Genomic DNA, 57,671 nt, shown 5'->3' with positions numbered 1-57,671 from the left:
CGCGTCGAGCGCGTTGTTTAACAGGTTTCCGATAATCGTAATGAGCTCATGGATGACGGCCGGATCCGCCGCATTCGGAATCAGGCTGCCGAGCTGAATGTCCAGATCAGCGCCCTGCTCGCGTATGTAGCTTTGTTTTCCCAGAAGAAACCCTGCGAGAACCGGACTTTTGACATCACTTATAATCTCGCTTGTTTCCGTCTTCTGCTGAATGGCAATGTCTTTAATGTAAGTGCCGAGATCATCGTATTCTTTTAACTGGACAAGCCCTAAAATGACATGAAGCTTATTCATGAATTCGTGAGACTGGGCTCTTAATGCGTTTGCATACATTTTAACACCGGACAGCTGTTCTGCTAAATGTTTGACCTCCGTTTTGTCCCTGAACGTGGCGATCGCTCCGACGGTTTGTCCTTTCAGATGAATCGGAACTTCATTAAAGACCAGCTCAAGTCCGTTAATGCGGATATCTCTGTCCTGAAGCGGTTTTTTCGTTTCAATCACCTGTTTCAGCCGGCTTTTCGGGAGAATATCGTTCACATCTTGATCGACCGGATTAGTCGGAATACCCATTTTAATAAAAAGTCGTTTCGCCTCTGCATTGGCAAGCTTAATTTTTCCCCGCGCGTCAACCGCCAGGATGCCTTCCTTCGTTGATTCGAGCATGGCGCTCCGCTCTTCCAGGAGGGTGGCGATTTCATAAGGCTCAAGACCGTACATAATGTTTTTGACGGTGCGGGCGACAATGACGGCTCCGATGACGCCGACAAAAATACTTACGCAGATGATGAAATAAAGCGGTCTCAAACTGTGGCTGACGACATCCTGTATTTTGTTAAGCGAAATTCCGACCGAAACGACGCCCACTTGTTTTTTATCTTTTCCATAGATCGGTACGAAGGCTCTCATGGATTTTCCGAGAGTTCCCGCTGATGTGCTCGTTTTGATATGGCCGTGCAACGCCGGCTGTTCGTCTCCGCCGGTGAATTTCTTCCCGATTTTATTTGCGTCGGGGTGGGTGAGGCGGATGCTGTTCATATCCATCACCACGACAAATTCGGTTCCTGTCGTATGCTGGACATCCAGTGTATAATTCCGGAGCTCTTTCAGCCCTTTTCTTGTTTGCATTGCCTGCGCGACACTCGGTGTTTCCGCGACCAGCTTTGCGGTGCGCAGCGCGGTTGTCCGTTCTTCTTCTTTCACGCGGTCTGCTGTCTGGACGCTGATCGTGAAAAAGGTGATACAAAGTGCGATAAGGACGACAATACAGACGAATATCGTTAATCGGGTTTGCAATTTTAATGTTTTTTTCATAACAGCCTTCCTTACGTTTATCATTCCCGCGTTCTACTTTACTCCGAAAAAGCCTGTTTGTGAAGATCAGGCCCTTATTTCGTAAAAGTGAGGAAAAATGGAATTTTTTATCTTGTCAATGTGTTTTAAGTCCTCCATAATAAGTGAGGTAGATTACAGAAAGGGACTTTTTATATGAAAAATACTTATTGGACGGGTTATTTTCCGCTCGTTGCGATTCTGCTTTTTAGTTCGTCATTATCCATTTCTACCTCGCTTTATGTCATGAAGATACTTCAGACGCTCGGCATGTATCAGGGGATGCTGGATTATTTCTCTGAGAAAGGGATCAGACTGGCGCTTTTTGCAGCGTTCGCCCTTGTGTATTTTATGCTTTTTTCGGCTTTGAAGCTGATTGCAAACACAGTGACAGAGCTGTCTCTTTTGTTTTTCACAAATGACCCTGAAGGGGACAATCTGAAAAAAATCAGATTAGGCTCTTTAATTTATGTAGGCGGAGGAATTCTTTCCTTTGCGCTCGTGCAGAATGGTTTTTGGATTGCGGCGTTATTTGCCGTTGTTACGCTCGTTTATTTGATTTTCATGGTGTACAGAATCTATTCGACACTCTCGATTGTTTCGCTGATCGGTTTTATATTGCTTGAGATTCTGTTTTGGTTTACTTTTGTTATCGGTATTTTGTACATCTTTATCAAGCTTTATAATAGCATAATGGCTAGCTTACCTGTGTAAGCTAGCCATTTTTGTTAAGACAGAAATCTGTTTTTGATCTCAGGGGAGGGGAGCATACATGCTTCCCTTTTTCCGAACCATTTGTAACGGCGCCGGGCGATGAAAGAATAGGCTCTGTCCCTGAGGGGGCGGGGCACTGCGAAAAAAATCGCTGACAGCCGCCAGGCTCCGCGGAGATGACGGGAAACCTTTAACACGGCTGCGGATTTTTTGTATATCCGCCCGTTTTCGATGAAAATCATGCTGTCAAATTGTTCTGTCGGAAGTCCTTCTGATGCCAAAAGCTCCCGGGCGGTATCTGATTGCAATGAAGCAAATGAGATTTTGCCGGCCGGATCGCGTTTAATGATGAATTGAACGGCGCCGCTGCATAAGTTGCAGACGCCGTCAAACAAAAGCACGCGGTCCGGAAGCTGAGCTGGTTTCAAAGCGGATCCCCTCCGTTATCTTTAATAAGCTGCCTGCAGCGTGTTTTTCCAGATCGAAAGCTGAGGGCTTGCGTCATGAAGGTATTCGACGCTTGACGGTGTATCCTTGCCGACCCATACCCCCATCGTATAAGCATCCGTCAGGCCGACAAACCACATATCGTGATAGTCATTTGACGTTCCTGATTTTCCGCCGACGTACGGAGCTTTAAAGTTCGCTTTCTTTCCTGTTCCGCTTTTGACGACGGCTTTCATCATTTCTTTGATCTGCATGTTGGTCCGCACGCTGAATACCTGCGCCGGCTCATCTTTCCATTTTAATATCGTTTTTCCTTTTAAATCAGTCACTTTTGTAATCGCGTGACTCGGCGTATAAACGCCGTTGTTGCCGAACGTGGTGTACGCATTGGTCATTTCAAGCGGCGTCATGCCGTTTGTAAAACCGCCCAGCGCCGCAGGCAGACGGTAATCCGCGCTGACCAGCTTCGCGAAATGAAACGGTTCAAGGTAGCTGAACGCCTTATTAACGCCGACGCGGTCCATGATTCTGATGGCCGGTGTGTTGTACGAGTATTTAAACGCCGTTTCCAGGGTAACCGTGCCATACGTGCGGTTATTATAGTTCTGCGGGCAGTAATCCGCACTGCAGAATTTGCTTGCGTCAATCTTGCTGTGTGGCGTTGCGCCGGTCTTTTCAATGTAAGGTCCGTAATCAAGCAGCGGCTTAATGGATGAACCGGGCTGTCTGTATGCTTGATAGGCGCGGTTGAAATCATATTTATGATAATCTTTCCCGCCTGAAAGCGCGATAATCTGATGTGTCTGATGATTAATCACGGCCGCTCCGCCCTGGACGCCTGCATACGGCAGATTTTGATTCACTTGGGCGACGACCTGGTTTTGCATATACGGATTCAGCGCCGTATAAATCTTCACGCCGTCTTTTAACAATGTGCTGACTCTGTCGGAAAGCTCACTCTGTATTTTTTGTTTCGCCTTTCCGGAAGCTTTTTCAAGACGCTTGTCATAGCCTTCGGATGAGGAAACAAGCTGTGTGAATTCATCATTTACATAGGAAACATAGTCAGGATATTTATTTGTTTTTTCGTTTATATCAAGCTTGATCTTTTCCTTTTCGGCTTTTTTCAGCTGTTTCCCGGATATAACGCCTGCTTTTTTCAATCCGTTAAGCAATCTGACTTGTCGTTTTTTCGTATAATCAAAATGCTTGAGAGGATCATATAATGTAGGGTTATTAGGAATGGCGCAGATAAAGGCCATCTCTCCCAAAGTGAGAGATTTCAGCGGCTTGCTGAAATAAAATTGTGCCGCTGAACCGACACCGTATACGCCGTTATTAAAATAAATTGTATTTAAGTAGCCTTCTAAAATCTCATCTTTGCTGTATTTTTTCTCAAGCTGATAGGAATAGGCAAGCTCCGTCAGTTTTCGGCTGAAGGTGCGTTCATGGCTTAAATACACATTCCTTGCCAGCTGCTGGGTGATGGTGCTGGCGCCCTGGTCAATTTTATGATCTTTGAAATTGGAGGCGGCCGCCCTGACCATCCCCATAAAGTCAAACCCTTTATGCTCATAAAAATGGCGGTCTTCAGAGGTTAAAAACAGCTGTTTTACCTCATTCGGTATTTTATTAAAGGGCACGATCACGCGGTTCTCATGATCGCTGACAATCTCAGAAACAAGGCTTCCGTCCCTGTCATACATGTAACTGTTTTGAACCAGGTTGATCGCTTTTAAATCAATATGTTTATCGAGCACCTGATCAAAAGGCTTGATTTGTTTTACCTCTTTGCCGGAAGCAATAACTGTAAATGCACACAACGGGATAATGCCGAGCAGCAAAATCCATCCGATTATTTTACGTACCATGGTCACTCTCTTTTCTCCTGATTTCTAGCCATATCGTATCATTCTTTTAAGAATACGAGAAGGTTAAATTTAGAAGAAATCGTGATCGCTGCCGGTCAGCCCGCATTTGACGCTGTATCCTTTTGCAGATGTCCCGCCATCCATAAAAGCCCCGCGCCTATTAAAAAGAGAAAGGCGGTGACGTAGAAAGCAGCCGAAATAGAAAAACCGCTTGAGACCGCACCTCCGAGCAGAGGGCCGAGCACGTTTCCGAGAAAACGAAAGCTGACGTTATAGCCGAGCACCTCTCCCTGGATGCTGCCCGGCGCCCTGACGCGGATCGCGGCCGTAATGCAGGGGAGCGTGCCGCCCATGACCATGCCGAACAGAAATCTGAAGACTAACAGAATGGAGAGGGAGGAGGCGAGCGCCTGCGGAATAAAAAACACCGCTGATGCAATCAAAAGCACGATTAAGATCCGGCTGTGGCCGAAGCGGTCGCCGAAGTCCCCCCATTTCCGGGCAAGCAATAAGCTTCCGAGTCCGGTCGCTGAAAACGCCATTCCGGAGAAAAAGGCTAAATTAACAGGTCCGTGCAGCTCATTGACATATAAAGCGAGCAGCGGCTGGATGCTGAAATTGCCGGTCTGCACGATCATGGTAAGCACCATCATCGCCCAAAGCGCGGGCTGGTGAAAAATATAGGAGAGCACCTGTTTTCTGGAATAGGTTTTCCGCTTGTTTTGTTTCTCGCCGAGCGGCTGCTCATTCACCTGAAATAAAACGAGAAGCACGGATACGAAAATAACAAAAGACGTAATAAAAAATGTGTACGTAAACCCGAAGCTGTCAGCGAGCAGCCCGCCCAGCATCGGTCCGAATAAAGTGCCTGACACCTGACCCATCTGCAGTGTGCCGAGCGTTTTCCCGGCAGTCTCTTTCGGCGTCTGCGCCGAAATCATGGCAAGCGATGTCGGAACAAAGCCTGTTACAAGGCCCATAAGCAGCCGCAGGACAAACAGCTGATAAACCGATGTCACAAACCCCATCAATAAAATGCTGACGGCAATGCCGGTGCCTGTGATCAAGAGAATTTTTTTGTAGCCGCGCTTATCGCCAAATCTGCCCCAAAACGGGGAAATCACAAACGCCATTAAAAACGTGACGCCGAACACATACCCGCTCCATCTCTGCACATACCCGCCCGAATGGGGGCTGATCGTTTCGATATATAACGAAAGAAACGGAACAATCATGGTCATGCTGGCGGAAATAAAGAAATTTGTAATCCAAATGACGACGAAGTTCTTCTTACGGACAGAAATAACATCACCTTCTTTAATTTTCGTGTGTCTAATCATTAGTATATAGGAATGAATCCGGTATTTGTATTTTCGATGCGGATATAGGAAAATTCATTATTTTTAGAAAATGAAGAAAGTTTCAGAGGGGAAACTGATATACTATCATAAAATATCATTTTTGATCGGAGGAAAGGCAGGTGTAAAAAAGTGGATCAGCGCAGTCTGCTCATTATTGATTTTGAATTTACGATGCCTGACGGAAAATACAGCCCGCAAAATTTCTTTCCTGAGATTATTGAAGCGGGGATTGTCAAGACGGTGAATGATGAAGTGACTGAAACGTTTTCGAGTTATATCAAACCGAAAAAATTTCCAAAGCTGACGAAACGATGCAAAACCTTTCTGAACATCACCCAAAAAGACGTGGACGGCGGAATCACGTTTAATGAATTCATCCGCAAATTAAATGAGCTTGATCCTGATAAAAACTGCACGATCGTCACCTGGGGAAATATGGATATGAAGGTGTTGAAGCAAAATTGCATGTTTAACCACATCCCTTTTCCGTTCAAAGGAGAACTTCGGGATCTGTCCCTTGAATACAAAAACTTCTTCGGCGACAGAACATTGACCGGCCTTTGGAAAGCGGCGGAAGAGTATGGCGATAAAGGAACGGGCACGCATCACAAAGCGCTGGATGATGCGCGGACGACATACAAATTATTCAAGCTTGTCGAGCGGGATAAACAATATCTTGAAAAACCGAAACCTCCGACGATCGGTGATCGCGTCGATCTGACTGAACTGTTTCGCCGGGCCACATAAAAAAACCCAATCATGCCGACTGGGTCAAGTTCTTTTAAAATAGTCACGCTCTAACGCGGCCAAGTTGGCGAGCGAACGTTCCGCCCATTCTGAGCCGTCCGCTGTAAGCTGATCTTTCAGCCGGGCAGACGCCGCTTGTAAGGAAGCCGTATAATCAGGAACTTCGCCATCAAACGGTTTGACCATCTGATGCGGTATGTTTGTCTGTTCCCCGAATGCAAGCGCTCTTCTTTCATGAAAGAACGGAACATCCGCCTGCTTCGGATGATGAAGATCTCCTTGAGCGGGATGCGTCAGAACGGCTTTAATTTTCACTAAATAGTGATTGGGCCTGACGTCTGTCACTTCCCCTATGTATGCTCCTGTTTTATAAAACCCTTTTACGATTGTGCCGATTTCAAACGAATTCATAGCGTTCACCTCTCTCTAGTTATTCTATAAAAGATCAACGCGATTGGCTAGTGAACAGCTGCCGGAAGCCTGACTGAAGCCGTTGTGCCCGAGTACTCGCCGCTGGTGAAATAGACGGAGCCTTCATGATGCTGAATAATCGAGAATGTCACGGTAAGCCCGAGCCCGGTGCCGTTCGTTTTCAGCGTATAATACGGTTTGCCGAGTTTCTGCAGTTCTTCATCGGACATGCCGATTCCGTTATCCGTAATCTGAATGAGAATCATCTCTTCCTGTTTTTGGACGGAGACCTCGATTCGGCCGTTTTCAGAGGGCACGGCTTCAATACTGTTTTTAATCAGATTAATGAAGGCCTGTTTCAGTTTTTTTACATCGCCGAACACATATAAATCAGGCTCGCTTTGAACAGTCACGGTCACCGATTTAAAATTGGCATAAGACTCCATTAAGGAACCTGTTTCCTTTACGAGCAGAGAAATATCAAACTTTTCTTTTTCATAGTCATCCTGCTTCGCCATATCAAGATAATTCGTAATGATCGTCTGAGCCCGGTCGAGTTCGGACAGCACAAGTTTCTGATATCCGGAGTGGGATTTGTCCTGAAGCTGCTCGCCGCTGAACAGCAGCTGCACAAAACCTCTGACGACCGTAAGCGGATTGCGGACTTCATGGGCGACGCTTGCCGCAAGCTCGCTGACGACGGCCATTTTTTCTGAGTGAATCAGCCTTGCCCGCATGGACGCATTCTCATCGATGATCTCAATCAAATAAATGCACAGCAAAAGGGCGCTGACTTGAAAAAAAACGGATACTGCCGCCTCATAATAAACGGAAGATAGATTTTGAAAATTGAAAATATTGGTCGCGGAATAGATGAAGACAGATGCGGTTAATAAGGCGGTTTCAGTGCAGCCGATGAGAAGAGCGAAAAGCAGTTTCTTCCGCTTTGAGAAAAAAGGCCATTTCGTTTGGAGCTGGATAGGGATGATGATTAAAAAAGGAATTAAGGATAAGAAAAAAAGAGCGGAAGGTTCAAACCATATGAGCTGAAAAAAAACGGATGCCGCCCCTGCGGCAAGTCCTGCTGCGGTACCGGAATAAAGCAGGCAGACGATAATGGGAATCAGCTGCAAACCGTAACGGACGGAATGAAGCTCCTGGATGGGAAAAGCCGTACATAATAATGAAGATGACGCTGCAAATACGGCGACCAGCAGGCGGTTCGCTCTCGGCACAAGCAAATCGGGCTTGCTGAGCCAGAAGACTTGATAAAGAAAAATAGGGAATAAAATAAAAGAGAAGTGAAGCAGGTAATCCTTTACAATCTCCATTTATGCGAAATCCTTTCCTATGTAAATATGAATCTATTATAACATCTTTACCGGCAAAAAAAGTATATATTTCTCTAAAGCGAACGCCCTTATCTCGTCTGATAAAGGCGTTCTTTCCGCTGCTAAGCGAGCGCTGCTTTCATTCTCTCAAGCCCTTCTTTTACGGCGACGGCTGAACAGCCGACATTAAGTCTCATAAATCCTTCGCCGCCCGGTCCGTATTTCGTTCCCGGCTCTAATATGATTTTCCCTTTTTTGAGCATTCTTTCTTTGAGCTCGGCATCCGAAAATCCGTATCCGCTGAAATCCATCCAGATCAAATAGGAAGCGTCAGGTTTCATCATGCGGACTTTCGGCAATTCTTTTCTTAAAAAGTCCTCAGCCAATTTCATATTCCCTTCAATGTATGGAATCAGCGCGTCAAGCCAAGGGCCTCCCTTTGTATAAGCCGCTTCGATTGCTGCAACCGCAAATGTGTTGAGGCTGGAAATCCCGTTCTGATGCAATGCGGCGGAGAATTTCGCCCGCTTATAACGGTCGGGAATGATAATGGCGGATGCCTGAATGCCGGCAATATTAAACGTCTTGCTCGGCGCGACACAAGTAACGGAAATCCGCGCAAACTCCTCAGACAGAGAAGCAAAAGGCGTATGCGGCTTTCCGTACAGCATCAAGTCGGAATGTATCTCGTCAGAAACGACGGTGACGTTATGAGCGGCGCACAGCGATCCGAGCTTCATAAGCTCATCCCGGCTCCACGCTCTGCCGGACGGATTGTGGGGATTACAAAGAATCATCAGCTTGACCTCAGAATCGTTCAGCTTTTTCTCAAGATCCTCAAAATCCATGCAGTAGACGCCGTTTTCTTCCCGTAATGGGTTATGTAAAACCTGCCGTTTGTTTTCCTTGATCATCTGATAAAAAGGCGTATACACCGGTGATTGAATCAACACCGGATCGCCCGGTTCGGTAAAGGCTTGTACTGCCATGCTGATTGCCGTGACAACTCCGGGACTGAACGTGATGCTTGCGGGATCGGGCCGGTAGCCGTGCCGTGTCTCAAGCCATGAAGCGACGGCTTCTCTTGTGTTTTCGTCAGGAGACGTATAACCGAATATGCCGTGGTCAAGGCGGGCTTTTAAGGCGTCAGTGACCGCTTCGGGAGCGCGGAAATCCATATCGGCAACCCACATCGGAAGTGCATCCGATACGCCGAATAACGCTTCCGCCTTGTCCCATTTCACCGATTGTGTGCCAAGACGGTTTTCTCGAAGATCAAAGTTCATGTATGTCACTCCTGTAGTATCATTATTTTGCACAGCGTATCTATGATAAAATAGATTTGCAAACTTTATTATAAGCGGTGATGAAAATGGAAGAAAGCCAAGCGGTCATGGAAATGATGAAAATCATTGCCAAGTGGGACCCGTTTAAATATGGAGAAGATTTTTATGAGACAGAAGCCGTCGACATCGTTCAGGCCGTCTACAGTGAAGACCGTGCCGACAAGCTGGCAGCAGCCATTCAGGATATCTTTGAGGCTTCATTTGAGCAAAAGCTTCCGATCGAAGGCTGCCAAAAGGCCGCCGAGCAGCTTCTGTTCATAAAAGAAAGCAGTTCCTGCACCCCTTAAAAACCGGCGGTTCCGCCGGTTTTTTTATTGAATAAATTCAAAAATCCGCTCTGAAACAAACTCCGGGCGCTCTTCGGGTACGAGGTGTCCCGTATCCTTGAGTGAATACAGAATGGAATCCGGCAGGTCGTCATGAAGCCGTTTTCCGACTGAGACCGGAACGACACGGTCTTCTTCTCCCCATATTAAAAGAGCGGGGTTTTGCACTTTCTTCAAATCCTCGGGCTCTAAATCGCCCTCCCTGTGTCTGATGAACCTTGTCATCGCTTTGAAAATCTGGCGGTCTGTAAATGGTTTTTCGTAACCGTCAATCATTTCCTGATCGATAAGCGTCCGGTCGTGAACGACATTTAACAGGTTTTTCAGCACACCGTCTTTTGAAAGCCAATACTTAAGATACAGGTCAAAACAAGGGAGGTGCGTCCCGAATATAATCGACGGGTGCGAGCGCTTTAAATACCCCGAGCTGCACAGCAGGACGATTTTTGAAAAAAGCTCGGGTCTGAGAAGAGACGCGGATAAGGAAATCTGGCCGCCCATCGAATGGCCGATGAGTGCGGCCCGGCTGATACCGAGCTTTTCCAGAAGTCCGATCAGAAGCTTGGCGAGGTTTGCGTAAGTATATACGAAAGTCCGTGACTTTTCCGATTGCCCGAAAGGAGGCAGGTCAACGGCGATAATATCATAATGGTTTCTGAGCAGCGGGATCAGTTTTCTGAAGCTGAATGCCGAAGATAAAAAACCGTGTACGCAGACGAGTGTCTGTCTGCCGGGATTTTCATAATGCTCGTAATACAGCTCAACTCCGTCTATCGCGGCCCGTTTAATCGGTGAAACAGCTTCCATGAGAGCCTTCGCCGTCCTTTCTTTGTTGTAATGTAAAGGCTTTTTTGATTGTCAGATTTTAGCTCTGGTTTCTTTCGGGTTTTTCTTAGCATTTGTCGAAAATCGTGATATAATGTCATGAAGATTTTTGATAATGCAAAGGTGTGAAACGTATGAAGCTGACCGAAAAAGAAACAGAAATATTAGAAATTTTAGACGAAAACAGCCGCGTTGATGCGGAAACGATCGCGAAAATGGCGAACATTCCCGCCGAAGAAGTCAAAAGCATCATTGAAAAGCTTGAAAAGGAAAAAGTCATCATTGATTATGCGGCGATGATCGACTGGCGCAAAGTCGACGGGCTGGAAGGCGTCACGGCGATGATTGACGTAAAAGTCACTCCGAAACGAAATGTCGGCTTTGATGAAGTCGCTGAACGGATATACAGATTCCAGGAAGTTGAATCAGTGTACCTGATGTCAGGGGTTTATGACTTATCTGTCGTTATTCGCGGCAATACGATGTCAGACGTGGCAAGCTTCGTTTCTGAAAAACTGTCCACCCTTGAGTCCGTCGTTTCCACGACAACGCACTTTATCCTGAAAAAATATAAGCATGACGGCAAAGTCTTTGAAAGCGGAGACGATGACAAAAGAATCGTGGTGTCTCCGTAAATGGAAACGAAGACTTCTTATTTATCTGACTACGTGCAGCAGATTAAACCGTCAGGCATCCGCAAATTCTTTGATCTGGCTGCTACGATGGAAGGCGTCATTTCACTGGGAGTGGGAGAGCCTGACTTTGTGACGGCCTGGAACGTGAGGGAAGCGAGTATTCTTTCTTTAGAACAGGGTTATACGGCTTATACGGCAAATGCGGGTCTTTATGAACTGAGAGAAGAAATCAGCCGCTATTTAGATCAGCGGTTCGGCCTGAGTTATTCGCCTGACAGTGAACTGATCGTTACGGTAGGGGCAAGCCAGGCGCTTGATCTTGCTGTCCGCGCCATTATGAATCCCGGAGAGGAAATGTTAATTCCCGAACCGTGTTTTGTCGCATATGAATCACTCGTGACCCTGACGGGGGCGAAGCCGGTGCCGATTCAGACTGTAGCTGCAAAAGGTTTCAAAGCATCATCAGCCGATTTTGAAGCGGCCCTGACGGACAAAACAAAAGCGCTGCTTCTATGCTCGCCGTCAAATCCGACTGGTTCCGTCTATTCGAAAGAAGAGCTTGAATCCATCGCTGCTTTCGCTGAAAAACACGACTTGATCGTGCTTGCCGATGAAATTTATGCCGAACTGACGTATGATGAGCCATTCACGAGCATGGGGGCCATCCGCGGCATGAAGGAGCGGACGATTTTGATTTCAGGTTTCTCCAAAGCATTTGCCATGACGGGGTGGAGACTCGGATTTACGGCGGCGCCTCCCGTGATCAGGGATGCCATGCTCAAAATTCATCAGCACGCGATGATGTGCGCGCCTTCCATGGCTCAGTACGCGGCGCTTGAAGGGCTGAAAAACGGTCAGGAAGACGTCGAAAGAATGAAAAAAAGCTATCGGAGACGCCGAAACCTGATTGTGGAAACATTGAACGAAATCGGACTCGGCTGCCACCACCCAGGCGGAGCGTTTTACGCCTTTCCTTCCATTCAATCGACCGGCATGAGTTCAGAAGAATTCGCGGAACAGCTGCTCATTGAAGAAAAAGTAGCCGTCGTTCCGGGGAATGTATTCGGCCCGAGCGGCGAAGGCTACATCAGATGTTCCTATGCGACATCCATTGAGCAGATTCAGGAAGCGCTCGTCAGAATCAAACGGTTTGTTGAAAAAAGGGCATAAAAAAAGATACGAACCCGGTTCGCATCCAAATAAAAGGGGGGAATACTAGAAAGCCTTCGTAATCATAGTATACCCCCTTTATCTGTGCTTAAACATGATCATGTAAAAAAGTTCTCTTTGCGAAAAACAAACTTGTATGATATAATTTTAAATTGCGTATAATCTGTATTTAATTTAACTTAGGAGTTGTTATGAATGGCAGCAAAATTTGAAGTGGGCAGTGTTTACACTGGTAAAGTAACAGGATTACAAGCGTATGGTGCGTTTGTTGCATTAGATGAAGAAACTCAAGGACTTGTTCACATTTCTGAAGTCACTCACGGTTTCGTAAAAGACATTAACGAACACCTTTCAATCGGTGACGAAGTACAAGTAAAAGTACTTGCAGTTGACGAAGAAAAAGGCAAAATCAGCCTTTCTATCCGTGCGACTCAAGCGGCGCCTGAAAGAAAAGAAAGCAAACCAAGAAAACCGAAAGCGGCACAAGTTTCTGAAGAAACATCTGCTCCGCAAGGTTTCAACACATTGAAAGATAAGCTTGAAGAGTGGATCGAACAGTCCAACCGCAAAGACCTTATCAAAAAATAACCATCAAAAAAAGCACCGGATATGTATGTTCGGTGCTTTTTTTATGTTTATCTGACTTCAGGATTTGCCGCTTCCTCGCGGGATGTTTCTTCGTTCGGCTTAAACAGCAGGCCCAGATTGATCAGACCGGCGATGCCGACAAGACCGTAAATAATCCGCGACAGAGCTGATCCTTGGCCGCCGAAGATGGCTGCTACTAAATCAAATTGGAAAAATCCGATCAGTCCCCAGTTAATAGCGCCGATAATCGTTAATACGAGACAGATACGCTGAATAACACTCATGTAAACAACCTCCTCTATGAATTCGTGAAACAGTTATAGATTGTGACAAAGCAAAGAATCTATGCATACTTTCTCTGCCGTGTAAATCACACACTGTCTCAAGCTGTACAAGTGCCTTTCCCGGGAAGCCGCTGTCTGTAAACCGTGTGATGTGTGCCGTCAAAAAAGCGGATTGCTTTACATTGAACGTCAACTTTCTGCATAATATAAATCCAAAGGAGGAGATGTCATGCAAAACTTTACATATTGGAATCCGACCAAATTGATTTTCGGAAAGGGAGAGGTCGAAAAACTTCCTGAAGAAATCAAGCCGTACGGAAAGAACGTACTGCTCGTATACGGAGGCGGCAGCATTAAGCGCAGCGGTCTTTATGATCAAGTAACCGAACTGCTGAAAAAAGCCGGAGTTACTGTACATGAATTGGCAGGCGTAGAGCCGAATCCGCGTGTCTCAACAGTGAACAAAGGTGTTGCGCTCTGTAAAGAAAACAGCATCGATTTCTTATTGGCCGTCGGCGGCGGAAGTGTCATTGACTGCACGAAAGCCATCGCGGCGGGCGCTAAATATGACGGCGACGCGTGGGATATCGTCACGAAAAAACACCAGCCGAAAGAAGCGCTGCCGTTCGGAACAGTGCTGACACTTGCGGCGACCGGTTCAGAGATGAACTCCGGATCAGTCATCACAAACTGGGAGACACAAGAGAAATATGGATGGGGGAGCCCGCTCGTTTACCCTAAATTCTCTATTCTCGATCCGGTAAACACCTTTACCGTTCCGAAAGACCACACCATTTACGGCATGGTCGATATGATGAGCCATGTGTTTGAACAATATTTCCACCACACGTCAAACACGCCGTATCAGGACCGGATGTGTGAATCGCTTCTGCGCACGGTGATTGAAACAGCGCCGAAGCTGATCAATGATCTGGAGAACTACGAGCTTCGTGAGACGATTTTATATACAGGCACGATCGCATTAAACGGAATGCTGTCAATGGGCGCAAGAGGGGATTGGGCCACACACAACATCGAGCATGCGGTATCAGCGGTTTACGATATACCGCACGCCGGGGGTTTAGCGATTCTGTTCCCGAACTGGATGAGACATGTGCTCAAAGAAAATCCGGCCCGCTTTAAACAGCTTGCCGTCCGTGTTTTCGATATTGACGAGACAGGCAAATCAGATGAAGAGATCGCACTTGAAGGAATCAGCAGGCTGTCTGATTTCTGGACGAGTCTCGGCGCTCCGAACAGACTCGCTGATTATGATATTTCTGATGAGAAGCTGGATACGATTGCAGATAAAGCGATGGCAAACGGAGCATTCGGACAGTTCAAGTCACTGCAGAAAGAAGATGTGCTTGCGATACTGAAAGCATCATTGTAATAACATAAAGGGGCGGCCGGATTGGCAGCTCCTTTTTTTCTGTGTTATAGTAATTCCCTTACGATTTTTTTGGAGGTCATGATAAATGGAGAACTTTACGTACTACAATCCGACGAAACTGATTTTTGGAAAAGGTCAAATCGACCAATTGAAAAAAGAGCTGAAGCAATACGGGAAAAACGTGCTGCTTGTTTACGGAGGCGGCAGCATTAAGCGAAACGGCCTGTATGACCAAGTAACAGGCATCTTAAAAGAAGAAGGCGCAACCGTTCATGAGTTTGCGGGCGTTGAACCGAATCCGCGTCTGGAAACGGTAAATAAAGGAATTGAGCTGTGCAGACAGCATGAGATTGATTTCCTTCTCGCAGTCGGCGGCGGAAGTGTCATCGACTGTACAAAAGCGATTGCGGCCGGTGCGAAATATGACGGCGACGCATGGGACATTTACAGCAAAAAAGTAACGGCGCAGGACGCGCTCCCGTTCGGCACGGTGCTGACGCTTGCGGCGACAGGCTCTGAAATGAACCCTGATTCCGTTATCACAAATTGGGAAACAAACGAAAAATTCGTATGGGGCAGCAATGTCACTCATCCGCGTTTCTCCATTTTAGATCCTGAGAATACTTTCAGCGTTCCGGAAAACCAAACCGTATACGGCATGGTGGATATGATGAGCCACGTATTTGAACAATACTTCCACAATGTTGAAAACACGCCGCTTCAGGACAGAATGTGTTTTGCGGTCCTTCAGACGGTAATTGAAACAGCGCCGAAACTTTTGGAAGACCTTGAGAACTATAAGCACCGCGAAACGATTTTATACGCGGGTACGATCGCATTAAACGGCACGCTGCAAATGGGCTATTTCGGCGATTGGGCTTCCCATACGATGGAGCACGCCGTATCAGCGGTTTATGACATCCCTCACGCGGGAGGACTTGCGATTCTGTTCCCGAACTGGATGAGATACACGCTTGATACAAATGTAGACCGTTTTAAAAACCTCATGCTTAATATGTTTGACATTGATACTGAAGGCAAAACGGATAAAGAAATTGCGCTTGAAGGAATCGATAAATTGTCCGCGTTCTGGTCAAGCCTCGGCGCGCCGTCCCGTCTTGCGGATTATGACATCGGCGAAGACAAGCTTGAGCTGATCGCAGACATCGCCGCAAAAGAAATGGAATACGGCGGATTCGGCAATTTCCAAAAACTGAACAAAGATGACGTACTTGCCATCTTAAAGGCGTCACTGTAAGATCATATTCCAGGCCGGAGTGGTTTTCAAGCTGCAGATGTAACCGTTTTGGGAGTCCCTCTTTCCGGATTTTCTATTAGTTCATTAGGAGCAAGTGAAACACCCTTTGCCATGAGACAACTATGGAAATCGTTTCATCCGTATCACATGATGCGGATTTGACTCCCTGTTTCTGTACATTTAGCAGAAAAGGACCAATTAACTTTGCGATTGCCTGTCATCTATTTACACGAAATCTAAATCACGAAGATGAAGAGCCGCGAATTTAAAAAAGGGGCGCTGATTCAATCAGCGCTCCTTTTTATGCATTTTGTGTACTAAGGTCCCGCTGCGCCCCCATATAGCTTCCCATTAAGTTTTGATAACCGGGAAGATGACTGGAGATTAATGCGCCAAAACCTTCAACGTCGTTGCGCCAATCACGCTGTAACTCGCATGCTGCGCTGAACCAGTTCATAAGCTGCGCGCCGCCATGAGCCATACGGGTTAATGAAGCATCTGCTACTTGCTTATTAAACGTCCCCGAAGCATCTGTCACAACAAACACTTCGTAGCCTGCTTTAATGGCAGAAAGCGCAGGAAAAGCAACGCAGACGTCTGTTACCACCCCCGCGATAATCAGCTGTTTTTTGCCGGTCGCTTCAATGGCTTTAACAAAGTCTTCATTGTCCCATGCGTTAATTTGTCCGGGACGGGCTATTTTTGGCGCATCAGGAAAGAGATCAGCGAGTTCTTGCATGAGCGGTCCGTTGGGTCCATTTTCAAAGCTGGTTGTTAAAATAACCGGTAAATCAAAGAATTTAGCCGTATCACCGAGAGCCAATACATTGTTTTTAAATTCATCAACGCCATAGTCACGCACGAGACCGGAAATAAGGCCGGTTTGATGGTCAACTAAAAGCACGGCAGCATCATCTTTTGAAAGACGGGAATAAAGATCAGACATTTTATCATCCTCCTTGAATTAAGGCAAGTCAGTTTGTCAATGGAAAACGGTAAATCTATTCATATGCTGTATAGATAGAAAGTTATTTCTGAGGTGACTTTTCGTGAGGGTGATGATCCTTCAATTAATCCGGAACGGGAACCGGAGCATGATCAATCCAATGGATGAACTGTTGTAAATAGCGTTGAAGATAACGTTTTGTTTGTTCATCCGTAAGTATGTTTTGAGCGGAATCAATTTTCTCATGGACTTGCGAAATCAGCATTTTTTGAAAGGGCAGAACATTGACTTGCATAGCTTCGAGTACTTCTCTCATTTGCATTTGACCAAAAGAGGTGCCGAACCCTCCGGGGGTTGCTCCGATTAAGCCAACCGGTTTTCTGTTTAAAACAGAAGAGGTCCGCGGTCTCGATGCCCAGTCCAATGCATTTTTTAATACCCCCGGAATTCCTGAATTGTACTCTGGACTTACAATGATGACGCCGTCAACGTCTCGTATATCAGCTCTAAAGGATGTTACGGAGTCTGGTGCTCCGGCGATTTCTAAATCTTCGTTAAAAAAAGGAAGACTGTCTATTTCAACCCAGCGAAATTGAGCCGCATTATCGAAGTCAATCAATGATTGAGCAATCACTCGATTATACGAGTTTTTTCGTAAACTTCCACAAATAAGACCAATGGTTTTAGTCATAAAATCACCTCCCGGTTTAAAATTATTTTCATCTTAACATGATACCCCAAATATAGACACTATTTTTAAAAATGGACATTTATTCCTTAATATACCTGCACGGCATCCTCTCAAGAGGAGTACTATATAAAAAGAACCGTCCCATCGGTATTGGCGATGGATGTCAACCTGCTCCAAAGTAAAGGTGATACGTTCCTGGATCACCAACATTCGATTCGTTACTTCTTTCACGATTATTACAAATATAACTATTTCGAATCCGGGATATTGTATAAAAAATGAACGCATCTTTAGCGCAAATCCCGTATTCATCATGCCTTCTTCATGACTTGATTTAGCGGGTGAGTTCATATAAAGTGAAAGAGAAAACAATTCACCGTGATGGAGGGACAAGCAAATGACGCATGTACGCTTTGATTACTCAAGAGCGTTACCTTTTTTCAATGAACATGAACTTACATACGCACGTGATTTCGTAAAAACGGCACACCATAATATCCATGAAAAAACAGGCGCCGGAAGCGACTTTTTAGGCTGGGTGGACCTCCCTGAAAACTATGATAAAGAAGAATTCGCGCGCATTAAAAAAAGCGCTGAAAAAATCAAATCAGATTCTGACGTGCTTCTCGTCGTGGGTATCGGCGGTTCATACTTAGGCGCCCGCGCGGCGATTGAAGCGCTCAATCATTCTTTCTATAATGTTTTGCCGAAAGATAAGCGCAAAAACCCTCAAGTTATCTTTATCGGCAATAATATCAGCTCAACTTATATGAAAGATGTTATGGATCTTTTGGAAGACGCTGATTTCTCTATCAATGTCATTTCTAAGTCAGGCACGACGACGGAACCTGCAATCGCTTTCCGGATTTTCCGCAAACTTCTTGAAGAAAAATACGGAAAAGAAGAAGCGAAAGCGCGGATTTACGCGACAACAGATAAAGAGCGCGGCGCTTTAAAAACGCTTTCTAATGAAGAAGGCTTCGAATCATTCGTTATTCCTGATGATGTCGGCGGACGTTTCTCCGTTCTGACTGCGGTAGGCCTTCTGCCGATTGCGGTAAGCGGGGCTGATATCGATGAAATGATGAAAGGCGCTCTTGATGCAAGCAAAGACTTTTCCAGCTCGGAATTAGAAGAGAACGCGGCTTACCAATACGCCGTCGTCCGCAACGTTCTGTATAATAAAGGAAGAACCATTGAAATGCTCATCAACTATGAGCCTGCGCTGCAATACTTTGCGGAATGGTGGAAGCAGCTCTTCGGCGAAAGTGAAGGAAAAGATGAAAAAGGCATCTATCCTTCTTCCGCTAACTTCTCAACTGACCTTCACTCTCTCGGTCAATACGTGCAGGAAGGCAGACGCGATCTGTTTGAAACCGTGTTGAACGTTGAAAAACCGAAGCATGAGCTGACAATTGAAGAAGCGGAAAATGATCTCGACGGCTTAAATTACTTAGCCGGCAAAACGATCGATTTCGTCAACAAAAAAGCGTTTGAAGGCACGATGCTTGCCCATACAGACGGAAAAGTGCCTAACTTAATTGTCAATATTCCGGAGCTTAACGCATATACATTTGGATATCTCGTCTATTTCTTTGAAAAAGCGGTGGCGATGAGCGGTTATCTGCTCGGAGTCAACCCGTTTGATCAGCCGGGTGTTGAAGCCTATAAGGTGAATATGTTCGCGCTTCTCGGCAAACCGGGCTTTGAAGAGAAAAAAGCAGAGCTTGAAAAACGCCTTGAAAAATAAAAAGAAGGGCTGGCCCTCAGCATGATGGGTCAGCCTTTTTTAAACCGTGAAAGGTGTGATGATGAATTGATGCGGCTTTTATGTAAGCATGTCTTCATTTCCGTCTGTTCCGCCGCTGTCGTCTATTCGGCACTAAAACTGTCTCCTGAATCCCTCTTGCAAACCATCCTGTTTTTCGCTTTCCCTCTCGGCTTGTTTACGGACATGGTCCGGCTGAAACTGAAAATTGGCCGGATGCATACGCTGATCACGAAGTGCTGTCTCTATGCCGCCGTTTTCTATATTTCAACGGAAGCCGTTCTCTCCGCAATTGTGACGTATGTTCTGATTGAATGCGCCGTCACCTCTTTTCAGCGTCTGTCTGCCGCTCCCGGTTCTTCCCGGACGCCGTATGAAGATACCGCAGAGCGGGGACGCTAAAGACAAAAAGGAGCATATGCACATGATCAGCATACCATCTTCACTTGAAGGGCAATCGTTTTTACTCCGCGAATTGGAACAGGTGATGAAACCGATCGGTTATACCATCGGAGGCGGCTGGGAGTATGACCGCGGGTTCTTTGATTACAAAATTTCCGATCAGGACGGCTATTTATTTCTCCGTATCCCTGTTGAAGCAAATAAGGGACACATGGATGAACGGGGGGCCGCCGTTACAATCGGCACACCCTTTTTGCTGAGGCACGTTTATCAACAGGAAACGGATGATGCAGCAGGCGGCGGTGTTTTTGAGTCATTATTCAACCAATTCTCCGAGCCGAAACGGCGGGATGCGGCAATTGACCGCTCATATACAGATATCGGCATCTCGCTTGTGAAAGAGCTGGAAGACGTCCTGCTGCATTAAAGAGCCAAAAACAGATCAGTATCGAGCACCTGGTATGACAGGGGAGGGGTCAGCATCGGCCCCTCTTCTTTTTGTATGCCGATGATCGTGGTATTCCGTTTGAGATAATAGAGCGCACAGTCATGATAAGATGAGCCCTTCAGTTCCTCGGGGACGGGAATGATGCGCACCTTTTTCTCCAGCGTCAGATCTGACAGCGTTTGCGGTTTGGCAAGCTGCAGCTTGACCCGGTAATGCTCAAACATCACCCGGCTCGACAGGCGTGATGTGCACAGAATCTTATTGGCTCCTGCGCGCTCGGCGTTTTTGACATACCGTTCCGTTAAAATTTCTACGATACAATAAACGGACGGATGCAGCCCTTTGATGGCGAGAAGTGTTAATACCGACAGCATATCAGCTTCGGATTCATTTTTCTGCTGGTCCGCTGTCAGAATGACGGTATCAGCTTCCGTAATATTCGCCTTATTGAGCGTGCTGTCATCAGCGGCATGTCCGCGGATGAAATGGACGTTTTCAATAAGCGGCCCTTCCCTTAATGAATCATCAATCAGGACGACAGTTTTTGACGGTGCGATGTGCTGCAGTTCTTTCAGCAGCATATGCGATTTTTCATTCCATCCGATAAGAATGACGTGCCCCTTGCCTTTAAAGGCGACCTTCCCTTCGACATAGCGGTGCTGTTTGCTGAATACGGCTGAAGAAAGCGTGGCGAAATAGGCGGTCACAAAACTCGCTCCGCTTAATACAAGCACCATGCCGGCAATCTGCCCGAGCGGCGTCTGCGGAACGTAATCGCCGTAGCCGACTGTGGCCACCGTAATCACCGCCCACCAAACCCCTTCAAACACAGACGTGAACTGCTTCGGTTCGAGCATGTATATGAGTTGGCCGAACAATAAAATCAAGGCGATAATGATCAGCCCGATCCGAACATATAACGGCCATCTCAGCCAGGAAATAAATATACGGTTTGATTTCATTCGTCCGGCTCTTCTTTCGACAGAGAGATGGATAAAATCTGCTTAATAATGGTGTTTAGTTTTTCGTCCAGCTGTTCCTGGCCGTATGAGTCACGCGCATGTCTGATTAAATCGGCCGTCTCATCTTCAAACTGAATGAGAGGTTCGTCGTTTTCCGATTCATTATAGAGCTGGATGAAGGCGTCAAGCCCTTCGTTCATTCTGTCTATCGCATTGCTCAGCTGTTCTTTCTCGCCATTTGTCACTTTCATGTCGATCACACCTGTATCTTTTTTAATACAGTATGTCCCAGTTCGTTTGATGTCTTTCAAAAATCGCCGAAAACATATTCACCCTTATTTTTTCATATGATAAAGAAAGCGGACCGAAAAAGGGTGAGTCAAATGACGGTCATTCAAAAACTGCTGGCGGCGCTGGCCGGAGCGCAGCTGCTCGCTTCGGCGGCCGTATTGCTTATTTTCGATTTGAATGGATACAATCACATGTCCGGCGGATTTTCATGGCTTGTTTTTGCAAAAGAGACCGCAGGCACGTTTCCGTTTTACATCGGAATGGCCGGGTGTATCCTCATCATGCTCGGAGGATTGATTCCTGTCAGAAAAAAGAAGCGGATTTCTGTACAGGAAAGCGGGCAATCATTAAAATAATATATAAGCAGATCGTACGATATAAGAGAAAAAGGAAGAGGATAATATGCTGTTTATCTTTTTAACAATTGCTGCATTGGGATTGTCGTTTTGGGCACAATTTAAAGTGAAAAGCAATTTTCAGAAATACTCAGACGTGGAAGCCTCCAGTCAGCGGACGGGGGCGGAAACGGCAAGACGGATTCTTGATATTAACGGTTTATATGATGTGCCGGTAGAACCGGTAAGAGGCACTTTAACAGACCATTACGACCCGACGGAGCGGGTGGTGCGTTTATCTGAGCCGGTATATTACGGCCGCTCCATTTCCGCCATTTCCGTCGCTTCTCATGAAGTCGGACATGCTTTGCAGCATCAGGAATCATACGGCGCGCTTGTGCTGAGGCACAAAATTTTTCCGGTCGTCAATTTTGCCTCCGGGGTTGCCCCTCTGCTTTTCTTGGGCGGGATGCTCCTGGGCAGCTTGAACTTAATCGGACTCGGCATTATTTTGTTTTCGGCCGCTGTTTTTTTCCAGCTTGTCACACTGCCTGTCGAGTTTAATGCCAGCGCGAGGGCGAAGCGGATTATCGTGTCGGAAGGATTCATTCGCAACAGTGAAGAACACGGCGTGAATAAAGTGCTGAACGCCGCCGCGCTGACGTATGTGGCTGCGGCGCTCGTTTCATTATTCGAGCTGCTTCGTTTTGTGATGATTTTCTTAAATGGTCGTGATGAGAATTAACACGAAGGAGGTGGCCCCTTACCGTTTGCGGTAGGGGTTTTTTTGCTTATATTAAAACTGATTCTCATTATGCTGTTAATCGGATTAACGGCCATCTTTGTCGCTGCGGAATTTGCGATTGTCAAAATCCGCGGTTCAAAAATCGCGGAGCTGGTTGAAACCGGAGACAGCCGGGCGCTCGCGGCGCACAGGGTGATTTCAAATCTCGATGAATATTTATCAGCGTGCCAGCTCGGCATTACGATTACGGCGCTCGGACTCGGCTGGCTCGGTGAACCGACGATTCAGCGGCTTCTTCATCCTGTTTTCAGCCTGATCGGAATGCCGTCATCTATTACGCACGTCGTCACGTTTATTGCGGCGTTTATCGCCGTCACGTATCTGCACGTCGTCATCGGAGAGCTTGCGCCGAAAACGATATCCATTCAAAAAGCCGAAGCCGTCAGTCTGTGGACGGCGAAACCGCTCATTCTGTTTTATAAAGTGATGTATCCGTTTATTAAGCTGTTAAACGGCTCAGCCGGATTTTTGGTCAAGCTGTTCGGTTTTCATTCGGTGAAAGAACATGAGGTCGTGGTCAGTGAAGAAGAATTGCGGCTGATTTTGTCCGAAAGCTATAAAAAAGGTCAAATCAATCAATCTGAATTCCGTTACGTCAATAAAATATTTGAATTCGATAATCGGGTCGCCAGAGAAATCATGGTGCCGCGCACCGAAATCGCCGCCATCTCGCTTGAACAGTCAGTTGATGAAGCCATACATTTGATCATCAACGAACGGTATACGCGATATCCGGTTATTAAGGAAGACAAAGATCACATTCTCGGCATTATTAACAATAAGGATTTATTTAAAGCGTATTTTCTCGGCCGCTCCATTGAATTAAAAGAAATTATGCGTCCGGTCATCAGAGTCATTGAAAGCATCCCCGTTCAGGAGCTTTTGATCCGCATGCAGAAGGAGCGGATTCATATGGCGATTCTCGTTGACGAATACGGCGGCACGGCGGGACTTGTGACCGTCGAAGACATATTGGAGGAAATCGTCGGGGAAATCCGTGATGAATATGACCAGGATGAAATGCCCCACATCGTCAAAAAAGGCGAACACCATTATGTGATGGACGGCAAGGCGCTCATAGAAGAGGTGAATGATCTCCTTGATATCGCCATCGAAAATGAAGACATTGACACGATTGCCGGCTGGCTCTTAACACAAAAAATGGAGCTGAAAAATGGTGATGTGTTTCATGCCGAAGGGTGTGAATTTAAGGTGCTGGAAGCGGAAGACCATCATATCCGCTTCGTTGAGATTAAAAAAACTGATTTCTGAGCCTCCTGCTTTTGCAATGAGGCTTTTTTTATGGAAAAAATGCTTCTTCGTCCCGCTCCTTCATATGCTGTAAAGAAAGGAGTGTCGGTATGAAAACGGATTGGTGGAAAACGGCGGCCGTCTATCAAATTTATCCCCGAAGCTTTATGGATTCGAACGGGGACGGAATCGGCGACATGAACGGCATCAGAGCAAAGCTTCATTACATAAAAGAGTTGGGGGCGGATGTGATCTGGCTTTGTCCCGTTTTTGACTCGCCGGGCGCGGACAACGGCTACGATATTCGGAATTATAAACAAATTGCCGGCGAATTCGGGACGATGGAGGATTTTGACAGGCTCCTTGCGGATGTCCATGCGCTCGGCATGAAGCTGATTATAGACCTCGTCATCAACCATACAAGCGACGAGCACCCTTGGTTTATCGAATCACGCTCAGCGAAAGATTCCGAAAAACGGGACTGGTACATCTGGAGAGACGGAAAAAACGGCAAAGAGCCGAACAATTGGGAAAGCATTTTCGGCGGATCAGCGTGGGAATATGATCAAGAGACCGGCCAGTATTACCTGCACCTGTTTGACAAAAAACAGCCTGATTTAAATTGGGAAAACGAAGCGATGAGGCAGTCCGTTTATGAGATGGTCCGCTGGTGGCTTGATAAAGGCATAGACGGCTTCCGGGTGGATGCCATTTCTCACATTAAGAAAAAAGAAGGGCTCCCTGACATGCCGAACCCGGACGGTCTCCCGTACGTCCCGTCTTTCCCGTATCATATGAACGGGGAAGGCATAATGGATCTCTTAAAAGAGCTGAAGCGGGAAACATTTTCTCGCTATCCGATCATGACGGTCGGCGAGGCGAACGGAGTGGCGGCTTGGGAGGCGGCTGATTGGGCCGGTGAAGAAAACGGCGTCTTTCAAATGATTTTTCAATTTGAACATCTCGGCCTCTGGGATACGGAAGATGATCAAAGCATCTCCATTCCGGCGCTTAAGCGCGTCTTGTCCGACTGGCAGAACAGCCTTGAAGGAAAGGGCTGGAATGCGTTATTTATGGAAAATCACGACCAGCCCCGTTCCGTTTCGGTATGGGGTGACGAACGGTTTTTGACAGAAAGCGCCAAGGCACTCGCCGCGATGTATATACTGATGAAAGGCACGCCGTTTATTTATCAGGGGCAGGAGCTCGGAATGACCAATGTTTCGTTCCCATCCATTGAAGATTATGATGACGCCGCAATTAAATATATGTATGAAAAAGAGACGTCCCGCGGCGTTCCGCGTGAACAAGTGATGAAGATCATTTGGAAGAAGGGCCGGGATAATTCACGGACACCGATGCAATGGAGCGATGAGGCGAACGGCGGGTTTTCTGATGCTTCTCCGTGGCTCGGAGTGAATCCGAACCACACATGGCTGAACGCCGCATCACAATTGCAGGATGAAACATCCGTATACCATTTCTACAAACGGCTGATCGCCCTCAGAAAAGAACACGGCGTATTGATCAGCGGCACATATGAATTGCTGCTTCCGAATGACCGGCAGATTTATGCCTATCTAAGAAAAAACGGAACAAAAACCGCCCTGATCATCACAAATCTGTCCCGAACCCCCGCTTTATACAGGCATCCCGGTTATCCGCTTGACTCCGCTTCTCTCGTGCTTGCAAACGCGGAAACAGAAGCGCACCGCCATGTGACATCCTTCCTCTTAAAGCCTTATGAGGCCCGCGTATATATATGGTGAAAAACTTCAGTCCCGAGGCTGAAGTTTTTTGTGATCTGCGTTTATCATCGCGATCCGACAGGAAAAGACAAATACAGAAACGAATATGGGAAAGGAAGAGAAAAAGAAAGGAGGCATTCATATGCTGAAAAAATTGCAGATTCAAACAAAAAAAAGGGATGAAATGATCGACATCACACATGAAGCCGAATCTTTTCTCCGCGAAACAGGCGTAAAAAACGGTTTGGCGCTCATATACTGTCCCCATACCACCGCCGGCATTACCATCAATGAAAATGCCGACCCGGATGTGAAAAGGGATATGCTCCGCAGGTTTGACGAAGTGTATCCGTGGGAGCACGAACTGGACCGGCATATGGAGGGAAATACGGCGGCACATATGAAAGCGAGTACAACCGGCGCCTCTCAGCATGTCATCATAGAAGACGGGCGCCTGATACTCGGAACATGGCAGGGCGTTTATTTTTGCGAATTTGACGGTCCGCGAAACAGAACATGTTATATCAAAATACAGGCTGAAACGGAGGAAAACAAATGAGTGAGTGGATGGGTCCATTATCATTAACAAAGCCCGTCATTCAGGCGCCGATGGCCGGCGGACTGGTCACGCCGCGTCTGGCTTCGGCGGTATCAAATGAAGGGGCGCTCGGAAGCCTCGCTTCAGGATACGTCAGCCCGCAAGCGCTTGAAAAACAGCTTATCGAGATGAAAGAGCTGACGGACCGCTCCTTTCAAGTAAATCTTTTCGTCCCGGAAGAAAGACAGATGCCTGAGGCGGAACTCGTTGAAAAATGGAAAGCCCGCATCCCGAGGGCAAAAGACGCCAAGCCGTTCTCTGATCTGAAAGAAGAATGGAATGATTTCGAGGAAAAAGCGGAGCTTCTGATCCGTTACGGAATCAAAGCGTGTTCATTCACCTTCGGCCTGCCGCCGGAAGAAACGGCGGAAAAGCTGAAGAAAAGCGGTTGTTTCCTTTTCGGCACGGCGACAACGCCGGAGGAAGCGAAGGCTTTTGAAGAACGGGGAATGGACGCCGTTATCCTTCAGGGAATAGAAGCCGGCGGGCATCGCGGGTCGTTTCTGCCGGTTAAAGGAGAACCGGCTCTCGGCCTTATGGCGCTGATTCCGCAGGCTAAAGACGCGCTGGATATCCCGGTGATTGCGGCAGGCGGCATTTTTGACCGCCGCGGGGTGCAGGCGGCCCGATGTTTGGGTGCGGACGGCGTTCAAGTAGGAACACCGTTTCTCCTTTGTGAAGAAAGCAGCGCCTCACCGGCATACCAAAAAGCCATTGCCGAATCAAAAGGAGCCGATACGCGGCTGACCACCCTGTTTTCGGGAAAACAGGCGCGGGGAATCGTGAATCAGTTCATGAAAACATATGAAGCTGATGAGGGAAAAACGCTGCCTTATCCGCTGCATAATACGCTGACAAAGCCGATGCGCGGGCACGCGGCTCAATCAGGAGACGCGGAGTATATGTCTTTATGGGCCGGCCAGTCCGCCGCGAAACTTGAAGGGCCGACAGACGTGAAAACCGTTTTGGACGGATTGTGCGAATCATAATCCAGAAATCGTGAGGTGATGGATGATGAAGATTCTTCAAATGTCCTATAAAAAAAGAGGGATTATTGAGTTTGTCTTTGAAGATTTTCCACATTCCAAAGTCACCATGGCGCCGATTAAAGGGTATTATTTTGTCCGCGCCATTAAATGGAGCAGACGGGACAGAGCCGTCACCCGCCATGATTTAGAGAAGTTTGAATGGGCTGCAAATCAAGCGCTCGGCACGACGGCTTTTTACCGGAAAAGAAAAGCATTTCACATCCCATCGTCACAATGACAGACGATGGGATTGTTTTAATGCATGATCTGATAAAGCGCGGGTGCATCAAGCCTTGTTGCCTGGTTAAGCAGATAAGCCGGCTGCACGGCATTTTTTTTTCTTAAAGAATTCAATCTCTGGATGATTTGTTCAGCGGTCAGAATCCCGAGACCGTGGGCGAAATATTGATCATTCCCCATCACAATGACATTTTCTCCCCGCCACTGAGCCTTTGCAGGGTTAAAATCAGGATTTTTAAAATATAAACAATCTCCCCGTAAAAAGTGGCTGCCGGTTTCCGTGTAGATCGGCAGGTGCTCATAGTGCCAGTCATACAAAGTGATATTCCGGAAACGCAGGTTAAACCGTTCTTCACCGATTGTCTTTAAGACGGCCAGATAATAAATCACAACAATGGCGGTAGCGCATTCAAATGCGTAAAACGCCCCGTTTTCAATAATGTCCCGAATCGCTTTTGAAGCGGGAATCCTGTACTTCAGCTCCAGGGCTCCTTCCGGCGTCAGTCTCCAATAAGCCGTATTTCCGTATGTTTTGGCGAAAGTTGCAAATTTCACACCTGATCCGTGCAGTTCTCTTGCGGCTTCCACAATATGGCGGCGCAGCCGCACCTCGAACATCAGTTCAGCAATCGACCCGTAATCGAATTGTACGGGAGAATTGAGCAGGTCATTTATATACGGAACAAGGCTTTCTTCCGTCTGCCAGTTCGCGATGTCCTGAGGCCGAAGCACTTGGCCGGATATGATAATCATCTGCGCGCCCCCTATCTTTTTTTATAAGATATGCAGGAAGCTTGGGCAATGAAAATCAAGTCATAAAAAAGGAGGAAATGTTAACAAAATGTGAAGACTGAGCCGATATATAAGGTATCACACTTGAGGGAGCAGCTTAATATGAAAAAATTCATTAATTGGTGCACAAAGGCATCGATTTCACGTAAATTAATCATTTCATTTATCGTGATCTTAATCATACCGATTCTCGTGTTAGAATTCAGTTCATACCATACGGCGAGCAATTCGCTGGATGATCAGATTTCAGGCAACGCGAAAAATAACATCGAATCTTTTAACACAACCATTACAAATGATATCGGCGCAAAAGCAAAGGCGATTGAATTTTTCAGTGAAACGTTAAAAGGGTCATCCTTCTCAAAGAAAAACATGTCTGCTCTTGAAGAAAAGTTCGGGCAATACACGTCTATTCATAAGGACGTAGCCCGCATTTACGGAGGTACGGAAGACGGCAGCTACGCACAGGCGCCGAAGGAGAATACTCCGGCCGATTACGATCCGAGAACACGCACCTGGTATAAAGACGCTGTGAAGGCCGGCGGCACGCTCGTTGTCACCGACCCTTACACCGCGGCAAGCGACGGCAGCATGGTCGTTACCGTGGCAAAGCAGATGCAGGACGGAACAGGCGTAGTGGCCATGGATATTACGATTGACCAGCTGCTGAAGCAGATGCAGGGAATCAAAATCGGACAAAAAGGATTCGTGTTTATCACGTCCAAAAATAAAACCTATGTCGCGCATAAAGACCACAAACCGGGCGATAAAGTTTCAACCCCGTGGCTGAATGAGGTATACAGCAAAGACAGCGGCATTATTTCATACAAGCTCGATGATCAAAATAAAAAAATGGCGTTTACGACAAATAAACTGACCGGGTGGAAAATAGAGGGGAGCATGGAGCTCAACGAAATTAAAGACGCCTCACAACCGGTGCTGACGATGGGGATGATTGTCCTTGCAGCATCCATTATCATCGGGGGAATTTTAATTCTGTTGATTGTCAGATCCATTACGTCACCGCTGAAACGGCTTGTCCGCTCTTCTAAACAAATCAGCGGCGGAGACTTGACTGAAACCATTGATATCCGCTCGAAAGATGAATTGGGCGAACTCGGCGCGAGCTTTAATGAAATGGGAGAATCTCTGCGCGGACTGATAAGCGCGATCCAAAACTCTGTCGACAACGTGGCCGCGTCATCGGAAGAGCTGACCGCTTCAGCTTCGCAGACAAGCAAAGCGACGGAACATATTACAATGGCGATTGAGCAGTTTTCAAACGGGAACGAAGAGCAAAGCGAAAAAGTCGATTCAAGCTCAGCCAAGCTGAATCATATAAATGACGGACTCGCCGCCGTTTCCCGCACATCATCATCCATTACGGAAGCATCTAAACAATCGAAGGAAGCTGCCGGCACCGGGGAAGAATATGTGCAGCAAACCGTCGGGCAGATGAATCTCATCAATCAATCGGTCCAGCAGGCGGAAGCGGTTGTAAAAGGCCTTGAGGCCAAATCAAAAGACATCACTCATATTTTAAGAGTCATCAACGGTATTGCCGATCAGACAAACCTGCTTGCGTTAAATGCAGCCATTGAAGCGGCAAGAGCGGGTGAATACGGGCGGGGCTTCTCAGTAGTAGCCGAAGAAGTGAGAAAGCTTGCCGTCCAATCCGCCGGTTCTGCCAAAGAGATTGAAAAACTCATTCAGGAAATCACGGCTGAGATCAATACATCGCTTCACATGTTTACATCCGTCAATGAAGAAGTTCAATCAGGACTTGCCGTGACGGACCGCACGAAAGAAAGCTTCCAGAATATCTTCGGCATGACGAACGATATCGCCGAGAAGCTTCAATCGATGAACGGCACGGTTGAACAGCTGTCAGACAGCTCTCAGCACGTTTCAGCCGCAGTGACGGATATTGCGGACGTATCACGGGAAAGCGCAGCAAGCATTCAGGATATTGCCGCATCCGCAGAAGAACAGCTTGCATCAATGGAAGAAATCAGCACATCCGCCGATACGTTGGCGCAAATGGCCGAAGAACTGCGGGAATTAACGAAACAATTTAAAATCAACTAGTAAAAAAGGACGCTTTCCAGGTGGAAGGCGTCCTTTTTTATAGTGACAGCCGGATAATTAAATAAAAAGTCTTGCATACAAAGGGAGTACATAGAACTATTTTTCATTTATGACTTAATTTTCAATGTAATAAAAAGGGAGTCGGCCGATATAAACAGTAAATGATTGAAAGAGGTTTACAAAATTGAAAAAAACAGCAAAAAAAATCGCCAGAAAATCAATAGCCAAAAAACTTATTATTTCATTTTTACTGATCTTAATTATTCCGGTAGCAGTATTGGCTGCCGGCGCCTACCGTTCGGCCGCTTCATCCGTTGAAAAGCAAATGATGGAAAGCGCCGAAGGAAATGTGCAAATCTTAAACAATATGATTGATGACCGGATCGGAATGTTTACAAAAAGCTCAGCATATTTCAGCGAATGGGCGACAAGCGCTAAATTTAAAGAAAAAAACCAAACGGAAATGCAAGAAAGGTTCAAACAGTTTATTGAAAGCAATGATAAAGCGTCCGCCATATTTTCAAGCAGCAAGGAAGGAACGTTTACCCGTTATCCGCATGCCGATATGCCGGCCGATTTCAATCCGCTTGAAAGAAGCTGGTATCAGGAAGCCATGGAGAATAAAGGCCAAACCATCATCACGGACCCTTATGAGTCTATCTCAAACAAAAAGATGGTCGTTACCATGGCCCGCGCGGCGCAAGACGGATCAGGCGTCGTCGCCATTGATATAAAAATCGACGATCTCATCACGATGACAAAAGAAGTGAACATCGGAAAAGAAGGATACGCCTTTATCCTCAGCAAAAATAAAAAAGCCGTTGCTTACAGTGATGAAAAAGCCGGCGCGGCGGTATCGGGAAAATGGGTTGATACATTATACAGCGGGCAAAAAGGCGACTATGAATATACGCTGAACGGGAAAGCGAAAAAAATGGCGTACGTGACCAATGAAGCGACGGGCTGGAAGATCAGCGGAACCATGTCCGTGGATGAAATCAAAGATGCGGCAAGACCGGTTCTGACTCTGGCCATTATCATATTGGCGATAGCCATCGCCGCAGGGATGATTTTCATTTATTTTGTCATCCGCTCAATTACCAAACCGTTAAAACGTCTCGTAGCTTCAGCGGAAAAAATCAGCAGCGGGGATCTGACGGAAACCATTGATGTCGGCTCTCAAGATGAGCTCGGCGTGCTCGGTAAAAGTTTTAATCATATGACAGATTCACTCCGTTCGCTTATTCAGGGAATTCAGGACTCTGTTGAACATGTCGCTTCTTCCTCAGAGGAGCTGACGGCTTCGGCTGAGCAGACGAGCAAAGCAACGGAACATATCACCCTTGCGATTGAACAGTTTTCTAATGGAACGGAAGACCAAAGTGAGAGTATTGATAAAGCGACAGCACAAGTGAATGAGATGAAAGACGGGCTCAGCGATCTGGCGGAAGCGGCAGCCGTGGTGACGGAAACGTCAATAGAATCGGCGGAGATATCCGGCGCCGGTGAGCGGCTTGTCAAGAAAACAGCCGGCCAGATGGGCGCCATTGACCAATCCGTAAGTAAAGCGGAGCAAGTCGTACAAGGGCTTGAACTCAAATCGCAGGACATCACCAGCATTTTGCGCGTCATTAACGGCATTGCCGATCAAACGAATCTCCTTGCTTTAAATGCAGCCATTGAAGCGGCAAGAGCGGGAGAATACGGACGCGGTTTTTCAGTCGTTGCCGAAGAAGTGAGAAAGCTTGCCGTCCAATCCGCAGATTCAGCGAAAGAAATCGAATCCTTAATTCATGAAATCGTCAAAGAAATTCATACTTCGCTCGGAATGCTGGAATCCGTCAATCACGAGGTGAAAAGCGGACTTCAGTTAACGGACGAAACGGAAAAAAGCTTCCGGGACATTTCCGCTAAAACAAATCAGATTGCCGGTGAACTGCAAAATATGAATGCAACCGTGGAACAGCTTTCTGCCGGATCTCAGGAAGTATCAAACGCTTCAGAGGATATCGCGGCAGTCTCCAGACAAAGCGCGGCCGGCATTCAGGACATCGCGGCTTCAGCTGAAGAGCAGCTTGCGTCCATGGAGGAGATCAGTTCCTCAGCCGTCACGCTGGAAAAAATGGCGGAAGAATTACGCGAACTGACAAAGCGTTTTAAGATAAACTCTTAATTAAGTCTAAAAGACTAATTTTGCAATAGGTAAAAAGTATGTTTCGTTATATTTCTTCTTTTTGGATGTGTATATTTACCCATAATTGCCGATATGAAGGGTAAACACGCAAGAGGAGATATAGCAGATGAAAAAAATTGTGCAAATCATCAAGCAGAGATCGCTTACAAGAAAACTGCTCATTTCTTTTTTGGCCATTCTCATTCTTCCTATTTCAACGCTGGCTTTTATCGCCTATCAATCGGCGGTAAGCACGCTTGACAGGCAGATGATGGGAAGCGCACTAGATAATGTGCAGCAGATTAACGATATGATCAACACAAGCATCAGCCAAAAGGAAGACGGAACGGCATATTTCAGCGACTGGCTCACAAAGGATCGGTACAAGCCGAAAAACCAATCGCAAATTACCGATAAATTCACAGAGTACATGAAGATTAATAAAGACGTGGAATCCATCTATACGAGTGACACGGAAGGACATTTCACACGGTATCCGGATCTGCAGATGCCTAAAGGATATAATCCGCTTGAAAGAGACTGGTATAAAAAGGCCGTGGAAAATAAGGGGAAAGTTGTTGTAACAGATCCTTACCGCACGGCTTCCACCAATACGATGGTCGTGACGGTCGTTCAGCAGACGAAAGACGGCTCAGGGGTCGTCGCCATCAATATGAAAATCGATGAGCTTCTGAAAACGACAAAGAAAGTGAACATCGGAAAATCAGGCTACGCTTTTATCCTGACGAAAGACAAAAAAGTGGTCGCCCACCCGAACCGTGCGTCAGGCACAGTATTAAACGGGGAGTGGGCTGAACAGCTGTTCACCAGCAAAAAAGGTGATTTTCAATACAAATACGACGGCCAGGAAAAGAAAATGGCTTATGATACGAACGGGCTGACAGGCTGGAAGATTACCGGAACAATGTATCTGGACGAAATTCATGAAGCGGCCCTGCCGATCCTTCATCTGTCCCTGCTCGTTCTCGTATTAGCGATTGTCATCGGAACCATCGTCATGGTGCTGATTATCCGTTCAATCACAAAACCGCTCAAGCAGCTTGTGACATCATCGAAACAAATCAGTGAAGGCGACTTAACAGAAACGATCGAGATTCAGTCAAAAGATGAATTAGGCGAGCTTGGCAAAAGCTTTAACAATATGGCCGATTCACTCAGGTCTCTCATCCATGCCATCCAGGATTCCGTGAATAACGTCGCATCTTCCTCAGAGGAGCTGACGGCTTCAGCGGAGCAGACAAGCAAGGCAACGGAACATATCACACTGGCGATCGAACAATTTTCTAACGGAAATGAAAGCCAAAGTGAAAATATCGAAAGCGCGGCGGAACATATTTATCAAATGAACAGCGGGCTTAAAGATATGGCGAAAGCATCTGCCGTCATTACCGAATCCTCCGTCACATCAGCGGAAGTCGCCAATTCAGGCGGAAAGCTCGTCCACCAGACGGTCGGCCAAATGAACGTCATTGACCGGTCAGTGAAAGAAGCTGAACAAGTGGTGCGCGGACTTGAGACAAAATCAAAAGACATTACAAACATTCTCGGTGTCATTAACGGAATCGCTGATCAGACAAACCTTCTTGCGCTGAATGCGGCAATTGAAGCCGCGCGTGCGGGTGAATACGGCCGGGGCTTCTCAGTCGTCGCCGAAGAGGTCAGAAAACTTGCGGTCCAGTCTGCCGATTCAGCGAAAGAAATCGAAAGCTTAATTATAGAAATCGTCAACGAAATCAATACATCTCTCGGCATGTTCCAATCCGTCAACAAAGAGGTGGAGAGCGGACTGGATATTACGAATCAGACCGAAACGAGCTTCAAACGGATTTCTGAAATGACGAACCAGATCGCCGGAGAAATTCAAAATATGAATGCGACGGTAGAACAGCTGACAGCAGGATCACAGCAGATTTCAGGAGCTTCTGAGCAAATCGCGTCCATCGCAAAAGAAAGCTCCGCCAGCATTCAGGATATCGCGGCCTCTGCCGAAGAACAGCTGGCTTCAATGGAAGAAATCAGTTCGTCTTCGGAAACGTTATCCCAAATGGCGGAAGAATTACGTGATATGACGAAACGATTTAAAATAGATTAATAGATCATAGAATACCCAAATGTGCTGTTTGGGTGTTTTTTTTAGTTTTTTTAATAAATCTTTTGTCCTATCTGACGATATTAGATTTAGCTTTTCAAAGAAGGAGACTGAAAAAATGAAACAACTGATACATTGGATCAAACAGCCATCCATCAGCAAGCCGCTGATCGCGGCATTTTTAGCCGTATTGGTGCTTCCGGTCGGCATACTCGCCTACTTCAGCTACCAAACGGCGGGGAGTACATTAGAAAGCGAACTGACCCACAGCGCCCAGGGAAATGTCAGTGAACTGAACAGCGTGCTGGAAAACATGCTTGAGGGTAAGCTGAAAGCGATTGACTACTACAGCGAATCAATCACAAAGGAAAAACTGAACACGAAAAATAAATCGGTACTGCTCGACAATATGAAGCAGTATGTCACCGTAAATGGCGATGTCGCGTCAATTTACGCCGCGTCTCGCGACAAAGCGTTTGTGAAATATCCGTCCGCTGACATGCCGTCCGATTATAATCCGCTCACGCGCGAGTGGTATACAAAGGCGGTTGAAAAAAGCGGACAGCCGGTGTTTACCGAGCCTTATAAAGACGCTGCAACCGGACAGACGGTCGTTACGATTGCCCAGCAGACAAAAGACCGATCAGGCGTTGTGGCGCTTGATATTAATCTGGGCGACCTGCTGAACGCTTCCGAACGCGTCCAGATCGGTCATAAAGGATTTGCCTTCATTACAACGGGGGATAAAAAATACATCGCCCATCCGACTATAAAAGCGGGAACGGAAGGCTCCGGAGAGTGGACGAAAGAGGTATTTTCCAAATCAAGCGGATCGTTTGAATACATGTTTGAAGGACAGCAGAAGAAAATGGCCTTCACGACAAACAAACTGACGGGCTGGAAAATCGCCGGCACATTTTTTGTCAGTGAGATCCATGACGCAGCCTCGCCTGTCATGAAAATGGCGCTGATCATCCTGGCGGTTTCTCTTATCGTCGGCGGTATTTTAATCTTTTTTATCATTCGCTCGATTGCAAAACCGCTCAAAAAACTTGTCTCGACATCAGCTAAAATCAGTGACGGCGATTTAACGGAAGTCATTGACATCAAGTCAAAAAATGAATTCGGGCAGCTCAGCCAAAGCTTCAATGAGATGTCGGCATCACTCCGGTCTGTCATCGGCGTCATCCAATCATCCGTCGAACATGTCGCTTCTTCATCTGAAGAGCTGACGGCATCCGCCGGACAGACAAGCAAGGCGACAGAGCATATTACTCTGGCGATTGAACAATTCTCAAACGGAAACGAATCACAAAGCGAGAAATTGGAAGAAAGTGCTGATCATCTTTCCAAAATGAATGCCGGCATTGCCGAGACGGCGAATGTATCGGCGGAAATCACTGAATCCGCCATCCAAACCTCTGAAACGGCCGGAAGCGGAGAAGAATTAGTGGCGAAAACGGTCGGCCAGATGAAAACAATTGATCGTTCCGTACAGCAGGCGGAAGCGGTCGTAAAAGGGCTGGAAACGAAGTCGCACGACATTAAGAGCATTCTGAACGTCATTAACGGCATTGCCGATCAAACAAATCTGCTTGCCTTAAACGCGGCCATTGAAGCGGCCAGAGCAGGCGAATACGGGCGGGGCTTCTCCGTCGTTGCGGAAGAAGTGAGAAAGCTTGCCGTACAATCCGCCGGCTCCGCGAAGGAAATCGAAACGCTGATTCAGGAAATCGTCAAAGAAATCGCCACATCGCTTTCCGTATTCCAAGCGGTGAATCAAGATGTGAAGGAAGGCCTCGATATTACGGATCAAACGGCCGAAAGCTTCAAAAAAATCTCAGAAATGACGACTCAGATTTCAGGCGCCTTGCAGCATATGAACGGAACGCTTGAGCAGCTTGCAGCCGGGTCGCAAAATGTGACAAACGCAGTGGAGGACATTACCTCAGTCGCCAAAGAAGGGTCCGCCGGCATTCAAGACATCGCCGCCTCAGCTGAAGAGCAGCTGGCCTCCATGGAAGAAATCAGTTCATCCGCCGAAACGCTTGCGCATATGGCTGAAGAACTGCAGCAGGTCACACGGAAATTTACGATTCAGTCTGAAGACGAAGAACAGCTGTAACGAGCTGTTTCTTTTCCTCATCTGAAAAAAGCGATACACTAATATAAAAGAAGGGAGTGGCAGTGATGAGATTAGAAGGCAAAAAAGTCATAGCGCTTGTCAGTGACGATTTTGAAGACTTAGAGCTTTGGTATCCCGTCTACCGGCTGAGAGAGGAAGGCGCGATCGTTCATTTAATAGGAGAAGAAGCGGGCCGTTCATACAAAGGAAAATACGGCGTGCCCGCGACGGCGGATTACGATTTTAAGAGCCTGATTATTCAGGAGTATGATGCCGTGCTCGTGCCTGGCGGCTGGGCTCCTGACAAACTGCGAAGATATCCCGAAGTTTTGGACATCATCCGTACGATGAACGAGCAGAAAAAGCCGATCGGCCAGATCTGCCATGCGGGCTGGGTGCTTATATCTGCCGGAATTCTTGCAGGAAAAAAAGTAACGAGCACGCCCGGCATCAAAGACGACATGACAAATGCAGGGGCACAGTGGCTGGATGAAGCTGTCGTAACTGACGGCCACATTGTATCAAGCCGCCGCCCGCCCGACCTTCCGCAGTATGCAAAAGCGTTTGCTGACCTGTTAGCGTCCAAATAAAAAACATCCGCCCGAATCCGGGCGGATGTTTTTAGTTTTGATCGGCGGGAAAGACGATTCCGATTTGTTTTCTCGCTTCTTCCATAATGCTCGCCGTAATGAAAGAACGTTCAAATGTATTTTCGGAAGACTCCCGCTGTCCGTTTCGAAGAAGATTGATGAATTCAGCCGTTTCGTAGTACATCGAAGGTTTCAGATCAGGGACTGAAATGTCTTCCGTCCGGCCGTCACGATAGCGGATTTCCGCCCGTTCCGGTCCGTGAATGCTGTCCAGAACGATCGTGCCGTCTTCACCCTGAATTTCCGCCGGGGCAAACGAATTTGAGATTTTCGAATGCATCAGCACCGCTTCAAATCCGTCGTATGACAGAATGACCGTGCCTTCGCCGTCAACGCCGGATGCTAGTTTATGACCGGTCGCAATGACGTTTTTCGGTTTGCCGAACAGGACGACGGCCGGATAAATGCAGTACACGCCGATGTCCATTAACGAACCGTTCGATAATTCAGGCTTAAACGCGTTAAGCACCGTACCGTTTTTATATGCATCATATCGTGATGAATATTGGCAGTAGCTTGCCGTGAATCTCCTGACGGGTCCGATTTTATGTAAGTGGTGTTGAAGCATGCTGAAGTTCGGCAGGAACGTCGTTTTCATGGCTTCCATCAAGAGAACGCCGTTCGTTTTGGCTGCGTGAATCATTTCATCCGTTTCCCTTGCGTTAGACGCAAACGGTTTTTCGCACAGTACATGCTTGCCGTGTTCCATAAAAAGGACCGCCTGCTCTTTGTGAAATGCATTCGGGCTGGCGAGATACACCGCGTCATAGGCTTTGCTTTCCGCCATTTCTTTCAGGCTGGTGAAATAATGAGCAGCGCCGTGTTTGCCTGCGAATTCCGCCGCACGTTCTTCAGTTCTGGAATAAACCGCCGTTAATTGAAAATCATCAATAGCAGAAGCCGCTTCCAGAAATCGTTCTGTAATCCAATTCGTACCGACTGTTGCAAATCGAATCATTGCTATCGCTCCTTCTATGTATTGGCTTACATTATAGCTTTTTTTCTGAGAAACATAAATGGAAAAAAGGCTGCCAGCTAAAGGGATAGGAAAAATTCCCATAGAGACCGGTTATTATTTTTCATTACAGGAACGATAGTGTACAATTTAAGTAAAATACATATGATGGAGGAACAATAGTGGAAACATTGCAAACATGGGGCGGCAGATTTAAACAGTTTTTCTTAGACAATAAATTTGTCTTGTTTTTGCTTGTATTGCTGCTCATCGGTCTCAATATCCTTGTCTTTATGAAGACATCATTTATTTTCACACCCATTATCGTCCTGCTCAAAACGATTGCGCTCCCCGTCATTTTGACAGGAATTGTTTATTATCTGCTTAATCCGATCGTAGATATATTGGAAAAAATAAGAGTGAAAAGAGTCTATTCCATCCTGCTCCTTTACCTCATTATTATAGGGCTGATTTCGATTACGGTCGTTTCAATTATTCCGTTTTTAAAGGAACAGATCATGAGCCTGATCGACAACCTGCCGAAATATGTGGACATCGTTGAAGATCAGACGAAAAGCCTGATCGGAAGCGATTTTGTAAATCAGGCGCAAAAGACGATGAATATCAACATTTCCGATCTCGCTAATAAAGTATCGGCGCAGGCGGCGACAATTGCAAACAGTACATTTACCGGAGTCGGGAATTTTATCGGCGCGCTGACTGAAGTGATTATTTCGATTGTGACCGTGCCGTTTATTCTGTTCTATTTGCTGAAAGACGGCAAAAAACTGCCGATTTATATCTTAAAGTTTGTGCCCACCCGTCTGAAAGAACAAACGTATACGATGCTTAGTGAAATGAACCACAGATTAAGCTCCTATATCAGAGGACAGGTCATCGTCAGCTTCTGTATCGGGTTTTTATTATTTATCGGCTATCTGATTATCGGACTTGATTATGCTTCCCTGCTTGCGGTCATTGCCGCTTGTACGAGCGTTGTTCCGTATTTAGGGCCGACCATTGCCATCACGCCGGCGATTATTATCGCGTTGGTCACTTCGCCTCTTATGCTGCTGAAACTTGCGATTGTCTGGACCGTTGTCCAGCTCGTGGAAGGTAAATTAATTTCGCCGCAGATCATGGGGAAAAATCTTCACATTCACCCGATTACCATCATCTTTGTTCTTTTAACCGCCGGAAAGCTGTTCGGGGTTGTCGGCATTATTTTAGCCATCCCGGGGTATGCGGTCATCAAAGTGGTCACGACCCATCTGTTTGATTGGTTCAAAATGCGCTCGCATTTATATGAAGAAGAAAAAAATGATGCTGTATCGAAGTCATAAAATCGGAACGGACATGATATTTATTATAAGACAGGCTTTCCTTCAAAGGAGAGCTTCTCTTTTGTAAATGATGAATGAAGGGAAGAATGGGATGACACTATGGGAGATGTTCACAGCAGCCGTTTTGGGAATCGTGGAAGGGCTGACGGAATACGCGCCGGTTTCTTCCACGGGACATATGATCATAGCGGATGACATTTGGCTGAAATCCGGAAGCCTGATGAATCCGGAAGCCGCCAATTCCTTCAAAGTGGTGATTCAGCTCGGTTCGATTCTGGCGGTGGCCATTGTGTTTAAGGATCGGATATTACATTTACTCGGCCTCAAAAAAAACGTCACGCGCGATCAGCAGAAGGGATACAGGCTGACCATCGCGCAAATCGCCGTCGGTCTTGTTCCGGCAGCGGTGCTCGGCTTTTTATTTGAGGATTTCATTGACCGCTATTTATTCTCCGTCAGAACGGTCGCTTACGGATTAATTGCCGGAGCTGTGCTTATGCTTATAGCGGACTGGATCAATAAAAGGAAAGAAACGATCGATACGGTGGACAGAATCACCTACAAACAGGCTTTCTGTGTCGGATTATTCCAGTGTCTCGCCTTATGGCCCGGATTTTCCCGCTCAGGCTCAACGATTGCCGGAGGTGTCATTGTCGGCTTGAATCACCGGGCAGCCGCAGACTTCACATTTATTATGGCCATTCCGATTATGGCGGGCGCAAGCCTTCTGAAGCTGGTGAAATACTGGGGCAGTCTTTCTTATGACATGATTCCGTTTTTTCTTGTCGGCTTTATCTGCGCCTTTGTCGTCGCCCTCTTAGTCGTCAAATTTTTTCTTCGGCTCATTAACCGGATTAAGCTTGTCCCGTTCGCCATTTACCGTGTCATCCTCGGCATCATTTTAATCATGCTCGTGCGATAAACGAAGAGGCCCCCGGAGGGTCTTCTTTTTATGTTCGAAAAACGTCTCAGGAAAATATGAGCAAACTGAATTTTCTGCTTGAAATTCATAGAAGAGTCGTCTATAATAAAACATGACGTTACAGCACGGGGCCATAGCTCAGCTGGGAGAGCGCTACGCTGGCAGCGTAGAGGTCAGGGGTTCGAGCCCCCTTGGCTCCATACCTTTAAACCCTTATTCTATAAGGGTTTTTTTATTTGTCAGGAACAGAGCAATAGCCCAAAAAAGCAATTGGGGACAATTTGGGGACGAAAAATTTATTTTGAGGAAGTTTAGTTGCTTTTCGCCTTCAATTAGGATTGAAGAAGCCGCCTCTAAAGGCGGCTTTGTTGTTTATCAATTTTCTTGCGGAGCAATCTTTGCTGGTGTAGCACCGCAGAACAGGAAGAATGTAAATACTGCTGATAGGGAAATTGCTAAACCTAATTTGCCCAGATATTCTAATACTGTCCACCAATCTCCTTTTTCAATTGCCTTTTGAACTTTATCTAATGCTCCTTTAGAGATACAATAGCATTTTCAAGATCTTTGAACAGTGTTCTTTTGGACACTTGCATACTTATATTCCTTATTCATATATTTAGCGAAAGCGATCATACCCTCTTTTTGACCTTTGGTATAAGGAGACTTTTCAAGCTCATCCTCATTAACTGTGTAGCCTGTCTCTTCATCAAAAATTACAATCTTAGTAAAGATGTACTCAACTTCTTTTCAAAATTTTTCAATTTGTTCTTTAGTTAATCCATCTAACCCGTTCTCTTCCTCTGCTGAAACTGTTGGCGCTATTGTAGCAATAGCAAGAAGTAGGGTCAACGCCAGAAAAACTAATCTTTTCAACATTATAACTTTCTCTTTTAGAAACTTGTACAAGAAACTACACGGTAACACATTTTTCTAAATAAGGGTACATTTATCTAGTTTTAATCTGTTTAGACAGGATAAGTAAAATATCGACAAAAAAGATTATGACCATAAACTCAAAGCAAGAGTCGAACCCCCCCAAGCTAATATACCGAACATGACAGAGAACCTAAGACAAGCTTCAAATTTTGTAAGCCCTCGCTCTCTTTTTGTTTTACCTAATTTCCAATAAACAGCATATCCTGAGAACACCAAAATGAGTACTCCGAGTCGTGTCATATTTTCTAAAAATTCTACACCATCCATTGATTTTCACCTCGTTTATTTATGAGAAAAAAATAAAGTAGACTTGTAGAGAGTCTACTTATAAACGCTATCCCAAAGTACACATTTTCATACAGCTTAAAACATTTGAGTGATAAAGTAAGGCTCATTTTAAATGACACATCCTTAATCCCTCCCATTTATATTCCCCATACATTAGTTTTATTATCGCAAATAGAATGGACGTTTCCAACAGTTATGTGAAAATAAGTAATCTGGCAACTGCAAACAAATTGCGGTTTTTTTTCGTCCAAACATATTATGGAAATGTTAGAATATTATATAAAAGGAGGAGTGGCCTTGTGAGTTCTGTTTTACCGTCATCGGAGGTTGGCGTTAAGATTAATGAATGGTACAAAATGATACGTCAGTTCAGTGTTCCGGATGCGGAGATTTTGAAAGCGGAAGTGGAGCAAGAAATAAATGAGATGGAAGAAGACGAGTATCTACTGATTTACTACACCCTCATGAAATTCCGCCATCAGCTCATGCTGGATTATTTAGAACCGGTGACTACCCGCGTGAGACCGACAATTGACGAGCTGCTGGAAAAAATCGAAGCATCAAATAAAGGAATTTCCGGCCTGCTGTGCTATTATTCTTTATTTTTCCGCGGCATGTATGAATTTGATCAAAAGCAGTATGTAAAGGCGATCGGCTTTTATAGAGAAGCTGAAAAACAACTCGTTCATGTGCATGATGAAATTGAGAGAGCGGAGTTTCATTTTAAACTGGCTGAAGCATATTACGGTATGAAACAAAGCCACGTCTCCATGCATCACGTAAAGCAAGCGCTCGATATTTACGATCAGTATGAGTTGTATAAGGTCCGGAAAATTCAATGTCTATTCGTCATCTCTGGGAATTATGTTGACTTTAAACGCTTTGAAAAAAGTTTGCCTCATTTAGAAAAAGCTTTAGAGTTGTCGAAACAAGTAAACAATAATGAAAGGCTGCTCAGTTCTGCTTATTACAACATAGGAAAGAATTACGGAGACCTAGAAGAATACAGTAATGCTGAAATCTACTTAAAAAAAGCAGCGGAGATATCTGAAAAGTATAAATTGGGTAACCTTCCGCATTCCTTGTTTACATACGCAAAGCTTCTATTTAAACAAGGGAAAACAAGCGAGGCGATTCAAATCAGCAAAAAGGGACTTTCATCAGCGATATATCAAGGGGATAAGCTGTTTGAATCTCTGCAAAAATATTTGGAGGCTTTATATATTAATGCAATAGACCAAATGGGAATCAAAAAAACAATTGATTACCTTGAGAAAAATAAAAACTATTCGTATGTAGAAGATATTGCTCTTGATACGGCTGCTGTTTATGCAGAATCAAAGCAATATGACAAATCTTATTTTTATCATCAAAAAATGATTCAAACGCAAAAACAAATTCAGAGGGGAGAATGCCTGTATGAATTTTAGAAAAGGCGTATTTATCATTGTATCGGCTGTCGTTTTAATGTCAGGGGCCGGTCTAACGGCTTCGGTTGTTTCATTTGATGGATCATATCAAGTTTCATCTGATCGTAATCAAACTTAAGAAGGAGAGTGCCAGTATGAAAAAAAGCATCTTCATTATTTTGGGTCTGTCGTTATCTTTAGTATGCGGATTGGGTGTGAACACAGTGGAAAAAACACATGATACCTTTCAAACTGCTTCGGATCGTTTTCAGACTTGAACAGCTTACGCCTTTTCTTCGGAAAAGGCTTTTTTAGTTTCTTCATTAGCTTCAAAACAAACACCTGTTTTTTCTTTTCAATTGTTCCATGGAGGGATTTTTCCTAAAGCGGGACATATTAAAGATAATCCGGTGCACTTTTCATTCAAAATCAGTCATTTGATCATCTCCCAACTTCATAAGTCTCAACGGATAAAAGAGAATCAAATACAATAATGTATCCCCCTTTAAGTTCTTCACACGAAATTCCTTCCGTAGGTGGTCCCGTAATGAACTGCGCAGATAACCTCGCGTATGTATCCGTCGTCATAAAGCTCGAACGATAATTCTGCTAATATTTAAAAAATATGGCACTCAATATTTATAAGTTCAATTTTCTTTTCAATTTAATGGAGGGAAAATAGAAAGGAGAGAAATGAGAAAGTATTTTGGGATCGTGTCGCTTATCATCCTTTTATTCACATTGTGTTTCCTGCCTCATATTCATTGGGCGCTTGGAATCCTAGGAATTGTTGTGGGGAGTATTCTAGCAATCAAATCGCCTAAAGGAATTGCAAAGAATATTTCTTTTGTTATCCTAGCACTTTGTTTACTTTTACTATTATTATTGATTGTGATGGGCGTTTTGATGGCAGGTCTAGTGGAAAATTAACCTTTAATTTATTATCCTATTTTGGGACCAGCTTATTCATTTTTAGCCAAATAAAAGATTAGGATTTGAAACAAAACGTCTGTTCCTATCAGAAAAGCATCTCCACACTGGCAGCGTAGAGGTCAGGGGTGCGAGCCCCTTGGCTCCATACCTTTATAAGTTTTTAATCCTCTGCAGCAGCCTCTGTGTTCCGCTTCATTTCTAACAACTCAAAATAAAGGAAAGAGAGAAAATGAAAAAGAAAATCTATCTTATATTATCTCTGTCAGCGGCAGTGGCACTTCTTTTAACAGCGCTCCCGGCTCTTTCTCCCATCATCTTCACGTCTGCTTCAGAAAAAGGAGCCATCAGGCATGACATTTATAAAAAAGGATATCCGTATCAAAGCTACTTTGCGATTCTTCAAAAAGAAGAAGGAGGCGGAGAGGCCGGGAACCTTTATTATGTAAATTGGTTCAATTGGAAAGATGAAACCGGACAGACGCCGCACGTATGTTATTCAAAAAAATCGTCCGAAGGCGAGTACAAAGTAAGCTGCGGAACCGGACCGTAATGATCAAGAGCCCCTCTCCAATGAGGGGCTTTTTTCGTCAAAGCTTGAATGCCGCTCCGTTTCCCATTTAATACCCCCGATAGAACGGCTGAACATAATGCCGATACGGATCATTCAGATAATGCGTATTTGGCTGATAAGGCTTATTCATATCATGAATACCCGTGTTTTCAGACTGTCCGCAGTATTTATCGGGACCTATCACAGTTGATTGCCGGATCGGTGAAACGGCTTTTTCCCACTCATGCTCATTCAAACAGTACGTATGCGCCATGATCTCAGGCGGCGTCAGACGGAGAATATCCGAGCCGTATATCACTTCAGGCGAAGGGGCGTCAAATATGGCTAAAAGATGGGTTTTGTCTGAAGTGGCGACTTCATAATGCCACCACCCCTGCGGAATATTCGCCACTTGCCCGGGGGTAATCGGGTAATTACGTATTTTCTGGGTGAACGGATTCAGCATCGACACCACCGCGGAACCCGAAATACAGTACACCAATTCAGCGGCGTTTTGATGGGTATGCGGTTCAATCACATTTGTTTTACTCAGAAAGATATCTAATAATGAAATATTTTCAAGCGTGTTTAACTGTTTAATCCCCAATACATTGATAAAGTTCCGAGCATCTTTCGTAAAAAAACGGCTCTCATTCACATCATAAGTGAACTGTGTATTCGGAGACGTGTAATCGATATCGGAAACCATGCAATCCCCCGCTTTCATCTTTAAACGTATATTCCCAAATATATGTGTCCCTGTTTCACCGGGTGATAAAAAAGGAGGTGAAATCCATAAATTCCAAATCCAACACAATATTGTGACGACTTTTTAAAGATTCATTTTAGATATATCTTTTATTCGAAATATCTCTTACTATAAAGATATATTGAAAATACATCTTTAGAAGGGTTGAGGATGAACATGCTGGATGAGAGAACAATAGACATCATCAAAAGCACAGTACCTGTATTGAAAACACATGGAGAAAACATCACCGGGCGCTTTTATAACCTGATGTTTCAAGATCATCCCGAACTGTTAAATATGTTTAACCAAACGAACCAAAAGAAACAGACTCAGCGCGCAGCATTGGCAAATGCAGTCATTGCGGCTGCGGCGAATATTGATCAATTAGAACAAATCATTCCGGCGGTCAGACAGATCGGCCATAAGCACACAAGCATCGGTGTAAAACCGGAACATTATCCGATTGTCGGAAAGTATCTGCTTCTGGCGATTAAGGATGTGCTGCAGGATGCCGCAACTCCTGAGATTATGCAGGCATGGGAAAAAGCTTACGGTGTTATTGCGGAGGCTTTCATCGGCATTGAAAAAGACATGTACAATGAAGCCGGATGGCAGGGGTATAAAGAATTTACGGTTATACAGAAAACAAAAGAAAGCAAAGATATCACATCGTTTTATATCAAACCGAGTGACGGCTCTTCGCTACCTGGATTTGAAGCGGGACAATATATCAGCATTAAAGTGCGGATTGCGGATTCGCCTTATACGCACATTCGCCAGTACAGTCTGTCTGATGCTTCTCGAAAAGGCGCATATCGGATTTCTGTGAAAAAGGACGGAGCGGTTTCTTCTCATCTCCACAATGAAGTTCAAGAGGGAGATAAACTTGAAGTCAGCGCACCCGCCGGAGATTTCAAGCTGTCTGCTGCCGAAAAACCGGTTGTTCTTATCAGTGCCGGTTCCGGAATCACGCCGATGATGAGCATGCTGAAAACAGCCGCCGAAAAACAGCCGGAGCGTTCCGTTACTTTTATTCATGCCGCGAAAAACGGAGAGTACGCCGCGTTCCGCAAAGAGGCTGAACAAGCTGCGGAGAATCATCCGAATATTAACGTCATTTATGTATACAGTGAACCGGCAGAACAAGACCGCTCAGGAGACAAGCCTTTTTACAGCGGCCGGATTGATCAAACCTTCTTGGAGCAGCTTCATCTGAATCAAGATGCTGAATGTTACTTGTGCGGGTCAGCGCAGTTTATGACGCAAATGAAAGATATGATTCTTGCACTCGGGTTTGACTCTGATTCTGTTCAATATGAATTGTTCGGCCCTCAGCTGAGCATGGCATAACAAAAAAAGACTCCTCAAAGAGGAGTCTTTTTTATTTGCACAATGTGTTCTTTCTCCGTCTTTTTCCCTATTTTATTGAAATTTTCATCAATGACCAGTAAAATTATAAATCTAGTGATTCCGGAATTAAAGGAAGGTTGATATGAAAAAGAAAGCAAAGACCAAAAGGGTGCTTGGGTGCCTTTTTGCTGTATCTCTTATATTCGGATTATTTCTGGTATCAATGGTATTTTCGAAATTCATAGTGACGGAAGAAAAACCGCCTGAAGAGGTGGACGAGCAGCAGGTCTTTATTGACAGCCTTTCCGGGCATGCTCAGATTTTATATGAGAAATATCATGTCCTTCCGAGCATCACCCTCGCACAGGCCATTCTCGAATCGGACTGGGGGAACAGTGAGCTTGCGGGGAAAGCGCGCAACCTGTTCGGTGTAAAAGGTGATTATAAAGGAAAACACGTCACGATGAAAACGGATGAATTTGAAAAAGGAAAACGAAAAACGATTCGGGCAAAATTCCGTAAATACAGCACGTTTTTTGAATCAATGGATGACCATGCCAAATTATTTGTCAACGGAACGTCTTGGAATAAAAAGAAGTACAAGCCCGTCATTGAAGCGGACAATTATAAAACAGCGGCGGCTGCCCTTCAAAAATCCGGCTACGCCACAGACCCCGGCTATGCTGAAAAAATTAAAGATGTCATAGAAACCTATAACCTGAATGAATATGACAAAATCAATGCCTCTCTTAAAGCAGTTGATATGAAAGGCGCCATCAAAGACCACGTCATTGAAGACGTGTGGTCCAAGCCGTCAAAAGAGCGGCATTCTATAAAACTGGCATCGGCGCAAAAGTTTACCGGCCAGCATATTAAAGTCGTATCTGAAAAACAAAACGGAGAATCCGTCTGGTACCAAATTCAAGTGAAAGATGAGCTGATCGGCTGGGTTGACCAAACCGCCGTCCAGTTAAGTGAAGAAACATAAGCATCAAAAAAAGCCGGCAGCTTGCCGGCTTTTTTACATTCCTTCAGTTTCAAACCTTTTAATATCACGTTTATGCCCCATCAGCACAAGGCAGTCACATTCATGAATGACAGTCTCCGGAGAAGGGGACAGCTGAATGTCTCCATTATGTTTCACGGCGAGAATGGTGCAGCCGAATCTGGCCCGGACGCCGAGATCAAGAATGGATTTTAAATGCAGCTTTTTCGTGGCTGAAAGCTCCACAATGCTGTATTCATCTGACAAATCGATGTAATTTAAGACGTTTTCATCTGAAAGGCTTTGCGCAATCCGCACGCCCATATCCTTTTCGGGATGGATAATACGGTCAGCACCGATCTTTTCAAGCACTTTGTGATGATAATAGTTTTGCGCTTTCACCCAAATATTAGGGATGTTCAGCTCCTTCAATAACAGCGTCGTCAGCGTGCTTGCCTGAATGTTGGCGCCGATTGCTACGATGACATATTCAAAATTTCTGATGCCGAGCGACTGAAGCTCGCTTTCTTCCGTTGAATTTGCCCGCACGGCATGCGTGGCATAAGAGGAGTATGCGTTGACCCGCTCTTCGCTGATATCGATCGCAAGCACCTCATGCCCCATTTTAAAAAGCTCTTTACAGATGCTTCCGCCGAAACGGCCGAGTCCGATGACGGCAAATTGTTTATTTTTGATTTTTCCCAATCCTCATAACTCCTTAAGAAACTGTTTTCGTCACTCCAAATACAACAAACAAGAATGTACTCCTGTTTCAGGGGTTTGTCAATGCGAGGGCCGGAAGAAAGAAAACAGCACAAAAAAAGACCGGCTGACAAGCGATGAGCTTGTGCCGGTCCGTTTTTCGCAATTATTTGCAGTTGCAAGGCTGTGTCGGCGGTGTGCTGCGTTTTTGAACAACAATTGTGTCCTCAGCATAGAATTTAGAGCCGATGCTTAATGATTTATTTTCTGCACGGAACTTATATGTACCTGCAGCAGGCAATGTTTTATTATTAAGAGAAAGCTTAAATTCCGCTGCGCCGAGCAAATCAATGTTTAACGGAAGTCTGACTGTTTTGCCGTTATTCAGAATCTGTCTTTCACGCAAAGCGTGTCCGTTGACTGTATCTTTTGTTGTAGCCGCAAATCCGCTAGGAAGGGTAAATTCCATAACGCCTAAGCTCAGGATCGTGTTCGGACGGTACGTCAATTCGATATCAGAAAATGACCATTCCTGCTGGCTGGCACCTGTATATTTTGCAAATAAGGTAGCAGTCGCTTTCGCGGACATTTCCGGCTCGTGAACGGTTGAGCCTGACTCAGCGGCGAATGACGCTGTCGGCAGAGAAAGAAGCAAAACCAGGCCGAATAAACTTGCCATGACAGTTGAGAAAAATTTCTGTTTCATTTTCATAAATCCCCCTAAAAAAAATTTGCTGATTGTTCTTAAAAAAGAACGACCATACCTATAAAAATTTACCATCAATTTTAATGGAAGTAAATGGGGTTATGTTCCTATATTTTCTCAAAAATAATCAAATCACGACAAAAAACGCCTGAATCAAAATCAGGCGTTTTTTTCGTCTGTTTCTATCGGAATAAATTTAAAAATCTCCCCGCTCTGAACCGAGTCGGCGAGCCGCTTCAGCCAATGATAATAAGCTTTCGAGCTTTCAAGCTGATCATATAACTGCCGCGCTTCTTCCTGTAATTCCGCGCTGCCTTCCTCGGCCAGCAAAACGGACTGCAAATCCGCCTGGGCCTGTACGATGGCGGACAAATTCACCTGAACTTCACGGTCCCATTTCGGCGGAAAGAAATTCGTGAAAAACGTAAAGAAATCCTTTTCCGCTACAAACGTATGCTTCCGTGTGCCGCGGTGAAAGGTTTTTTTGACCACATTTAAATCCTGCAGCTTTTTGACGCCTGTGCTCATACTCGGTTTGCTCATCTGCAGTTCCTCACGCATTTCGTCAAGCGTCATTTCATCCCTCATATACATTGTTCCGTATAAAATCCCGACACTCCGGGTGATTCCGTAAAGATCCATCGTCTCTGCAATGGAATCAATGACAAGATCCCTGGCTTGTTCTATAGCTGTGAATTCTGGATTCTCATCCATACTGTCCCTCTTTTCCTCTTGAAGTTTAAATTTGTTAAGTCATTTCTTTATGTTCTTAATCTTAACGAATCATGACAAAATGTCAAAATCTAAACGGACTGACCGGGTTTTGACAGGCAAAAAAACATGTGTTAAATTAACATTGTTAAAAACATTAAATTTTTATTTAACAAACTTACTTATCGGTAAGGAGGACTCTTATGAGCAAAACGCTTTATATCGGCGGCGAATGGATCAGTGCAGAAAAAAAACAGACCCGCCGTATCATTAATCCATTTAATCAAGAAGAAATTGCAACGGTATGCGAAGGAGACCGGGATGATGCGGTGAAAGCCATCGCCGCAGCCAGAAAAGCATTTGATGAAGGGGAGTGGCCGGTGCTTTCCGGGCTCGAGCGCGGACAATTTGTTCTGAAAATTGCGGAATTAATCAGACGCGATCTGAACGAATTAGCTGAGCTGGAATCGCTTGACACAGGAAAAACGATTGAAGAAAGTAAAGCCGATATGGATGATATCGCAAATGTATTTCAATATTATGCCGGTTTGGCGGATAAAGACGGAGGCGAAGTCATTTCATCTCCGATTCCCGATTCAGTAAGTAAAATCGTCAGAGAGCCAATTGGCGTATGCGGACAAATTACGCCGTGGAACTATCCGCTCCTTCAGGCGAGCTGGAAAATCGCTCCCGCTCTTGCGGCCGGAAACACGATCGTTTTAAAGCCGAGCGAGATTACTCCGCTGACAACCATTAAAGTCTTTCAATTAATAGAAGAAGCCGGTATTCCGAAAGGGGCCGCCAATCTCGTGCTGGGGCCGGGCGCTTCTGTCGGCGACGAGCTGGCGAGAAACCTTGACGTCGATTTGGTCTCTTTTACGGGCGGAATTGAAACAGGCAAAAAAATCATGCAGGCGGCAAGCGGCAACGTGAAAAAGATTGCCCTGGAGCTTGGCGGCAAGAATCCGAATATCGTATTTCAAGATGCAGATCTCGAAACAGCTGCAGATCAAGCGCTGAACGCCGTGTTTTTCCATGCCGGCCAAGTTTGTTCGGCAGGGTCCCGTCTTTTGGTGGACGAAGCCATTCATGATGAATTTTTAGCCGAGCTGATCAAGCGCACGAAACGCATCAAATTAGGAAACGGTTTTCATGAAGATACGGAAAGCGGTCCGCTGATTTCCGCCGAGCATCGGGCCAAAGTCGAAAAATACGTAGAAATCGGTATCGAAGAAGGGGCAAAACTGGAAACAGGCGGCAAACGTCCTGATGATCCCGCCCTTCAAAACGGTTTCTTCTATGAACCTACTATTTTCTCAAACTGCAAGTCTGATATGCGGATAGTCCAAGAGGAGATCTTCGGCCCCGTTTTAACAGTTGAGTCATTTTCTTCTGAAGAAGAAGTGATCAGACTTGCCAACGATACCATTTACGGGCTGGCCGGAGCGGTATGGTCAAAGGATATTGAAAAATGCGAACGCGTAGCCGCCAAACTGCGGATGGGAACGGTATGGATCAATGATTTCCACCCGTATTTCGCGCAAGCGCCATGGGGCGGGTACAAACAATCGGGCTTCGGCCGTGAGCTCGGTAAAATCGGCCTGGAAGAATACACGGAAATCAAACATATTTACCGCAACACGAAACCTGCGGCTGTGAACTGGTTTCAAGCATAATTAGGAGGAGATAAATATGACATTAAATATGAAAGTAGAAAGCATGCATAAATTCCATACATTCGAAATCCCGACAGTCATTAAACACGGAATCGGCGCGATTCAGCACGCGGGAAGTGAAGTCAGAGCGCTTGGCGTCACAAAAGCGCTGCTCGTAACAGACCCGGGAATTTATAACGCGGGAGTGGCAAACCCGGTCATTGAATCTTTGCAGGAAGCGGGCATCGAAGTCGTCCTGTTTAACAAAGTGGAGCCGAACCCGCCTGTACGTCTTGTGAACGAAGGATCAGAACTGTATAAAAAAGAAAACTGCAACGGTCTTGTGGCTGTCGGCGGCGGAAGCTCCATGGATACGGCGAAAGCGATCGGGGTAGAAGCGACACACGAAGGAAGCGTGCTTGATTATGAAGCCGCGGAAGGCAAAAAGCCGCTGGAAAACCGCATTCCTCCGCTGACAACGATCCCGACGACTGCGGGAACAGGTTCAGAGGTCACACAATGGGCGGTCATTACAGATGAGGAAAGAGAATTTAAATTCAATACGGGCGGACCGCTTATCGCTGCGCATCTAACGGTCATTGACCCTGAGCTGCACACGTCCATGCCTCCGCATGTGACGGCCATGACAGGTATTGATGCACTTGCGCACGCCATCGAGTGCTATACGATGAAATTCGCGCAGCCGATCACTGATGCCGTCGCTTTAATGGCCATTGAATATGCGGCGCATTATATTAAGCGCGCGTTTGCGGACGGAGAGGATTTGGAAGCAAGATACGGCATGGCGCAGGCGGCGATGCTTGCCGGCCTTTCATACGGCAGTGAATCAGCAGGCGCGGCGCATGCGATGAGCCAGACGCTCGGCGGCATTATCCCTGTCGCTCACGGACAATGCGTCGCAGCTATGATGGGACCGGTAATGGAATACAACTGGAAAGGCTATCCGGAAAAATTCGCCCGCATCGCCAAAGCATTCGGAATCGATACAAGCAACATGACAACTGAAGAAGCGGCAAAAGCGTCCGTCAACTGGATGTATGATCTTGTAAAAGATTTAGAGGTGCCGAGTTTAGAAGAACAAGGTGTGTCTCCGGACATGATTGAACGGTTATCAAAAGAAGCCATGAAAGATCCGCAAACATTCGGAAATCCAAGAGATTTGAATGAGAAAGCATACAACTGGATTTACAAACGTTGCTTTGACTTAACGCCGAAAACGGTATAATAAATGAACCCCGCTCCTTTACAGAGCGGGGTTTTTTAAGGATAATGTCAAGAAAAAGGCGGTGGTGGCTGATGTGGAAACGCATAACAGCAAAGACGGAAGGCGTATATATAGCGGATACCGAACAATTTGTTACTAAAAAGATGGACAAGCTTCGCGCGGAATACGGCGGGTTTCCCGGTGACCTGCATTTCGGACTGACAAAAAAGGCCGGCGCGCGTGAGCCGATGTATGAAAGAGGAACGGAAATTTTTAACCGGAGACAAATTTCAATCGTGTCCATGGAGGAATGTGATGACATTGCGGAGAAGATGGGGATTTCTCATATCTTTCCCGAATGGCTCGGCGCTAACATTGCAATCAGTGGTTTTTCTGCGCTGACGCCGCTTAAAGAAGGAAGCAGAATGATATTTCCAAGCGGTGCGTCTCTGTTGTGTGAAGGAGAAAATGATCCGTGCATTCAGCCGGGAGAAGTTATTCAATCCTTTTATCCGGATCAGCCAAAACTCCCGCGGCGTTTGTGAGGCACGCGATGGGCAGAAGAGGAATTGTCTGTATTGTTGAACGCCCGGGTGATATATGCACGGGCGATGCGGTCACCATCCATTCTTATGAACCGAAACGCGCCAAGAAAAAAATCGAGAAGGTCTGAGTCAGACCTTCTCGATTTTTTGTTTGATTTCTTCTATTTGATTGATGTGACGCTTTTCATGATGGCCGATAAAATCAATCCACTGGCGGATCGTCAGTTCTTGAAAAACAGGATGCGGAAGCACACGTTCAAAGTCTTCCTCGTTTAATGATGAAATAACTGCGGTCAGCTGCTGTCTTGCCGTATCTAATTCTTGTTTTGCCTCAATGACTGATATTCGGTTTTGCTCAGGTTCGAGGTGTGACGGCGCCGGCCGTTTATTTGATCTGTCCTCTATAAACTCCATCGGTTTGTCTTCGATTTTTTTAAACGGTGCGTCTTTTGCCTGCTTTGATAAAAGGGTCTGCGCTGTTTCGTCAATTTTCTTTAAATGGTCAAGGACTTCCCGCACGCTCCACTCATCAGCCGCGGGCTTTCGATTGAATTCCTCATCAGAGAGTCCTTTCAGTACTTCCCAGGTCTGCTGTCTGGCTTCATTAAAAATGCTCATCCTATCTCCTCCTTTAGAGTAAACATATCATATCCGGATTGGATAATCATGTAATCAGCCTTCCTTATCAGAAAATTGAAACCATTTGCCTTTACATCCGTATATAAAGTAACACTCCGACACTAAGCCGAAAGGAGGATAGAATGTGGACATATTTCATCTGCCGCTTGAAACGGTCTATCTTTACACATTGATTATTTCGGGAAGTCTCACGCTTTTGATTCTGTTTTTTCAAGATGTGTTTCACGGCCTCTCGGAAGCCATTCCTGTTTCATTTTTAAACCCTGCATTGATTCTGTCTTTTTTAACAATCTTTTCAGCCTCAGGTTATATCGGCGAAATCGCCGCTCCGCTATCAAGTCCTGTCATTGCGTTAATTTCATTTGTTCTTTCGGTTCTTTTGGTCAGCCTGCTTCATTTCTTCGTCCTTGTCCCGCTTTCATCAGCGGAAGAATCGCTCTCATATCGGGAGACAGATTTAAAGGGCAGAGTCGGCAGGGTCATTACTTCCGTCCCGAAAGACGGCTATGGGGAAGTGATCATAGAGGGAATAGGGGGCGCCATTTCTAAATCAGCCGTCAGCTTTGATCAAGAACAGATCAAGTACGGAACGGCCGTATTAGTGATTGACGTGAAAGACGGAGTGCTTTTTGTGACGCCGCATGAACCAATCTGATATCTAAGGGGGAACTGTTATGACTATGCCGATTATCATTGTTATCGGAATCGTATTCTTTTTACTCATCGCACTTATTGCTGTATTTATTACGAAGTACCGGACAGCGGGGCCGGATGAAGCCCTTATCGTGACCGGAAGTTATTTGGGAAATAAGAACGTCCACATTGATGAAGGCGGAAATCGTCTGAAAATCGTCCGGGGCGGGGGAACGTTCGTGCTCCCGGTATTCCAGCAGGCAGAACCTCTCAGTTTACTGTCAAGCAAACTTGATGTCTCTACACCTGAAGTCTATACAGAGCAAGGCGTGCCGGTAATGGCCGACGGAACCGCCATTATTAAAATCGGAGGCTCCATCGGTGAAATCGCCACAGCAGCTGAACAATTTTTGGGGAAATCCAAGGACGACCGTGAGCAGGAGGCGCGAGAGGTGCTGGAAGGCCATCTGCGCTCCATCCTCGGCTCCATGACCGTTGAAGAGATTTATAAAAACAGGGAAAAGTTTTCTCAGGAAGTCCAGCGTGTCGCGTCTCAGGATCTTGCTAAAATGGGGCTGATGATCGTTTCTTTTACGATTAAAGACGTCCGGGATAAAAACGGCTATCTTGAATCATTAGGTAAGCCGAGAATCGCCCAAGTCAAGCGGGATGCGGACATTGCCACGGCAGAAGCGGATAAAGAGACGAGGATTAAACGCGCGGCCGCTGATAAAGACGCAAAAAAATCAGAGCTGGAGCGGGCGACGGAAATAGCTGAAGCGGAAAAAATCAATCAGCTGAAAATGGCGGAATACAGAAGAGAGCAGGATACAGCAAAAGCTAATGCCGACCAGGCATATGATCTTGAAACCGCAAAAGCGCGCCAGCAGGTGACAGAGCAGGAAATGCAAATTAAAATTATTGAGCGGCAAAAGCAGATTGAATTGGAGGAAAAAGAAATTCTGCGCCGTGAGCGCCAATATGACTCTGAAGTGAAGAAAAAAGCCGATGCTGACCGTTACTCGGTGGAACAAGCGGCCGCGGCCGCAAAAGCGAAGCAGCTCGCAGAAGCGGATGCCGAGCAGTACAGCATCGAAGCGATGGCCAAGGCGGAAGCGGAACGCGTGAGAATTGACGGTCTTGCTAAAGCGGAGGCTGAAAAGGCGAGAGGAGAAACCGAAGCGGAAGTCATCCGCCTGAAAGGTCTCGCAGAAGCGGAAGCTAAAGAAAAAATCGCCGACGCATTCGAAAAATACGGGCAGGCTGCAATCCTTGATATGATTGTGAAAATGCTGCCTGAATACGCAAAACAAGTCTCAGCGCCTCTTTCAAACATTGATAAAATTACCGTCGTGGATACGGGAGGAAGCGGTGAAAACGGCGGAGCCAATAAAGTCACAGGCTACGCAACCAATTTAATGGCCGGTCTCCAGGAAAGCTTAAAAGCATCTTCCGGAATCAATGTAAAAGAGCTGATTGAGAATTTTTCAGGCAAAGGAAACATAAAACAAAGCATAAATGAACTTACAAAAGAACTGAGTGATTCTAACGAACGGCACAGCCCGGAATAAAAAAACAGCAGGCGTAAACCGCCTGCTGTTTCAGTTCGTCCGCTTAGCTTCAAGAAGCCGCGGCGCAGTCATGAATAATAAGATAAGGACAATGGCTGAAAGGATAAAAGAAGGAATCATGTAAGTCGCGTTATAGACGGATGAATAAATCCAGACCGGCGTACCCTTCGGAGCATAGCTTCCGAAAAAGACAGCTCCGGAGACCACATGCGCCGCATAGCGCAGTGCACTGCCGATGAAAACACCGCCTATAACATACATCGTTAAAGAGCCTCTTTTTTTATTCAATGCCGATGCTCGTACACCGGAAGCAAACAAGCCGCTGAAACCGAGAACTGCAAATGCCGCGATGTAATCGAGAAATAGCTGCACCGGGTGCTGCAAAAACAAATTGCCGATGGCGATCTGGACAATCCCTGTTAAAAAGCCTGTCGTAAGCCCGGCCTTCACTCCCCAGCGGAATGAAATCAAAAAAATCGGAATCATCATAATAGAGACCGAACCGCCTTGGGGCATCCGGAGAAACATACCTGAGACAATGTCCAGAATGACAGCCGCCCCGGTCATAATCGCTATTTCAATTAAGCGCACAAGCTGTGTTGAATGATTCATAGTTTTCCCCCTGGTCAGACAACCGTATCAAGGATAAACAAAAAAGCAGCGCGGGGAAGGATGGGAAAAGGTCCGCGCGCTGCTTACATAAACTGCAAATCATTTGGCTTTGCCACATCCCTACGCCAGCGTTAACTAACAGGTTCAAAGGGTCAGAACAAAACGTTCACTCTCAGCTTTAATGCTCCCCTTGTGGTCATCAAGTATTTAGTTCAATCTTACTATACAAGAAAATAGGCCAAACCACAAGACAGCTTATCTTTCTATAGAAGAGAAACTGAAATAAGGTATGAAAGAAAATAATTAATGATTTTTTTAAAAAACTATTGTCATATTTTCAAAAGGGTGTTATATTATTAAACGTCGCTGATGGACAGCAGACAACAACAAAAAGCTTCGGAAACAACTTAAAAAAAGTTGTTGACATAAAAGAAGCTGAGTGGTAAGATAATAAAGCTGCTTCAACAAGCGGTAATGATCTTTGAAAACTAAACAAGACAAAACGTACCTGTTAATTCAAAGTTTTAAATAAATCGCACAGCGATGTGCGTAGTCAGTCAAACTAAGGTCTGCACGATGCAGATCACACAGACGTTACTGCAGGATGCAGTGAACTTAGTCTGTGATCCATTTATCGGAGAGTTTGATCCTGGCTCAGGACGAACGCTGGCGGCGTGCCTAATACATGCAAGTCGAGCGGACAGATGGGAGCTTGCTCCCTGATGTTAGCGGCGGACGGGTGAGTAACACGTGGGTA

Annotated in this window: 57 protein-coding genes, 1 tRNA gene, 1 rRNA gene, 1 pseudogene and 1 riboswitch (1 of these 61 running past the window's edge); of the genes and pseudogenes, 37 read left to right on the top strand and 23 right to left on the bottom strand. The window is 45.8% G+C overall.

The window, feature by feature from the left end; all coding sequences use genetic code 11:
• A protein-coding gene (malK, locus tag OWN49_RS05240) for a malate sensor histidine kinase MalK (protein ID WP_176283506.1) crosses the window boundary here: on the bottom strand, positions 1-1,314 show its 5' portion. Its footprint begins 288 nt before the window's first position; only the first 1,314 of its 1,602 coding nucleotides appear in the window; the start codon lies at positions 1,312-1,314; its stop codon lies off the left edge, out of view.
• Between the two features lie 174 nt (positions 1,315-1,488).
• On the opposite strand from malK, the gene OWN49_RS05235 reads away from it, so the two are divergent.
• A complete protein-coding gene (locus OWN49_RS05235) occupies positions 1,489-2,046 on the top strand; it encodes a YufK family protein (RefSeq protein ID WP_007408662.1) in 558 nt (185 codons plus the stop codon).
• A 14-nt stretch (positions 2,047-2,060) separates the two neighbouring features.
• Here the strand turns inward: OWN49_RS05235 and OWN49_RS05230 are convergent, their stop codons facing one another.
• From OWN49_RS05230 to OWN49_RS05220, 3 genes are all read right to left on the bottom strand, one after another.
• Positions 2,061-2,474, bottom strand: a complete 414-nt coding sequence (locus OWN49_RS05230; protein ID WP_003152080.1) for a thiol-disulfide oxidoreductase DCC family protein — start codon at positions 2,472-2,474, stop codon at positions 2,061-2,063.
• Positions 2,475-2,495: 21 nt separating this feature from the next.
• Entirely contained in the window at positions 2,496-4,370 is a 1,875-nt protein-coding gene (locus tag OWN49_RS05225; protein ID WP_014305709.1) for a transglycosylase domain-containing protein, read from the bottom strand.
• Positions 4,371-4,459: 89 nt separating this feature from the next.
• On the bottom strand, positions 4,460-5,704 hold the full coding sequence (locus OWN49_RS05220) for a multidrug efflux MFS transporter (RefSeq protein WP_032862488.1): 1,245 nt from the start codon (positions 5,702-5,704) through the stop codon (positions 4,460-4,462).
• A gap of 150 nt (positions 5,705-5,854) precedes the next feature.
• Here OWN49_RS05220 and kapD point away from each other — a divergent pair, with 150 nt between their 5' ends.
• Positions 5,855-6,472 carry a 3'-5' exonuclease KapD gene (kapD, locus tag OWN49_RS05215; protein WP_003152084.1) on the top strand — a complete coding sequence of 206 codons (618 nt, stop codon included), beginning with the start codon at positions 5,855-5,857 and terminating at the stop codon, positions 6,470-6,472.
• Positions 6,473-6,496: 24 nt separating this feature from the next.
• Here the strand turns inward: kapD and OWN49_RS05210 are convergent, their stop codons facing one another.
• The 3 genes from OWN49_RS05210 to OWN49_RS05200 all read right to left on the bottom strand — a co-directional run bounded on the left by OWN49_RS05210 (position 6,497) and on the right by OWN49_RS05200 (position 9,500).
• Positions 6,497-6,883, bottom strand: a complete 387-nt coding sequence (locus OWN49_RS05210) for a kinase-associated lipoprotein B (protein ID WP_003152087.1) — start codon at positions 6,881-6,883, stop codon at positions 6,497-6,499.
• Between the two features lie 47 nt (positions 6,884-6,930).
• Entirely contained in the window at positions 6,931-8,214 is a 1,284-nt protein-coding gene (locus OWN49_RS05205) for a sensor histidine kinase (protein WP_077722759.1), read from the bottom strand.
• Positions 8,215-8,336: 122 nt separating this feature from the next.
• Positions 8,337-9,500: a MalY/PatB family protein gene (locus OWN49_RS05200; RefSeq protein ID WP_102422030.1), complete on the bottom strand. Its 1,164-nt coding sequence runs from the start codon at positions 9,498-9,500 to the stop codon at positions 8,337-8,339.
• A gap of 86 nt (positions 9,501-9,586) precedes the next feature.
• Between OWN49_RS05200 and OWN49_RS05195 the strand changes: the two genes are divergently transcribed.
• Positions 9,587-9,847: a DUF1871 family protein gene (locus OWN49_RS05195; protein ID WP_003152094.1), complete on the top strand. Its 261-nt coding sequence runs from the start codon at positions 9,587-9,589 to the stop codon at positions 9,845-9,847.
• A gap of 24 nt (positions 9,848-9,871) precedes the next feature.
• On the opposite strand, the gene OWN49_RS05190 is transcribed toward OWN49_RS05195, so the two are convergent.
• Positions 9,872-10,693, bottom strand: a complete 822-nt coding sequence (locus OWN49_RS05190) for an alpha/beta fold hydrolase (protein ID WP_003152096.1) — start codon at positions 10,691-10,693, stop codon at positions 9,872-9,874.
• 152 nt (positions 10,694-10,845) lie between these two features.
• Between OWN49_RS05190 and OWN49_RS05185 the strand changes: the two genes are divergently transcribed.
• From OWN49_RS05185 to yugI, 3 genes are all read left to right on the top strand, one after another.
• A complete protein-coding gene (locus tag OWN49_RS05185; RefSeq protein ID WP_003152098.1) occupies positions 10,846-11,346 on the top strand; it encodes an Lrp/AsnC family transcriptional regulator in 501 nt (166 codons plus the stop codon).
• The gene (locus OWN49_RS05180) at positions 11,347-12,516 is read left to right on the top strand and encodes an aminotransferase (protein WP_102422031.1); all 1,170 of its coding nucleotides are present in this window, start codon (positions 11,347-11,349) and stop codon (positions 12,514-12,516) included.
• A 195-nt stretch (positions 12,517-12,711) separates the two neighbouring features.
• Complete coding sequence (gene yugI / locus OWN49_RS05175; RefSeq protein ID WP_003152102.1) at positions 12,712-13,104, top strand: S1 domain-containing post-transcriptional regulator GSP13; 393 nt, start codon at positions 12,712-12,714, stop codon at positions 13,102-13,104.
• A 47-nt stretch (positions 13,105-13,151) separates the two neighbouring features.
• Here the strand turns inward: yugI and OWN49_RS05170 are convergent, their stop codons facing one another.
• On the bottom strand, positions 13,152-13,388 hold the full coding sequence (locus OWN49_RS05170) for a DUF378 domain-containing protein (RefSeq protein ID WP_003152104.1): 237 nt from the start codon (positions 13,386-13,388) through the stop codon (positions 13,152-13,154).
• Positions 13,389-13,617: 229 nt separating this feature from the next.
• Here OWN49_RS05170 and OWN49_RS05165 point away from each other — a divergent pair, with 229 nt between their 5' ends.
• Entirely contained in the window at positions 13,618-14,781 is a 1,164-nt protein-coding gene (locus OWN49_RS05165; protein WP_007408652.1) for an iron-containing alcohol dehydrogenase, read from the top strand.
• An 85-nt stretch (positions 14,782-14,866) separates the two neighbouring features.
• Positions 14,867-16,039 (top strand): iron-containing alcohol dehydrogenase, encoded by a 1,173-nt coding sequence (locus tag OWN49_RS05160; protein ID WP_176283505.1) that lies wholly within the window; start codon positions 14,867-14,869, stop codon positions 16,037-16,039.
• A 301-nt stretch (positions 16,040-16,340) separates the two neighbouring features.
• Here the strand turns inward: OWN49_RS05160 and ycaC are convergent, their stop codons facing one another.
• Both ycaC and OWN49_RS05150 read right to left on the bottom strand, forming a co-directional pair.
• Positions 16,341-16,985: an isochorismate family cysteine hydrolase YcaC gene (gene ycaC, locus OWN49_RS05155; protein WP_003152112.1), complete on the bottom strand. Its 645-nt coding sequence runs from the start codon at positions 16,983-16,985 to the stop codon at positions 16,341-16,343.
• A 124-nt stretch (positions 16,986-17,109) separates the two neighbouring features.
• Positions 17,110-17,676, bottom strand: a complete 567-nt coding sequence (locus OWN49_RS05150; protein WP_003152115.1) for an NADPH-dependent FMN reductase — start codon at positions 17,674-17,676, stop codon at positions 17,110-17,112.
• A gap of 397 nt (positions 17,677-18,073) precedes the next feature.
• Here OWN49_RS05150 and OWN49_RS05145 point away from each other — a divergent pair, with 397 nt between their 5' ends.
• Genes OWN49_RS05145 through OWN49_RS05135 form a run of 3 tightly spaced genes read left to right on the top strand, consistent with a single transcriptional unit; the run spans position 18,074 to position 20,273 of the window.
• Positions 18,074-19,426 carry a glucose-6-phosphate isomerase gene (locus OWN49_RS05145; RefSeq protein WP_077722755.1) on the top strand — a complete coding sequence of 451 codons (1,353 nt, stop codon included), beginning with the start codon at positions 18,074-18,076 and terminating at the stop codon, positions 19,424-19,426.
• A gap of 21 nt (positions 19,427-19,447) precedes the next feature.
• Positions 19,448-19,846 (top strand): transporter, encoded by a 399-nt coding sequence (locus tag OWN49_RS05140; protein WP_077722754.1) that lies wholly within the window; start codon positions 19,448-19,450, stop codon positions 19,844-19,846.
• A gap of 22 nt (positions 19,847-19,868) precedes the next feature.
• Positions 19,869-20,273, top strand: a complete 405-nt coding sequence (locus tag OWN49_RS05135; RefSeq protein ID WP_077722753.1) for a YugN-like family protein — start codon at positions 19,869-19,871, stop codon at positions 20,271-20,273.
• On the opposite strand, the gene OWN49_RS05130 is transcribed toward OWN49_RS05135, so the two are convergent.
• A complete protein-coding gene (locus OWN49_RS05130) occupies positions 20,270-21,256 on the bottom strand; it encodes a potassium channel family protein (protein WP_015240465.1) in 987 nt (328 codons plus the stop codon). The genes OWN49_RS05135 and OWN49_RS05130 overlap by 4 nt on opposite strands.
• A complete protein-coding gene (locus tag OWN49_RS05125; RefSeq protein WP_003152123.1) occupies positions 21,253-21,507 on the bottom strand; it encodes a protein mistic in 255 nt (84 codons plus the stop codon). Before OWN49_RS05125 ends, OWN49_RS05130 begins: the two co-directional genes overlap by 4 nt.
• Before the next feature lie 132 nt (positions 21,508-21,639).
• Here OWN49_RS05125 and OWN49_RS05120 point away from each other — a divergent pair, with 132 nt between their 5' ends.
• The 7 genes from OWN49_RS05120 (at position 21,640) to OWN49_RS05090 (ending at position 27,550) form a co-directional block, all read left to right on the top strand.
• Entirely contained in the window at positions 21,640-21,903 is a 264-nt protein-coding gene (locus tag OWN49_RS05120; RefSeq protein WP_014305698.1) for a hypothetical protein, read from the top strand.
• 46 nt (positions 21,904-21,949) lie between these two features.
• Entirely contained in the window at positions 21,950-22,627 is a 678-nt protein-coding gene (locus tag OWN49_RS05115) for a zinc metallopeptidase (protein ID WP_003152125.1), read from the top strand.
• Between the two features lie 42 nt (positions 22,628-22,669).
• Positions 22,670-23,959: a hemolysin family protein gene (locus OWN49_RS05110; protein ID WP_007408640.1), complete on the top strand. Its 1,290-nt coding sequence runs from the start codon at positions 22,670-22,672 to the stop codon at positions 23,957-23,959.
• Positions 23,960-24,048: 89 nt separating this feature from the next.
• A complete protein-coding gene (locus tag OWN49_RS05105) occupies positions 24,049-25,707 on the top strand; it encodes a glycoside hydrolase family 13 protein (protein WP_176283504.1) in 1,659 nt (552 codons plus the stop codon).
• A 121-nt stretch (positions 25,708-25,828) separates the two neighbouring features.
• Entirely contained in the window at positions 25,829-26,245 is a 417-nt protein-coding gene (locus OWN49_RS05100; RefSeq protein WP_070082271.1) for a secondary thiamine-phosphate synthase enzyme YjbQ, read from the top strand.
• Positions 26,242-27,273 (top strand): NAD(P)H-dependent flavin oxidoreductase, encoded by a 1,032-nt coding sequence (locus OWN49_RS05095; RefSeq protein ID WP_070082270.1) that lies wholly within the window; start codon positions 26,242-26,244, stop codon positions 27,271-27,273. Before OWN49_RS05100 ends, OWN49_RS05095 begins: the two co-directional genes overlap by 4 nt.
• Positions 27,274-27,298: 25 nt before the next feature.
• Positions 27,299-27,550 (top strand): hypothetical protein, encoded by a 252-nt coding sequence (locus tag OWN49_RS05090; RefSeq protein ID WP_070082269.1) that lies wholly within the window; start codon positions 27,299-27,301, stop codon positions 27,548-27,550.
• Between the two features lie 17 nt (positions 27,551-27,567).
• On the opposite strand, the gene OWN49_RS05085 is transcribed toward OWN49_RS05090, so the two are convergent.
• Positions 27,568-28,305, bottom strand: coding sequence for a protein-glutamine gamma-glutamyltransferase (locus OWN49_RS05085; RefSeq protein ID WP_070082268.1), 738 nt, complete (start codon positions 28,303-28,305; stop codon positions 27,568-27,570).
• A 141-nt stretch (positions 28,306-28,446) separates the two neighbouring features.
• Here OWN49_RS05085 and tlpB (OWN49_RS05080) point away from each other — a divergent pair, with 141 nt between their 5' ends.
• From tlpB (OWN49_RS05080) to OWN49_RS05060, 5 genes are all read left to right on the top strand, one after another.
• A complete protein-coding gene (tlpB, locus tag OWN49_RS05080; RefSeq protein ID WP_025650348.1) occupies positions 28,447-30,432 on the top strand; it encodes a methyl-accepting chemotaxis protein TlpB in 1,986 nt (661 codons plus the stop codon).
• Positions 30,433-30,616: 184 nt separating this feature from the next.
• A complete protein-coding gene (gene tlpB / locus OWN49_RS05075; protein ID WP_176283503.1) occupies positions 30,617-32,605 on the top strand; it encodes a methyl-accepting chemotaxis protein TlpB in 1,989 nt (662 codons plus the stop codon).
• 127 nt (positions 32,606-32,732) lie between these two features.
• Positions 32,733-34,718: a methyl-accepting chemotaxis protein TlpB gene (gene tlpB, locus OWN49_RS05070; RefSeq protein WP_077722747.1), complete on the top strand. Its 1,986-nt coding sequence runs from the start codon at positions 32,733-32,735 to the stop codon at positions 34,716-34,718.
• Positions 34,719-34,737: 19 nt separating this feature from the next.
• Positions 34,738-36,840, top strand: a complete 2,103-nt coding sequence (tlpB, locus tag OWN49_RS05065) for a methyl-accepting chemotaxis protein TlpB (RefSeq protein ID WP_438285348.1) — start codon at positions 34,738-34,740, stop codon at positions 36,838-36,840.
• A gap of 65 nt (positions 36,841-36,905) precedes the next feature.
• The gene (locus OWN49_RS05060; RefSeq protein WP_003152143.1) at positions 36,906-37,430 is read left to right on the top strand and encodes a type 1 glutamine amidotransferase domain-containing protein; all 525 of its coding nucleotides are present in this window, start codon (positions 36,906-36,908) and stop codon (positions 37,428-37,430) included.
• A 31-nt stretch (positions 37,431-37,461) separates the two neighbouring features.
• Here OWN49_RS05060 and OWN49_RS05055 read toward each other — a convergent pair whose 3' ends face one another.
• Positions 37,462-38,448: a Gfo/Idh/MocA family protein gene (locus OWN49_RS05055; RefSeq protein WP_063637073.1), complete on the bottom strand. Its 987-nt coding sequence runs from the start codon at positions 38,446-38,448 to the stop codon at positions 37,462-37,464.
• 179 nt (positions 38,449-38,627) lie between these two features.
• On the opposite strand from OWN49_RS05055, the gene OWN49_RS05050 reads away from it, so the two are divergent.
• From OWN49_RS05050 to OWN49_RS05040, 3 genes are all read left to right on the top strand, one after another.
• Positions 38,628-39,788 (top strand): AI-2E family transporter, encoded by a 1,161-nt coding sequence (locus OWN49_RS05050; protein WP_014305691.1) that lies wholly within the window; start codon positions 38,628-38,630, stop codon positions 39,786-39,788.
• A 91-nt stretch (positions 39,789-39,879) separates the two neighbouring features.
• The gene (locus OWN49_RS05045; protein ID WP_044801954.1) at positions 39,880-40,710 is read left to right on the top strand and encodes an undecaprenyl-diphosphate phosphatase; all 831 of its coding nucleotides are present in this window, start codon (positions 39,880-39,882) and stop codon (positions 40,708-40,710) included.
• Positions 40,711-40,837: 127 nt separating this feature from the next.
• Positions 40,838-40,910, top strand: a tRNA-Ala gene (locus OWN49_RS05040).
• A gap of 550 nt (positions 40,911-41,460) precedes the next feature.
• Here the strand turns inward: OWN49_RS05040 and OWN49_RS05035 are convergent.
• Positions 41,461-41,589, bottom strand: coding sequence for a hypothetical protein (locus tag OWN49_RS05035; RefSeq protein WP_255219924.1), 129 nt, complete (start codon positions 41,587-41,589; stop codon positions 41,461-41,463).
• Between the two features lie 123 nt (positions 41,590-41,712).
• A complete protein-coding gene (locus OWN49_RS05030) occupies positions 41,713-41,916 on the bottom strand; it encodes a hypothetical protein (protein ID WP_070082264.1) in 204 nt (67 codons plus the stop codon).
• 320 nt (positions 41,917-42,236) lie between these two features.
• On the opposite strand from OWN49_RS05030, the gene OWN49_RS05025 reads away from it, so the two are divergent.
• The 3 genes from OWN49_RS05025 (at position 42,237) to OWN49_RS05015 (ending at position 44,829) form a co-directional block, all read left to right on the top strand.
• Positions 42,237-43,367, top strand: a complete 1,131-nt coding sequence (locus tag OWN49_RS05025) for a Rap family tetratricopeptide repeat protein (RefSeq protein ID WP_070082263.1) — start codon at positions 42,237-42,239, stop codon at positions 43,365-43,367.
• 134 nt (positions 43,368-43,501) lie between these two features.
• Positions 43,502-43,624, top strand: a complete 123-nt coding sequence (locus OWN49_RS05020; RefSeq protein ID WP_255219923.1) for a hypothetical protein — start codon at positions 43,502-43,504, stop codon at positions 43,622-43,624.
• Positions 43,625-44,508: 884 nt separating this feature from the next.
• A complete protein-coding gene (locus OWN49_RS05015; RefSeq protein ID WP_173612858.1) occupies positions 44,509-44,829 on the top strand; it encodes a hypothetical protein in 321 nt (106 codons plus the stop codon).
• A gap of 67 nt (positions 44,830-44,896) precedes the next feature.
• Here OWN49_RS05015 and OWN49_RS05010 read toward each other — a convergent pair whose 3' ends face one another.
• The gene (locus OWN49_RS05010; protein WP_094247622.1) at positions 44,897-45,538 is read right to left on the bottom strand and encodes a cupin domain-containing protein; all 642 of its coding nucleotides are present in this window, start codon (positions 45,536-45,538) and stop codon (positions 44,897-44,899) included.
• Between the two features lie 216 nt (positions 45,539-45,754).
• On the opposite strand from OWN49_RS05010, the gene hmpA reads away from it, so the two are divergent.
• Positions 45,755-46,930, top strand: coding sequence for an NO-inducible flavohemoprotein (gene hmpA / locus OWN49_RS05005; RefSeq protein WP_094247926.1), 1,176 nt, complete (start codon positions 45,755-45,757; stop codon positions 46,928-46,930).
• Positions 46,931-47,072: 142 nt separating this feature from the next.
• Positions 47,073-47,918 (top strand): glucosaminidase domain-containing protein, encoded by an 846-nt coding sequence (locus tag OWN49_RS05000; RefSeq protein ID WP_070082259.1) that lies wholly within the window; start codon positions 47,073-47,075, stop codon positions 47,916-47,918.
• A 33-nt stretch (positions 47,919-47,951) separates the two neighbouring features.
• On the opposite strand, the gene OWN49_RS04995 is transcribed toward OWN49_RS05000, so the two are convergent.
• The 3 genes from OWN49_RS04995 to cudC all read right to left on the bottom strand — a co-directional run bounded on the left by OWN49_RS04995 (position 47,952) and on the right by cudC (position 50,037).
• Positions 47,952-48,620 (bottom strand): potassium channel family protein, encoded by a 669-nt coding sequence (locus tag OWN49_RS04995; RefSeq protein WP_058906302.1) that lies wholly within the window; start codon positions 48,618-48,620, stop codon positions 47,952-47,954.
• Positions 48,621-48,783: 163 nt separating this feature from the next.
• Positions 48,784-49,323 carry a biofilm surface layer hydrophobin BslA gene (gene bslA / locus OWN49_RS04990; protein ID WP_070082729.1) on the bottom strand — a complete coding sequence of 180 codons (540 nt, stop codon included), beginning with the start codon at positions 49,321-49,323 and terminating at the stop codon, positions 48,784-48,786.
• Between the two features lie 159 nt (positions 49,324-49,482).
• A complete protein-coding gene (gene cudC / locus OWN49_RS04985; protein WP_071392220.1) occupies positions 49,483-50,037 on the bottom strand; it encodes a choline uptake/conversion transcriptional regulator CudC in 555 nt (184 codons plus the stop codon).
• A gap of 200 nt (positions 50,038-50,237) precedes the next feature.
• On the opposite strand from cudC, the gene betB reads away from it, so the two are divergent.
• From betB to OWN49_RS04970, 3 genes and pseudogenes are all read left to right on the top strand, one after another.
• Positions 50,238-51,710, top strand: a complete 1,473-nt coding sequence (gene betB, locus OWN49_RS04980; RefSeq protein ID WP_003152180.1) for a betaine-aldehyde dehydrogenase — start codon at positions 50,238-50,240, stop codon at positions 51,708-51,710.
• A 16-nt stretch (positions 51,711-51,726) separates the two neighbouring features.
• Positions 51,727-52,935: a choline dehydrogenase gene (gene gbsB, locus OWN49_RS04975; protein WP_003152181.1), complete on the top strand. Its 1,209-nt coding sequence runs from the start codon at positions 51,727-51,729 to the stop codon at positions 52,933-52,935.
• Between the two features lie 71 nt (positions 52,936-53,006).
• Positions 53,007-53,587, top strand: a pseudogene (locus tag OWN49_RS04970) (MOSC domain-containing protein).
• Position 53,588: 1 nt separating this feature from the next.
• Here OWN49_RS04970 and OWN49_RS04965 read toward each other — a convergent pair.
• Positions 53,589-54,077 (bottom strand): DinB family protein, encoded by a 489-nt coding sequence (locus OWN49_RS04965; RefSeq protein WP_070082256.1) that lies wholly within the window; start codon positions 54,075-54,077, stop codon positions 53,589-53,591.
• 145 nt (positions 54,078-54,222) lie between these two features.
• On the opposite strand from OWN49_RS04965, the gene OWN49_RS04960 reads away from it, so the two are divergent.
• Both OWN49_RS04960 and OWN49_RS04955 read left to right on the top strand, forming a co-directional pair.
• Complete coding sequence (locus tag OWN49_RS04960; protein WP_176283502.1) at positions 54,223-54,753, top strand: NfeD family protein; 531 nt, start codon at positions 54,223-54,225, stop codon at positions 54,751-54,753.
• Positions 54,754-54,772: 19 nt separating this feature from the next.
• Positions 54,773-56,302 (top strand): flotillin family protein, encoded by a 1,530-nt coding sequence (locus tag OWN49_RS04955; protein WP_024085720.1) that lies wholly within the window; start codon positions 54,773-54,775, stop codon positions 56,300-56,302.
• Between the two features lie 30 nt (positions 56,303-56,332).
• On the opposite strand, the gene thiT is transcribed toward OWN49_RS04955, so the two are convergent.
• Positions 56,333-56,914 (bottom strand): energy-coupled thiamine transporter ThiT, encoded by a 582-nt coding sequence (thiT, locus tag OWN49_RS04950; RefSeq protein WP_077722740.1) that lies wholly within the window; start codon positions 56,912-56,914, stop codon positions 56,333-56,335.
• A gap of 100 nt (positions 56,915-57,014) precedes the next feature.
• Positions 57,015-57,115, bottom strand: a riboswitch (TPP riboswitch).
• Between the two features lie 430 nt (positions 57,116-57,545).
• Between thiT and OWN49_RS04945 the strand changes: the two genes are divergently transcribed.
• Positions 57,546-57,671: ribosomal RNA gene (locus tag OWN49_RS04945) — 16S ribosomal RNA — on the top strand; the annotation flags it as partial.

The organism is Bacillus sp. NEAU-242-2 (assembly GCF_027853835.1).
GTDB lineage: Bacteria > Bacillota > Bacilli > Bacillales > Bacillaceae > Bacillus > Bacillus velezensis.
Note: the sequence above shows the minus strand (reverse complement) of the source record. Positions and strands in the feature narration are given on the sequence as shown.

Coding starts and splice junctions, on each gene's coding strand:
- OWN49_RS05180 (WP_102422031.1), top strand. CDS start 11,347: ATGGAAACGAAGACTTCTTATTTATCTGACTACGTGCAGCAGATTAAA.
- betB (WP_003152180.1), top strand. CDS start 50,238: ATGAGCAAAACGCTTTATATCGGCGGCGAATGGATCAGTGCAGAAAAA.
- OWN49_RS05195 (WP_003152094.1), top strand. CDS start 9,587: ATGGAAGAAAGCCAAGCGGTCATGGAAATGATGAAAATCATTGCCAAG.
- OWN49_RS05130 (WP_015240465.1), bottom strand. CDS start 21,256: ATGAAATCAAACCGTATATTTATTTCCTGGCTGAGATGGCCGTTATAT.
- OWN49_RS05150 (WP_003152115.1), bottom strand. CDS start 17,676: ATGACTAAAACCATTGGTCTTATTTGTGGAAGTTTACGAAAAAACTCG.
- OWN49_RS05090 (WP_070082269.1), top strand. CDS start 27,299: ATGAAGATTCTTCAAATGTCCTATAAAAAAAGAGGGATTATTGAGTTT.
- tlpB (WP_438285348.1), top strand. CDS start 34,738: ATGTGCTGTTTGGGTGTTTTTTTTAGTTTTTTTAATAAATCTTTTGTC.
- OWN49_RS05020 (WP_255219923.1), top strand. CDS start 43,502: ATGAAAAAAAGCATCTTCATTATTTTGGGTCTGTCGTTATCTTTAGTA.
- OWN49_RS05160 (WP_176283505.1), top strand. CDS start 14,867: ATGGAGAACTTTACGTACTACAATCCGACGAAACTGATTTTTGGAAAA.
- OWN49_RS05115 (WP_003152125.1), top strand. CDS start 21,950: ATGCTGTTTATCTTTTTAACAATTGCTGCATTGGGATTGTCGTTTTGG.
- thiT (WP_077722740.1), bottom strand. CDS start 56,914: ATGAATCATTCAACACAGCTTGTGCGCTTAATTGAAATAGCGATTATG.
- OWN49_RS05030 (WP_070082264.1), bottom strand. CDS start 41,916: ATGGATGGTGTAGAATTTTTAGAAAATATGACACGACTCGGAGTACTC.
- OWN49_RS05200 (WP_102422030.1), bottom strand. CDS start 9,500: ATGAACTTTGATCTTCGAGAAAACCGTCTTGGCACACAATCGGTGAAA.
- OWN49_RS05105 (WP_176283504.1), top strand. CDS start 24,049: ATGAAAACGGATTGGTGGAAAACGGCGGCCGTCTATCAAATTTATCCC.
- OWN49_RS05055 (WP_063637073.1), bottom strand. CDS start 38,448: ATGATTCGATTTGCAACAGTCGGTACGAATTGGATTACAGAACGATTT.
- cudC (WP_071392220.1), bottom strand. CDS start 50,037: ATGGATGAGAATCCAGAATTCACAGCTATAGAACAAGCCAGGGATCTT.
- OWN49_RS05140 (WP_077722754.1), top strand. CDS start 19,448: ATGATGGGTCAGCCTTTTTTAAACCGTGAAAGGTGTGATGATGAATTG.
- gbsB (WP_003152181.1), top strand. CDS start 51,727: ATGACATTAAATATGAAAGTAGAAAGCATGCATAAATTCCATACATTC.
- OWN49_RS05100 (WP_070082271.1), top strand. CDS start 25,829: ATGCTGAAAAAATTGCAGATTCAAACAAAAAAAAGGGATGAAATGATC.
- OWN49_RS05165 (WP_007408652.1), top strand. CDS start 13,618: ATGCAAAACTTTACATATTGGAATCCGACCAAATTGATTTTCGGAAAG.
- OWN49_RS05135 (WP_077722753.1), top strand. CDS start 19,869: ATGATCAGCATACCATCTTCACTTGAAGGGCAATCGTTTTTACTCCGC.
- OWN49_RS04955 (WP_024085720.1), top strand. CDS start 54,773: ATGACTATGCCGATTATCATTGTTATCGGAATCGTATTCTTTTTACTC.
- OWN49_RS05000 (WP_070082259.1), top strand. CDS start 47,073: ATGAAAAAGAAAGCAAAGACCAAAAGGGTGCTTGGGTGCCTTTTTGCT.
- bslA (WP_070082729.1), bottom strand. CDS start 49,323: ATGAAACAGAAATTTTTCTCAACTGTCATGGCAAGTTTATTCGGCCTG.
- OWN49_RS05035 (WP_255219924.1), bottom strand. CDS start 41,589: ATGTTGAAAAGATTAGTTTTTCTGGCGTTGACCCTACTTCTTGCTATT.
- OWN49_RS05120 (WP_014305698.1), top strand. CDS start 21,640: ATGACGGTCATTCAAAAACTGCTGGCGGCGCTGGCCGGAGCGCAGCTG.
- ycaC (WP_003152112.1), bottom strand. CDS start 16,985: ATGTCTGATCTTTATTCCCGTCTTTCAAAAGATGATGCTGCCGTGCTT.
- OWN49_RS05045 (WP_044801954.1), top strand. CDS start 39,880: ATGACACTATGGGAGATGTTCACAGCAGCCGTTTTGGGAATCGTGGAA.
- tlpB (WP_025650348.1), top strand. CDS start 28,447: ATGAAAAAATTCATTAATTGGTGCACAAAGGCATCGATTTCACGTAAA.
- OWN49_RS05095 (WP_070082270.1), top strand. CDS start 26,242: ATGAGTGAGTGGATGGGTCCATTATCATTAACAAAGCCCGTCATTCAG.
- OWN49_RS05145 (WP_077722755.1), top strand. CDS start 18,074: ATGACGCATGTACGCTTTGATTACTCAAGAGCGTTACCTTTTTTCAAT.
- tlpB (WP_077722747.1), top strand. CDS start 32,733: ATGAAAAAAATTGTGCAAATCATCAAGCAGAGATCGCTTACAAGAAAA.
- OWN49_RS05210 (WP_003152087.1), bottom strand. CDS start 6,883: ATGAATTCGTTTGAAATCGGCACAATCGTAAAAGGGTTTTATAAAACA.
- hmpA (WP_094247926.1), top strand. CDS start 45,755: ATGCTGGATGAGAGAACAATAGACATCATCAAAAGCACAGTACCTGTA.
- OWN49_RS05185 (WP_003152098.1), top strand. CDS start 10,846: ATGAAGCTGACCGAAAAAGAAACAGAAATATTAGAAATTTTAGACGAA.
- OWN49_RS05125 (WP_003152123.1), bottom strand. CDS start 21,507: ATGAAAGTGACAAATGGCGAGAAAGAACAGCTGAGCAATGCGATAGAC.
- OWN49_RS05085 (WP_070082268.1), bottom strand. CDS start 28,305: ATGATTATCATATCCGGCCAAGTGCTTCGGCCTCAGGACATCGCGAAC.
- OWN49_RS05060 (WP_003152143.1), top strand. CDS start 36,906: ATGAGATTAGAAGGCAAAAAAGTCATAGCGCTTGTCAGTGACGATTTT.
- OWN49_RS05170 (WP_003152104.1), bottom strand. CDS start 13,388: ATGAGTGTTATTCAGCGTATCTGTCTCGTATTAACGATTATCGGCGCT.
- OWN49_RS05205 (WP_077722759.1), bottom strand. CDS start 8,214: ATGGAGATTGTAAAGGATTACCTGCTTCACTTCTCTTTTATTTTATTC.
- OWN49_RS04965 (WP_070082256.1), bottom strand. CDS start 54,077: ATGAGCATTTTTAATGAAGCCAGACAGCAGACCTGGGAAGTACTGAAA.
- OWN49_RS05015 (WP_173612858.1), top strand. CDS start 44,509: ATGAAAAAGAAAATCTATCTTATATTATCTCTGTCAGCGGCAGTGGCA.
- OWN49_RS05235 (WP_007408662.1), top strand. CDS start 1,489: ATGAAAAATACTTATTGGACGGGTTATTTTCCGCTCGTTGCGATTCTG.
- OWN49_RS05010 (WP_094247622.1), bottom strand. CDS start 45,538: ATGGTTTCCGATATCGATTACACGTCTCCGAATACACAGTTCACTTAT.
- OWN49_RS05220 (WP_032862488.1), bottom strand. CDS start 5,704: ATGATTAGACACACGAAAATTAAAGAAGGTGATGTTATTTCTGTCCGT.
- OWN49_RS05190 (WP_003152096.1), bottom strand. CDS start 10,693: ATGGAAGCTGTTTCACCGATTAAACGGGCCGCGATAGACGGAGTTGAG.
- yugI (WP_003152102.1), top strand. CDS start 12,712: ATGGCAGCAAAATTTGAAGTGGGCAGTGTTTACACTGGTAAAGTAACA.